Origin of the sequence: Streptomyces tatrensis (assembly GCF_049310065.1) — a bacterium.
In the GTDB taxonomy this organism is placed as follows: Bacteria; Actinomycetota; Actinomycetes; order Streptomycetales; family Streptomycetaceae; genus Streptomyces.
This window is the reverse complement of sequence record NZ_JBMDLB010000011.1, coordinates 3,200,006-3,255,820: the sequence shown is the minus strand read 5'-3', so window position 1 is coordinate 3,255,820 and position 55,815 is coordinate 3,200,006. Positions and strand designations below refer to the sequence as shown.

Genomic DNA, 55,815 nt, shown 5'->3' with positions numbered 1-55,815 from the left:
GTGTCCAGGAGGGTGACCCCGGCGTCGAGGGCGGCGTGGATGGTGGCGAGGGACTCCGCCCGGTCGGCCTCGCCGTAGAGGGCGGACATCCCCATGCAGCCCAGCCCCAGGGGGAAGGCCGCGGGTCCGGTGGTGCCGAGGGTGCGGTGCGGGGAGGTGGGCTGCGCTGAGGTGCTCGGGTTCGTCGTCATGGAACGAGAGTGGCATGACGAGTGACAGATTTCAATATCTGTCACTCGCCCGTGTGGACCGGCGTTCGATGTCCGGCGTCAGGCCGCCACGCGCAGGACCAGGGCCGCCGCCGCGACCAGGGTGAGGACGGCCGCGGGGGCGAAGTCGTAGTCCTTCGCGCGCAGGTGGGTGATGACGGCGCCGATGAAGTACAAGGTCACGCCGATGGCGGCGGCGACGCCCAGCGGGGTCAGCCACAGGCCCGCGACCAGGCCGACCGCGCCGGCCGCCTTGAGGGTGGCCAGTCGGGGGAGCCAGGAGTCTGGCACTCCGGCCTTCGTCATGTTCTCCGTGACCGCGGGGTTGCGCTGGAGGGTGAAGGTCGCGGACGCGGCGAGGGTGAGGGCGAGCAGTCCGGCGACGACGGCGTAGGCGATGAACATGGCGGGCTCCAACGATCGGTGATGTAGAACCATTGAATACCATCAACGATCGATAGAGCACAATCATTTCCCGGTTGTTACGATGTGGACATGACGGCGCCTCAGGACCCCACGCATCCGCCGCAGCGGCTGGGCATGCTGCTGGCCTGGCACGGATCGGTCACCCAGACCCGCATGAAGACGGCGCTCAGCGCCGCCGGACTCACCCCGCGCCACGCGATGGCCCTGTCGCACCTGGACGGCGGGCCCATCGGCCAGGGCGCGCTGGCGGAGCGGCTGGAGGTGGACCCGAGCGTGCTCGTCGGGATCCTCAACGACCTGGAGGGCGACGGACTCGTCGAGCGCCGCCGGGACCCGGCCGACCGCCGCCGCCACAACGTGGCCATCACCGACGCCGGCACCGCGGCCCTCGCGAAGACGAACGCTGCCCTCGACGCGGTGGAGCTCGCCCTGTTCGCCGGCCTCTCGGACCGGGACCAGGACGTGCTGCGCGGCCTGCTGGACCGGATCGACTCGCACAGCGAGGACTTCGCCTGCGGCGAGTAGGTCCCGTTAGGCAGCCCCGCAGCCCCGGCTCAGTGCCGCGGTGCGGCGCCCGTCTTCGAAGGGCCGGCCTGCGGCTCCAGGGCGCGGGCCGTGCGCAGGGCCGTCTCCCGGGCCCAGCCGCCGCTGGTGGCGAAGCCGACGCACAGGACGAGCAGTCCGCACACCGTGATGATCCACCAGGCGGGCCGGGCCGCGGCCACGAACTGGGCGGCGGAACCGGACCCGCCCGCCATCCCGGCGGCCAGGACCGCGCCCACGATGGCCACGCCCAGCGCCCCGCCGGTCTGCCGGCTGGTGGAGGCCACCGCGGCGGCCACCCCGGCCTGGGCGCGCGGCATCCCGGAGACGGCGGTGTTGGTGATCGGGGCGTTCACCAGGCCGAACCCGATGCCGAAGAGCACGTACCCGCAGAACAGCATCGGCGTCGAGCTCTCGGCCGAGAAGGCGGCGAACAGCAGCCCGCTCGCGCTCATCGTGACGCCCGCGACCAGCAGCGGCAGCCGCGGCCCCCGGGTGGCGACGAGCCGTCCCGAGACGGGTGCGCAGAGGAACGCGAAGACCGCCATCGGCAGCATGTAGAGGCCGGCGTCCAGGGCGCCCAGGCCCCGTACGTCCTGGAGGTAGAGGGTGTTCAGGAACAGGAACCCGGACAGCGCGGCGAAGGCGCTGACCGCGATCACGGTGGCCCCGCTGAAGGGGGCGCTGCGGAAGAACCGCGGGTCGATCAGGGGCTCCGCCCGCCGTGACTCGTAGGCCAGCAGCCCGGCCAGGGAGGCGACGGCGACGAGTGCGCAGCCCAGGATCAGCGGGGAGACCGGTCCGGCGGCGGGGGCCTCGATGATCCCGAACGTGACCGAGCCGAGCAGCCCCATGACCAGCAGCTGACCGACCGGGTCCGGGCGGCGCGGATGGCCGGCCCGGGACTCCGGGATGTAGCGCAGGGTCAGGACCAGGGCGAGGAGGCCGACGGGGAGGTTGATCCAGAAGATGGACCGCCAGCCGACCGAGTCCACGAGCAGGCCGCCGATCAGCGGGCCCGCGGCCATGGAGATGCCGACGACCGCGCCCCAGACGCCGATGGCGCGGGCGCGCTCGCGCGGTTCGGTGAAGGTGTTGGTGATGATCGACATGGCGACCGGGTTGAGCATCGAGCCGCCGACGGCCTGGATCATCCGGAAGGCGATCAGCCAGCCCAGGCTCGGCGCGAGCGAGCAGAGCACCGAGCCGGCGGTGAAGAGCACGATGCCGGTGATGAAGACCTTGCGGCGCCCGATCCGGTCCGCGGTGGAGCCGGCCAGCATCAGCAGCGAGGCCAGGACCAGCGTGTACGCGTCGATCGTCCACTGCATGCCGGCCACGGAGGCGTGCAGATCGCGGCGCATGGAGGGGAGCGCGACGTTCAGGACGGTGTTGTCCAGGCTGACGATGAGCAGGCTCATGCAGCAGATCGTCAGGATCAGCAGGCGCCGCCGCTGGGTCAGCTCGTCCATGGGGACGATAGTACGGCTAACTAACGACATGCGATCAACGGCGCGGCTGAGCCACAATGGTGGGATGACCACGCTCCCCCCGCCTCTCGCGATCGGCCCGCACACCGTGCAGCCCCCGGTGGTGCTCGCGCCGATGGCCGGCATCACCAATGCCCCGTTCCGTACGCTGTGCCGCGAGTTCTCGGGCGGCAAGGGGCTGTTCGTGAGCGAGATGATCACGACCCGGGCCCTGGTCGAGCGCAACGAGAAGACCATGCAGCTGATCCACTTCGACGAGACCGAGAAGCCCCGCTCGATCCAGCTGTACGGGGTCGACCCCGCGACGGTCGGCAAGGCGGTCCGCATGATCGTCGAAGAGGACCGCGCCGACCACATCGACCTCAACTTCGGCTGCCCGGTGCCCAAGGTCACCCGCAAGGGTGGCGGCTCGGCCCTCCCGTACAAGCGGAACCTGCTGCGCGCGATCCTGCGCGAGGCCGTCGCGGGCGCCGGCGACCTGCCGGTCACGATGAAGATGCGCAAGGGCATCAACGACGACCACCTCACCTACCTCGACGCCGGCCGGATCGCCGTCGAGGAGGGCATCACCGCCATAGCCCTGCACGGCCGCACCACCGCCCAGCACTACGGCGGCACCGCCGACTGGGACGCCATCGCGCGGCTCAAGGAGCACGTGCCGGAGATCCCGGTCCTCGGCAACGGCGACATCTGGTGCGCCGAGGACGCGCTGCGGATGGTCCGCGAGACCGGCTGCGACGGCGTCGTCGTCGGGCGCGGCTGCTTGGGGCGCCCGTGGCTCTTCAACGACCTCGTGGCGGCCTTCGAGGGGCGTCCCGAGGACTTCCACAAGCCCACGCTGCGGGAGGTCGGGCAGACCATGCTCCGCCACGCCCAGCTGCTGGGGGAGTGGATCGGCGACGAGGCGCGCGGGGTGATCGACTTCCGTAAGCACGTGGCCTGGTACACCAAGGGCTTCTCGGTGGGTTCGGAGATGCGGCAGAAGCTCGCCGTCACCTCCTCCCTGGCCGAGCTGGACGCTCATCTGAGCGAGCTGGATTTGGATCAGCCCTGGCCGGACAGCGCGGACGGTCCGCGGGGCCGTACGTCCGGAAACAACCGGGTTGTCCTGCCCGAGGGGTGGCTGAAGGATCCGTACGACTGCGCGGGCGTGAGCGAGGAAGCCGAACTGGACACGTCCGGAGGCTGAGAATTCGCTGGCAAAGCGTGCCATGTGTGGCGTGACATACGCCACGCATGGGTGAGGTTTCGCTCAGATGAGCGTCACGGTCACGGATAAGACTTTCAAAGGGTGGCACTGGGTGCCACCCTTTGTGCGTTCAAGACTTGAACGCAAATGTATCGATGATCGCTCATCGGAGCGGAAACAAGCCTCAGTGGGCACCTTGGGCTTCGGGACCTGAAGGGTCTTCGTAGGTTCTGGCTACTCGCCAGTTACATTCGATTGGCTGGCACCCAGGTGGTTAAGGCCGTATGACCGCCAAGTGGACGTACCCATAAGCCTTCGATCTGGGTATGTTCCTGGCCGTCAGGGCAGCCACCGAGCCTCGAGGAGTCGAGACCCGTGTCGGAAAACAAAGATCAGAAGCTCGTCTACGACTTCACGGAGGGCAACCGCGACCTCAAGGACCTTCTCGGTGGCAAGGGTGCCAACCTCGCCGAGATGACCAACCTGGGTCTGCCGGTCCCTCCCGGCTTCACCATCACCACCGAGGCCTGCAAGGTCTACCTCGACAGCGGCGAGGCCCCGGCCGAGCTGCGCGAAGAGGTCAGCGCGCACCTCGCCGCCCTCGAGGCGAAGATGGGCAAGAAGCTCGGCCAGTCGGACGACCCGCTGCTGGTCTCCGTGCGTTCCGGCGCCAAGTTCTCGATGCCGGGCATGATGGACACGGTCCTCAACATCGGCCTCTCCGACGAGTCCGTCACCGGCCTCGCCACCCAGGCCGGCAACGAGCGCTTCGCGTGGGACTCGTACCGCCGCCTGATCCAGATGTTCGGCAAGACCGTCCTCGACGTGGACGGCGAGCTGTTCGAGGAGGCCCTCGACGAGGCCAAGGCCGCCAAGAAGGTCACCGTCGACACCGACCTCGACGCCGCCGACCTGAAGAAGCTGGTCACCCGCTTCAAGAAGATCGTCGCCAAGCAGGCCGGCCGCGAGTTCCCGCAGGACCCCCGCGAGCAGCTCGACCTCGCCGTCGAAGCGGTCTTCAACTCCTGGAACACCGACCGCGCCAAGCTCTACCGCCGCCAGGAGCGCATCCCGAGCGACCTGGGCACCGCGGTCAACATCTGCTCCATGGTCTTCGGCAACCTCGGCCCCGACTCGGGCACCGGCGTCGCCTTCACCCGCGACCCGGCCACCGGCCACGCGGGCGTCTACGGCGACTACCTCCAGAACGCCCAGGGCGAGGACGTGGTCGCGGGCATCCGCAACACCGTGCCGCTCGCGGACCTGGAGACCATCGACAAGGTCTCGTACGACCAGCTCATGACGATCATGACGACGCTGGAGACCCACTACAAGGATCTCTGCGACATCGAGTTCACCATCGAGCGCGGCCAGCTGTGGATGCTGCAGACCCGCGTCGGCAAGCGCACCGCCGGCGCCGCCTTCCGCATCGCCACCCAGCTCGTCGACCAGGGCCTGATCGACGAGGCCGAGGCCCTCCAGCGCGTCAACGGCGCCCAGCTCGCGCAGCTGATGTTCCCGCGCTTCGACGAGGACGCGAAGACGACGCTGCTCGGCCGCGGCATCGCCGCCTCCCCGGGCGCGGCCGTCGGCAAGGCCGTCTTCGACTCCTACACGGCCGTCAAGTGGTCCCGCTCGGGCGAGAAGGTCATCCTGATCCGCCGCGAGACCAACCCCGACGACCTCGACGGCATGATCGCCTCCGAGGGCATCCTGACCTCGCGCGGCGGCAAGACCTCGCACGCCGCCGTCGTGGCCCGCGGCATGGGCAAGACCTGCGTCTGCGGCGCCGAGGACCTCGAGGTCGACACCAAGCGCCGCCGCATGACGGTCGGCGGGACGGTCGTCGAAGAGGGCGACGTCGTCTCCATCGACGGCTCCACCGGCAAGGTCTACCTCGGTGAGGTACCCGTCGTACCGTCCCCGGTCGTCGAGTACTTCGAGGGCCGCATGCACGCCGGCGCCGACGACGCCGACGAGCTCGTCGCCGCCGTGCACCGGATCATGGCCTACGCCGACCGCGTACGCCGCCTGCGCGTCCGCGCCAACGCCGACAACGCCGAGGACGCGCTGCGCGCCCGCCGCTTCGGCGCCCAGGGCATCGGCCTGTGCCGCACCGAGCACATGTTCCTCGGCGAGCGCCGCGAACTGGTGGAGCGACTGATCCTCGCGGACACCGACGACGAGCGCGAGGAGGCACTCAGTGCCCTCCTGCCGCTCCAGAAGAAGGACTTCGTCGAGCTGCTCGAGGCGATGGACGGACTGCCCGTCACGGTCCGCCTGCTCGACCCGCCGCTGCACGAGTTCCTGCCCGACATCACCGAGCTGTCGGTGCGCGTCGCCCTCGCCGAGTCCCGCAAGGACGCCAACGAGAACGACCTGCGCCTGCTCCAGGCCGTGCACAAGCTGCACGAGCAGAACCCGATGCTGGGTCTGCGCGGCGTCCGCCTCGGTCTGGTCATCCCCGGCCTGTTCAAGATGCAGGTCCGGGCGATCGCCGAGGCCGCGGCCGAGCGCAAGAACGCCAAGGGCGACCCGCGCGCCGAGATCATGGTCCCGCTCGTGGGCACCGTGCAGGAGCTGGAGATCGTCCGCGAGGAGGCCGACGCGGTCATCGCCGAGGTCGAGGCCGCCACCGGCACCGACCTCAAGCTGACCATCGGCACCATGATCGAGCTGCCCCGCGCCGCCCTCACCGCCGGCCAGATCGCCGAGGCCGCGCAGTTCTTCTCCTTCGGCACGAACGACCTGACCCAGACCGTGTGGGGCTTCTCCCGCGACGACGTCGAGGCCAGCTTCTTCACCGCCTACCTGGAGAAGGGCATCTTCGGGGTCTCGCCCTTCGAGACCATCGACCGCGACGGCGTCGGCACGCTGGTCCGCAGCGCCGTGGAGGCCGGCCGGGCCACCCGCCCCGACCTCAAGCTCGGCGTCTGCGGAGAGCACGGCGGCGACCCCGAGTCCGTCCACTTCTTCCACGAGGTCGGCCTGGACTACGTCTCCTGCTCGCCGTTCCGGATCCCGGTGGCCCGCCTGGAGGCCGGCCGCGCCGCCGCCGACGCGAAGGGCAGCGACAGCCGCTGACCCCTCCGCGGCCCCGATGCCGGGGCCCCTTTGACCGCGCCTGCCCCCGGGTTCCCTGACGTCCGGTGGCAGGCGCGTCTATTTCCCCGGCCGTGCCCGCTGTTGCACGGGCTTCTACGGCGTTTCACGGCGTTTCACGGCGCTGCGCGGCGTTCCCCCCGCGTTCGCGGGCGGCCCGCCGGGACCAGTCTTGGTTCAATGTTGTTCCAGTTGCCTTAACAGCAACAGGCGGTGGACGGATCCCCACCCGTCCACCGCCTGTCGCCAATCCGCCGGACACGTCGGCGCTTCCCGGTGCGACCGACCGCCAGGCCCCGCAAAGCCCCCCACGGCCTTCGCGGAGCGTTTCGGTCGCGCCGGAGTGTGCCCGGCGGAGTACAGGATTTCGGTTGTCACACCTTCGCCGAAAGGGGTTTCAACTGTGGCTGAAAGGCCATGGTGACCACGTGTGACGGCGTGCATACTCGAGGGGCGGGGGGATTGCGGTTGCACAGGTGGGGGTTCGGGTGCTGCGTATCCATTTCACTGGAGTGGACCTCGCGCGCGTAAGGATGGCAGGGCGTCCGGATGCGTTGTGGGAAACGATTCTGAGTTTTCACCGTTTACGGGACCGGCGCGATACGCGGCTCTTCGGCGATTGGCGTGCGGAAACACGCACGAGGTTGAATGGTGAAACACGACTTCTCGGTGCGCTGATACCGAGCCGCGGGTATTTCCCCGATTTCCTGACCCCCGTGGAGGGGCAGTACGGGTGGGACGTGGGCCTCGACGCCCTGCGCGGGATCCGCCCCGAGCGGCTGCGGCGCGAGCTCACCCTGCTCGGGCGGGGCGTGGAGAGCGGCGGCTCCGGGATGGCCGCGGCCTTCGGGATGCCGGCTGGTGCGGGGGGAGCCGGCGGGGGCGCGTACCGCGGCTCCGAGGCCCTGGTCCCCAGGCGGCTGCGGGACTTCATGGAGGGCGACACCGCGCACCTGCCCCGGCTGATGGGGGAACTGCGCGGGTACCACCGGGCGGCCGTGGAGCCGTACTGGAGCCACATCCAGGCGCAGATCGAAGCCGAGCGGGCCGCGCGGGGGCGGGCGCTGCTCGACGGGGGAGCGGACGAGCTGCTGGCCTCGCTGCCCTCGATGCTGCGGTGGCGGGCGCCGGTGCTGGAGTGCGACTACCCCGTGGACCGGGACGTACGGCTCCGGGGGCGCGGGCTGCTGCTCCAGCCCTCCTTCTTCTGCCGGCGCACGGCGGTGACCCTGCACGATCCGGAGCTGCCGCCCGTGCTGGTGTATCCGGCGGCGGCCGAGCTGTCCTCCGCGCAGTCCGCCGGGGGCGAGGCGGCCCGGCCGGCGGAGGAGCGGCGCCGGCACCGGCAGCTCACCTTGGGCAAGCTCGTCGGGCACACCCGGTCGGTGGTGCTCGAGGCGATCGGAGACGGGGCCACCACGAGCGAGCTGGCGCGGCGGGCCGGGGTCTCGCTGGCCTCCGCGAGCCAGCACGCGGGGGTGATGCGGGAGGCCGGGCTGGTCACCACGCTGCGGCGGGGCAACGCCGTGTTGCACACGGTGACGCCGTTGGGGGCAGCGTTGCTCAAGGGTGGGGCCGTGGTGTCGTGAGCGGCCGCGCCCCGGGGGGTCGGTGACCCCGCCGGGGTGCGGCTGGTGGCGCCGTGCGGCGCCGTTGCCAGGGGCTCCGCCCCCGGACCCCCGCGCCTCAAACGCCGGCGGGGCTGGGTTCGGGCTCCGCCGGTGGTGATCTGCGGGGCCGTGTCCTGGGCTCCGCCCCCGGACCCCCGCGCCTCAAGCGCCGGCGGGGCTGAAATTGGTCCCGGTCGGGTCAGACGCGGAAGGGGCCCGTGACCTCGTACGTGATGCCGCCCGTGGAGCTGCCGCTCGTGCCGCGCTGGCTGCTGAAGTAGAGGCGGTTGCCGGCGGGGGAGAAGGCCGGGCCGGTGATCTCCGAGGAGGACTGGCCGGTGACCCGCAGGAAGGGGGCGACGACGTCGTCCGGGGTGATGACGCAGATCTCCAGGTTGCCGCCGTCCTCGGCCACGTACAGGTCGCCGTACGAGGATCCCGTGACGTTGTCGACGCCCGTCAGGGGGGCGCCGCCGCCGGAGACCAGGGAGTCGTCGTAGGCGAGCTCGTAGGTGCTGTTCGCGAGGTTGAGCTGCCAGACGCGGTTGTCGCCCTTGGTGGTGAACCAGACCGTGTCGTTGGCGTAGTGGCAGCCCTCGCCGCCGTTGAACTTCTTCGAGCCCGAGACCTGGGTGCGGGTGGTGGTCGGCGAGCCGTCCGGGTCCGGGACGTTCTGCCAGGTGAAGGAGCCGGAGGTGGCGGTGCCGGCGACGAGCACCTGGAGGGTGCCCGAGGAGAGGTTGCCCCAGGTGGTGGGGATGAAGCGGTAGAAGCAGCCGCTCGACTCGTCCTCCGTCATGTAGATCACCTGGCGCACGGGGTCGGCGGCAGCCGCCTCGTGCTTGAAGCGGCCCATCGCGGAGCGCCGGACGGACGCGTTCACCCCGTACGGGTCGGCCTCGTAGACGTAGCCGAGGCTGACCTCCTCGCAGGACAGCCAGGTGTTCCACGGGGTCTTGCCGCCCGCGCAGTTCTGCCGGGTGTTGGAGAGGATCCGGTAGGCGCCGGTGACGGTGCCCGAGGAGTTGAACTTCACCGCGCTCGCACCGCCGGAGGGGTTGATCTCCGAGTTCGACACGTAGATCCAGCCCGTGCCGTCGACGAAACAGGCGCCGCCGTCGGGGGCGCTGTGCCAGGCGTACGAGGTGCCGGGGACCGTCTGGCCGGAGCGGGCTATCACGCGGCTGCTGAAGCCGGCGGGCAGCATGATGCCGTTGGCGTCGGCGGCGCCGAGCGCCCCGTAGGGTCCGGCGCCCGGCTGGGCGGGGGCCGCGTAGGCCGCGCCGTGCATCAGCGTTCCGCCGAAGGCCGCGGCGGAGGAGCCGATGACGGCCCCGCGAAGGAAGGTACGACGTTCCACGGTCACTCCTGTGGGAGGAGAGGCTCCGCGCCCGGTCGGGCGGGGAGTCGCGCTGCGTCGAGGAACTTAGAACCGTCGAGTTGACGTGACGTCAATTCCATATGACGCGGGAGCGACCGGCGCGAGGTCAATCCCCCCGGAGGGATTTCCCGGAAGCGGGGGAGGGAGCGGAGGGAGCTGAGGGGGCGCCGAAGCGGTGTCGAAGCGGTGTCGAAGCGGTGTCGAAGCCGTCCGGGACGGCGTGATGCGGGACTTTCTGCCCTGGGGAGGGGGCCGGTGCGGGAGGATGGTGGAGTGATGAACCGCAATGCCGCCGACGCCGACATCACCGGCCGCGCCGACCTCGACGTCGTGCTGCGCCGCTTCTACACGGCGGCCTTCGCCGACCCGCGGATCGGGCCCTTCTTCACCGAGATCGCCGGTACCGACCTCGACGTGCACCTGCCCAGGATCACCGACTTCTGGGAGCGGTCGCTCTTCCGCAGCGCCGACTACCGGCGCAACGCCTTCGCCCCGCACGCGGCCCTCCAGTCGGCCCGCGCGATGACCGCCGAGGACTTCGGCCGCTGGGTGCAGCTGTGGCGGGCCACGATCGACGGACTGCACCGGGGGCCGAACGCGGAGCGGGCCAAGGCCCAGGGCGAGCGGATCGCGCTGACCCTGCACAAGCGGCTGGCCGGCGCCGGCGCGGAGCTGCTGCGCGGCGAGGGCACGGTGGGCTTCGTACCGCTGGCGGCCCTGGAGCTGCGCTCGATGACGGCCTGACCTGCACGTTCGTAGCGCGTCGAAGGAATGTCGAAAAAACTTCGCCGGGAGCGATGAGTTCCCCGAGGTCCTGCGGTCTACCTCTCGAAAGCAACGGAACACACCGAGAGAAGAGAGACCGCGATGTCCTCCACCATGATCTTCGTCAACCTGCCGGTCAAGGACCTGGAGGCCACCAAGACCTTCTGGGGCAAGCTCGGTTACACCTTCAACGCCCAGTTCACCGACGAGAACTGCGCCTCGATGCCCATCACCGACTCGATCGTGGCCATGTTCCTGACCGAGGCCCGGTACAAGGACTTCACGCACAAGGCCATCGCGGACGCCACCACCACCTCCGAGGTGCTGCTGTGTCTGAGCGCCGAGAGCCGCACCGCCGTCGACGAGTTCGTCGACGGGGCCCTGGCGGCCGGTGCCACCGAGCCCCGCCCCGCCCAGGACCACGGCGTCATGTACGGCCGGGCCTTCGACGACCTCGAGGGCCACACCTGGGAGATCATGTGGATGGACCCGTCGATCGTCCAGGCCTGAGCCTCAGCCCGAGGTCGCGGCGGTCCGTACCGGGTACGTCCGGACCGCCACCTCCTCGTCGTCCAGGCAGTGCCCCGACTCCAGGTCGAAGCGCTGCTTGAGCAGCGGCGAGGCCACGAAGAGCCGTCCCGCGGCCGAGCCGACGAGCCCGCGCGAGAGCACCTGCGCCCCGGTGAAGGGGTCCCGGTTGCCGATGGCGTACGGGCGTCCCGCGCGGTCGACGAACACGGCGGCCTGGCTCCCGTCGGGCAGCAGCGCCGCCACCCCGCGCCCGGGGATCAGCGCCGACAGCTCGCACACGGTGAGCCATCCCTCCGCCACCTGCAGTTCCACGGTCATCGGGTGCCTCCCAGGGGCTCCAGGGTCAGGACGGTCAGGTCGGGCTTGACCTGACCGCGTTCGGGGACGAACTTCACGCTCGGGTCGGGGGCGCCGGGAGCGTTGACGAAGGACACGAACCGGCGCAGCCGCTCCGGGTCGTCCAGGGTCTCGGCCCATTCGTCGCGGTAGTGCGCCACGTGGTCGGCCATCAGCGACTCCAGCTCCGCGCACAGCCCGAGCGAATCGCGCACGATCACGTCCCGCAGGTGCTCCAGACCGCCCTCCAGCCGGTCCAGCCAGGTGGAGGTCCGCTCCAGCCGGTCGGCGGTGCGGATGTAGAACATCAGGAACCGGTCGATGAGCCGGACCAGTTCGGCGTCCGACAGGTCCTGGGCGAGGAGGTCGGCGTGACGGGGGGTGGCCCCGCCGTTGCCGCCGACGTAGAGGTTCCAGCCGCTCGCCGTCGCGATGATCCCGAAGTCCTTGCTCTGCGCCTCCGCGCACTCGCGGGCGCAGCCGGAGACCGCCGACTTGAGCTTGTGCGGGGCGCGCAGGCCCCGGTAGCGCAGCTCCAGGTCGATGGCCATCCGTACGGAGTCCTGGACCCCGTAGCGGCACCAGGTCTGGCCCACGCAGGACTTCACCGTCCGCAGGGCCTTGCCGTACGCGTGCCCGGACTCGAATCCGGCCTCGACGAGCCGGGCCCAGATGAGGGGGAGCTGGTCGATGGCGGCGCCGAAGAGGTCGATGCGCTGCCCGCCGGTGATCTTCGTGTAGAGGCCGAAGTCGCGGGCCACCTCGCCGATCACGATCAGCTTGTCGGGGGTGATCTCGCCGCCGGGGATGCGCGGGACGACCGAGTACGAGCCGTTGCGCTGCATGTTGGCGAGGAAGTGGTCGTTGGTGTCCTGGAGGGCGGCCTGCTCCCCGTCCAGGACGTAGCCGCTCGCGCCGAGGGTGGGGGCGAGCGAGGCGATGATCGAGCCGACGGTGGGCTTGCAGACCTCGCAGCCCTCGCCGCCGCGCGCCTCCTCGCGGCCGTGGCTGTCGAGGAGCTGCCGGTACGAGGTCACGCGCAGGGTGCGGACGATCTCGTAGAGCTCGGCGCGGGTGAAGGGGAAGCAGCCGCAGAGCCCCTTGTCGGCGGCGGGCGGCATCAGCTGGCCGATCACCTTGAGGCAGCTCCCGCACCCGGTGCCCGCCTTGGTGCACTTCTTGACCTCGGGGACGGTGCTGTGGGCGGTGATGGCCTTCTTGGTGACGTTGTGGCAGGAGCAGATCACCGCGCCGTCGGGGAGCGAGGACGGGCCGAGCGCGACGGGTGCGCCGACGCCGGCGGGCAGCACCAGCTGCTCGGGGGTGACGGGCGGTACGGAGCCGGTGAGCGGGCGCAGCAGGCCGTAGGAGTCGGCGTCGCCGACCAGGACGCCGCCGAGCAGGACGCCTTCGGCGGAGACGACCACCTTCTTGTAGACGCCGGAGCGGGAGTCGGAGTAGACGACGTCGAGGCTGCCGGCGGTGGCGCCGTGGGCGTCGCCGAAGGAGGCCACGTCCACGCCGAGGAGCTTGAGCTTGGTGGAGAGGTCGGCGCCGGTGAACTCCTTCTCGCGGCCCAGCAGATCGGCCGCGGCCGTCTCCGCCATCTCGTAGCCGGGGGCGACGAGCCCGTACACGCGGCCGTCGGCGGCCAGCGCGCACTCGCCGATGGCGTAGACGTGCGGGTCGGAGGTGCGGCAGCGGGCGTCGACGGAGATGCCGCCGCGTTCGCCGACGGCCAGGCCGCTCTCGCGGGCGAGCTGGTCGCGGGGGCGGACACCGGCGGAGAAGACGACCAGGTCGGTGTCGACGCTGGAGCCGTCGGACAGCTTCATGCCGCTGACCGCGCCGTCCTCGCCGGTGAGGACCTCCTGGGTGCCGACGCCCGTGTGGACGGTGAGCCCCATGTTCTCGATGGTGCGCAGCAGGGCCGCGCCGCCGCCCTCGTCGACCTGGACGGGCATCAGGCGGGGCGCGAACTCCACGACGCGGGTGGCGAGTCCGAGGCCCTTGAGCGCGCCGGCGGCCTCCAGCCCGAGCAGACCGCCGCCGACCACGGCGCCGCTGGTCCGGGTCTTGGCGTACTCCTCGATCGCGAGGAGGTCCTCGATGGTGCGGTAGACGAAACAGCCCGGGGCGTCCTTGCCGGGGACGGGCGGCACGAAGGGGTAGCTGCCGGTCGCGAGCACGAGCACGTCGTACGGGAACACCTGCCCCGAGCGGGAGGTGACGGTGCGGGCCTCGCGGTCGATGCTCTCGGCGGCGTCGTCGAGGTGCAGGGCGATCCCGTGCTCCTCCATGAAGGAGGCGGGGGTGAGGGAGAGGTCCTCGGGGGTGCTGCCGGAGAAGTACGAGGTCAGGTGCACGCGGTCGTAGGCGGGCCGCGGCTCCTCGCAGAGCACGGTGATCCGGTGCGTGGCGGTGGCGCCGAGTTCGGCGAGCGCCTCCAGGTAGCGCTGGCCGACCATGCCGTGGCCGATGAGCACGAGGGTGGGCTTCTCGGTCCCGGGGGCCGTGGGGGTCGCGGGGGTGGCCTGGGTGGCGGCCTGGGCGGTGCCCGGGGCGGGCGTGGGCGTGGCTGCGGCCATGATCAGGAGCCTCCGTCGTCGGTGAGCAGGTGGTGCAGGTCGATCAGACCGTGCTGGTCGGTGAGGGGGGCGCCGTCCTCCCAGCTGCGGGCGAGGGCGCCCACGCTGGAGAGTTCGCCGAGCAGGACCCCGCCGACGAGGCGGTCGCCGCGGACGACGACCTTGCGGTAGGTGCGGCGGGTGGCGTCGGTGAGCCGGACCACGTCGTCGCCGGGGAGCGGGGTGGTCTCGCCGAAGGCGGCGAGGTCGAGGGGCCGGTCGCCGCCGGCGGTGAGGGTGAGGCGGGTCAGGGCGCGGGTTCCGGCGTAGCCGGGGTCCGCGCCGGGTCCCCCGCCGGTACCGAGCAGGACGCCGGCGAGGGCGTCCGCCTGTTCCAGGGCCGGGCCGGCCAGGCCGTACACCCGGCCCGCGTGCTCGGCGCAGTCGCCGACGGCGTGGATGCGGGGGTCGCTGGTGCGGAGCTCGTCGTCGACGAGGACGCCCTTGCGGACGTCGAGGCCGGCGGCCTGGGCGAGGCCCGTGCGGGGGCGGACGCCGCAGGCGAGGACGACGAGGTCGGCGGCCAGGTGGTAGCCGTTGGCGAGGTCTACGCCGGTCACCTGGCGGGGGCCTTGGACGGGGGTGCGCCTTGGGCTTCGGCCCGGGGCGGCTTCGGGAGCGGCGGCCCTGCGGGGCGTTCCGGGCTCTGCCCGTACCCGCTCCTCAAACGCCGGAGGGGCTGGATTTTGGCCGGCGCCCGCTGGGATGCGCACGCTGGTGGGCTGGATTGCCCGCAGGGCAATTTCAGCCTCGCCGGCGTTTGAGGCGCGGGGTCCGGGGCGGAGCCCCGGCAGCGAAGCCGCAGGCGTCGTGGAGAGCCCGCGGACTCGGCATTCCGTGTGGATCTCCACGCCCATGTCGGTCAGGTGGGTGTGCAGGAGGGCCGAGGCCTCCGCGTCCAGTTGGCGCTCCATCAGGCGCTCGCCCTGCTGGGCGAGGACCACTTGGGCGCCCCGTTCGGCCAGGGCGCGGGCCGCCGAGACGCCGAGAAGGCCGCCGCCGATCACCACCGCGCGCACGCCGGGACGTACGGCCGCCGACAGGGCCAGGCAGTCGTCCATGGTGCGGAACGCGTGCACCCCGGCGGGGAGATCCCGCCCTTCGGGCTCGAAGAGGCCGCGCAGGGGAGGCAGGACCGGGTTCGACCCGGTGGCCAGGACGAGGGTGCCGTACGGCTCGACCGTGCCGTCGTCGCAGTGCACCACCTGCTCCGCCCGGTCGATCCGCACCGCCCGGACGCCCCGGCGCAGCGCCGGGCCGGGGGCCGGGAGGGCCGTCACCTCCGGCGCGTACCGGCCGGCCAGGACCTCCGCGAGGAGGACCCGGTTGTAGGGGGCGTGCGCCTCCTCGCCGAGGACGCGGACGTCCCCGCCCAGCCGGGCGGCGAGCCGCAGGCCGGCGAGGCCGCCGCCGATCACCACCACGCGTTGCTGTTCCGAGGTCATGACACGAGAGTGCGCGGCTGCTGTTTCCCCGGGGCATCGCCTCTGTTTCCCCGACGGAACGCCCACCTCAGCGGGCGGGTTAAGCGTCCGTGAGGCGTTCCTCAAGGCCGCCTTAAGGATCACCGGGAGGGCCGGGAAGCCCACCGGACCGCCCTTAGCGTGGCCGCATGCGAGAGCGAGACATGGTGGTTCGGGTCAAGGGCGGGATGCTCGGCGGGGCGGGGACCGTGGCCCTGCTGTGGGCCGCCCAGGTGCGGCCCTCGGCCCGGCTCGACGCGCTGTTCGCCACCGCCGCGCACCTGTCCGGCCTGCTCGCCGGGTACGGGGTGCTCGTCCTGCTCTTCCTCATGGCCCGGGTCCCCGCCGTCGAGCACGGGGTGGGCGCGGCCCGGCTCGCCCGCTGGCACGCGCTGGGCGGCCGCCACGTCCTGCTGCTCTGTTTCGGGCACACGGCCTTCGCGCTCTGCGGCTACGCCGTGCACGAGCGGGTCGACGTGCTCTCGGCCGTCCGGGAGCTGCTCGGATATCCGGCCCTGGCCGCCGCGGCTGCCGGGACCGCCCTCCTGGTCGCCGTCGGCGTCACCTCCGCCCGCTCCGTACGCCGCCGGGTCAGTCACGAAACCTGGCGGGGGGTCCACCTCCTGGTGTACCTCGCCGCCGCCCTCGCCTTCGGGCACCAGCTCGCCGGACCCGACCTGGCCCTCGTCGCCTGGTTCTGGGCCCTCGCCCACGCGGTGGTCGCCGTCCTGCTGGTCTGGTACCGCGCCGTGGTCCCCGTACGGCAGGCCCTGCGGCACGCGCTGCGCGTCGCCGAGGTCCGCGTGGAGGGGCCGGGTGTGGTCTCCGTCCTCGTCTACGGGGAACACCTCGCGGAGCTGCGCGCGGAGCCGGGGCAGTTCCTGCGCTGGCGGTTCCTCCAGCGGCGGCTGTGGCACACCGCGCTGCCGTTCTCGCTGTCGGCGCCGGTCCGCGGGAACACCCTGCGCATCACCGTGAAGGCCCTCGGCGGCCACTCCCGCCGGATCCGCCGGCTGCGCCCCGGCACCCGGGTCCTCGCCACCGGCCCCTTCGGGGCGCTCACCGCCGCCCGGCGGACCCGGACCAAGGTGCTGCTGATCGCCGGCGGGGTCGGGATCACCCCGATGCGGGCGCTGTTCGAGACCCTGCCCGGCGGGCCGGGGGACATCACCCTGCTCTACCGGGCGGGCGCCGAGGAGCACCTCGTCCTGCGCTCCGAGCTGGAGGCCATCGCCGCCGAACGGCAGGCCGGGCTGCACTACCTGCTCGGGCCGTCGGGCGCCGCCTTCGATCCGCTGGCTCCGCAGGCGCTGGCCGCGCTGGTCCCGGAGCTGGCCGAGCACGACGTGTACCTGTGCGGGCCGCCCGGGATGGCGGACGCCACCCAGTCGGCGCTGCTGCGGGCGGGGGTGCCGGCGGGGCGGATCCACGCCGAGTGCTTCGGGCTCTGAACCGGCGCCCGAATCCGTCCCCGTCCCCGCCCTGCCCCGCTCCCGCTCCCGCCCCCGAGAGGTCGCCGCCCCGTGCGTCACCCGCTGCACGTCACCCTGCCCGTGCCCCTTGCCGCTGCGCGGGGCTTGTCCCCTACCCGCCCTTCGCCCATCCCCCAGACTCCGTCCGGGGGGACCCCCAGCCGGGGCTCCGCCCCGGACCCCGGTCCTCAAACGCCGGACGGGCTGGGTCTGGCTGCGCCCGGACCGGGTCTTCGGACGCCGGACGGGCTGGGTTTGGCTGCGCCCGGACCCGGTCTTCGGACGCCGGACGGGCCGGGTTCGGCTGCGCCCCGACCCGGTCCTCAGATGCCGGACCGGCCGAAGGGGCCGCCGGTCGTGCTCGCGGCTGCGGCCCGGCACCGCCGGCCCCGTGCCTCCCCGGCGCGGGCGGTGCTGGCCGTGCTGGGTTCCGTACCGCCGGCCAGGCGGCTCGCGGCCGGGCTCGGGCTGGTCAGTGTGGTGGCGGCGAGCGTGCTGACGGCGGCGGTGGATCCCTCGTCACCCGCGGCCCCGGACCGGGCTCCGGCCGGGCGAAGCTCAACCTTTGCGCAAGTTTCCGGGGATTGATGGCCGCTGCACCCAACCCCTCCATAAGGTCGGGCCGTGCCTGACATATCGACAACCATGATCATCGTGCTGTGCGTGGCCGCCGCCGCGGCCGGCTGGATCGACGCCGTCGTGGGCGGCGGCGGCCTGCTGCTCCTGCCCGCGCTGCTCCTCGGCCTGCCGAACGCCCATCCCGCCACCGTCCTCGGCACCAACAAGGCCGTGTCCATCGTGGGGACCTCCGGCGCCGCCGTGTCGTACCTGCGCAAGACCTCGGTGGACGTGAAGCTCGCCGTCCGCATCGGCCTGGCCGCGCTCGCCGGCTCGATGGGCGGGGCCGCCCTGGCCGGCGGCATCAGCAAGGACGCCCTGCGCCCGCTGATCATGGTGGTCCTGGTGGTCGTCGCGGGCTTCGTCCTCTTCCGCCCCGGCTTCGGCGTCGCCCCCGGAGCCGCTCCCGTCAGCCGAAGGCGCGTTCTGCTGGCCATCGCCCTGGCCGGCCTCGGCATCGGCTTCTACGACGGGCTCATCGGCCCCGGCACCGGCACCTTTCTGGTGCTGGCGCTGACCGCCCTGCTCCACCTCGACCTGCTCACCGCCTCCGCCACGGCGAAGATCGTCAACGTGTGCACGAACGCCGGGGCGCTCGCGATGTTCGCGTACCAGGGCATGGTGCTGTGGCAACTGGCCGCCCTGATGGCCGTGTTCAACCTGACCGGTGGGGTGATCGGCGCCCGGATGGCGCTGAAGAAGGGCAGCGGCTTCGTCCGCGGCGTGCTCCTGACGGTCGTCGGCGGCCTGGTGCTGAAACTGGGATTCGAACAATGGGGCTGACCTGGGACGCGGACGGTCCGGTGCGCGTCCGGGGGATAAAGTTGCCCACGTGCCCCACCTTGAGATATCCGACCTGATCACCGTCACCGATCCGCTCAGCGGGGCGCGACTGCCGGTGTACCGGGGTGATGTGGTCCGACGGCTCGACGAGGCCGGGGACCGGCGCGCGGCCCGGATCGTCGCCGGACTGCCGGCGGGCCCGGACGACGTGCTCGACCCGCTCGCCGTGGACCGGCTGATGATCGGCGTCCACACCGAGCTGCAGCGGCTCAGCGAGGAACTGCGCATCGGGGAACGGCTGGTGCACATCCTGGATCCGCTGTTCGAGGCCATCCGCGAGATCGCGGGCCGCCGCGGCCGGTTCCGCCTGGTCGACATCGGATCCGGGCTCGGCTACCTCGTCCGCTGGCTGGCCTCCACCGGCGCCCTCGGCCCGAACGTCGAGCTGATCGGCGTCGACCTCGACGCCGCCCTCGTCGCCGAGGCCGACCGGCTGGCCCGCGCCGAGGGACTCGACTGCCGGTTCGTCCACGGCAACGCCTTCGACCTCCCGGAGGTCGCCACCGTCTACGTCTCCACCGGGGTGCTCCACCACTTCCGCGGCCCCGAGCTCGCGGCGTTCTTCGAGGCACAGGCCGACTCCCAGGCACTCGCCTTCTGCCACTTCGACATCGCCGCCACCCGGCTGGCACCCGTGGGCGCCTGGATGTTCCACCGCGCCCGGATGCGCCATCCGCTCGGCCGCCACGACGGGGTCGCCTCCGCCCGGCGCGCCCACACGGACGAAACCCTGCTGCGCGCCGCGACCGTACCGGGCATCCGGCCGCTGCTCTACGAACCCCGGGGCCTGTCCAACCCCTTCTGCACCACCCTGCGCCCGGTCCTCGGCATCCGCCCCTACCTGGAGGACCCGCTGCGCCAGGCCCTCGGCCGCTCCTCCCGCCGGCTCGTCGGCGCGGAGCACCTGACCCGCGGCGGACCGCCGAGGCACGACGCCGCGTCCTGGTCCGCCTCCGCCTCCGGGGCCGATGCCGGGGCCGCGCGATGAACCCGGTCCTGCCGCTCGCCGTCCTCGGCCTCGTCGACGCGGCATTCAGCGGCTTCCGCGCCTACACCGGCCGGGACGCCCGCATCCGCAAGCACCGTGCCGTCGTGCGCGCGTCCCTGCGCGGGCTGGCGGTCGGCTCCGTCCTGCTGCTCGCCCCCGCCCTCACGGCGGGCGCCGTGCTGCTGCTCGCCGAGGACACCGACCGGGCGTACGGGGTCCTCGCCGACGGCGGGACCGGCTTCCTCGCCCCGCTCGGGGCCTACGCCCTCGCCGTCGGGCTCTCGCTCGCCGCCTACTTCGCGCTGCCGTTCCGGGCCAGCACCCTCGCCGTGGTCGTCGGGCTCGGCCCGCTGACCCTGGCCCGGCCGCTGGTCGTGGCCGCGGCCTGCGCCGGTGCGCTCCTCGCCGGGGGCGGCTGGACCTCGCTCCTGGTGGGAGTCGTGGCGGGCGCAGCGGTCCTGTGCGTCGAGCCGTACGTCCACCGCCGCTGGTACGCGGTTCCCGTCTAAGCCGTCTCTTCGTGACCGCGGCGGGCCCCGGAGGCCCGGGCCACCACGAAGAGGAACAGTCCGCAGGCCGTCACGAGCAGCCAGCCCGGCCGGGAGGCCCGGGCGAGGCCGTCCGGGCCGGCGCCCGCCGCCAGGGCCGCCGCGACCGCGATGCCGACCGCCGATCCGACCTGCCGGGCGGTGGAGGTGACCGCCCCGGCCACACCGGCGCGGGACGGCGGCAGTCCGCCGATCGCGGTGTGGGTGAGCGGGGCGTTGGCGAAGCCGAACCCGATGCCGATGAGCAGGTGGGCCAGCAGGAGCAGCGGCACGCCCGTGTCCGGGCCCAGGTCCACCAGGCAGAGCCCGCCCGCCGCGGTGAAGCCGCCCGCGAGGAGGAGCGGACGCCGCGGCCCGAGGCGCCCCGTCAGACGGCCGGACCACGGAGCGCACACGGTCGCCCCGAGCGCCATGGGCAGCGTCGCCGCACCGGCGGCGAGCGGGGTCCAGCCGCGGGCGTCCTGCAGGTACAGGGTGGTGAGCAGCAGGCTCACGCTCAGCGCGGCGAACACGGCCACGGCGCCCAGTACCGCCGAGGCGAAGGGCGGCCGCCGGAACAGCCCGAGGTCGATCAGGGGATCGGCCCGGCGGAGCTCGACCCGGACGAAGGCCGACGCCGCCGCCGCGAGGACGGCGTAGCAGGCCAGGGCCGCGGGGGAGGTCCAGCCGATGCGGGGGCCTTCGATCAGGACGCCGACCGAGACGCACAGGGTGGTCGTCAGGAGCAGCTGGCCGGGCAGATCGGGGCGCCGGGCGCGCTGACCGCGGGACTCCGGCACGAACACCGCGACCAGGACGAGCGCGCAGACGACCACCGGGGCGTTGATCCAGAACACCGACCGCCAGCCGAAGGCCGCGATGAGGGCCCCGCCGACGACCGGGCCCGCGGCCATGCTGAGCCCGAAGACGGAGGCCCATATGCCGATGGCCCGGGCGCGCTCCCGCGGGTCGGGCATCGCGTTGACCACGATCGCCAGGGCCACCGGGCTCAGCATCGAGGCCCCGACCCCCTGGACGGCCCGCGCCGCGACGAGGAAGCCGAGCGAGGGGGCCAGGGCGCAGGCGAGCGAGGCGAGACCGAAGACGACCAGCCCGCACCGGAACACGCGACGGCGCCCGAAGCGGTCCGCGAGGGCGCCGGAGGCGATGAGGAGGCCGGCCAGGACCACGGTGTAGGCGTCCACGACCCATGCCAGACCGCGGGTGCCCACCTCCAGACCCCGCCCGATCGCGGGCAGGCCCACGTTGACGATGGTGGTGTCCACTCCGATGAGGAACATGCTCAGCGCGCAGACGGCCAGTACCGTCCACCGCCTGCGCGCGCCCGGGGCGGGCCCGGGCCCCGCTGCCGTACCGGCCGGGATCGTCGTGGTCATGGGTCCGCCTTCGGTCCGGGGCGGCCTGTCGGCCGCCCGCTTCGGATGTCGGCCCATGCTCGGACCGGGCGGTGGCCGCGGCCCAGGAAATTTGCCGGTACCGCAAAATGACCCCATGGGCACGGACGACACGAACAGGGGCGCCGACCTCACGGACCGCGCCGAACTCGCGCGGACCCTCGACGCCATCGGTCCGCGGCTACGGGCACTGCGGCGCGGGCGCGGCCTCACCCTGGAGGCCCTCTCCGAGGCCACCGGGATCTCCGTGAGCACGCTCTCCCGCCTGGAGTCGGGCAAGCGGCGCCCGGCGCTCGAACTGCTCATCCCCCTCGCGCGGACCCACCGCGTGGCCCTGGACCAGCTCGTCGCGGCCCCGGTCACCGGTGACGCGCGCGTCCACCTGCGGCCCCGCCGCCGGGACCACGGGAGCGTCCTGGTCCCCCTGACGCAGTACCCGGGCCGGGTCCAGGTCTTCAAGCAGGTGCTCGCGTACCGGGAACCGAAACTGGTGACCCACACCGGCTACGAATGGCTCTACGTGCTCGCCGGCGAGCTCCACCTCGTCATCGGCGAGCGGAGCCTGACCCTGCGCCCCGGCGAGGTCGCCGAGTTCGACACCGGTGAACCCCACTGGTTCGGCCCCGCCGAAGGCGAGGTGGTGGAGATCCTGCACCTGTTCGGACCCCACGGCGACCAGGCCGTCGTCCGCACCGGCCAGACCGTGCCGGGTGAGGCCGGCCCCGACAGGCCCTAGTACGTGCCCGTCAGGTGGGCGAAGACGACCACGTTGCCCTGGTAGCCGGTGCGCGGGGAGAAGCCCCCGCCGCAGGTGATGACGCGGAGCTCGGCGCGCGGCGAGGACCCGTACACGCGGGAATCGGGGAAGGCCTTGGCGTCGTAGACCTCCACCGCGTGGACGGTGAACACGGCCGTACGCCCGTCAGCGCGGGCGATCTCGATCTGGGCCCCCCGGCGCAGCGCGCCGAGGTGGTAGAAGACCGCGGGCCCGGCGGCGTCGTCCACGTGCCCGGCGACGACGGCCGTGCCGGTGGCGCCCGGGGTGGTGCCCTCGCGGTACCAGCCCGCCAGGTCCCGGCGGGCGGGCGATGGCACCTCGAGACTGCCGTCGGCCTGCAGCCCCAGCCCGGTGAGCGGGGCGTCCACCCGGATGGACGGGATCCGGATCCGGGTGGGCGGGGAACCGGGGAGCGCGGAGATGGCTCCGGGGAACCGGGCCTGGGCGCTCAGTGCCTCACCGGGGGAGGGCAGCGGAGGCCGGACGGGCTCGCTGGAGCCGCTGCCGATGAGCCAGACGCCGATGCAGGCGGCCAGCGCGACGAGTCCGCCGCCGCGGGCGCGGGCGCGGCGTGCCTCTGCCTCCATGCGGCCCCCTCGGCTTGGTGACGTGGTGACGTGGTGACCTGTGGCGTGGTGACTGGCCGTCGCCCGGCCCCGCGAACGGGGGGGACCTCGCGGGGCGGGCGACGGGGGACGGTACCGGTCGGACCGCGGCCGGAGCCGCGGTGGGCGTCCGTCAGTTCCGCGTGCCGCTCGCCCGGCGACGCAGGAACCAGGTACCGCCGACGGCGGTGGCGGCCAGCACTGCCGCTCCCGCCGCGATCTTGGCGGGGTCGGTGGTGGTGGTCGTGCCACCGCCCACCCCGGTGCGCACGTGGCCCTGGGGGGCCCGGTCGTGCTCGGTGACGATCAGGTCGCCGGTGGCGAACTTGCCGTTCGCGCAGGTGGCGCCGATCGAGTGGGTGCCGGGGTGGGTTCCGCGGGCGACCTGGAACTGTCCCACGACCACCTCCTTGTGGGTGCCCGGAACCAGCTTGAAGCGGCCGCCTCCGACGGTGGTGGCGTCGCCCTCGGCGTGGCTGCCCGGGCCGCAGGCCTTCGTGTTCACCGTGACGGTGGTGCCGGGGGCGGCGGACTTGGGCCACACCTCCAGCGGGGCGAAGTCGCCGGCCGCGAAGCCCGTCATGCCGAAGCCCGTCATGCCCAGGTCCGCGGCGGCGACCGCGCCGGCGACCGGGCCGGTGAACGCGGCGGCGGTCAGCGCGGTGGCGGTGAGCACGTGGGCGGTGCGTCGGCGCATGGGGGGTCTCCTGTGGACACGGGGTCGTGTTTCCGAGGTAACCCGGGAGTGGGGGCGGGCGCCTGCTGATGCTGTGTCAGATCGGCGGTGGGGGGTGGGGTTGGCGGAGCGTTCTCCCAGGTGGGGTGCGGTGCGGGGGCAATCGTGGGGCCCGACCCCGTCCGGGTGACGGTGGCCTCGCGGGTGCGGGTCGCCGCTGCGCGGAGCCCGTCCCCGCCCCGCCCTTTCTCCGTTTCCCGGGACTCCGCCCCGGCCCCCGCGCCTCAAACGCCGGCGGGGCTGGAAGGGCTGGGCCCCGCCCCCGGACTGCGGGCCTCAGGCGCCGGTGTGGCTGGGTGGGCTGGGCTCCGTCCCCGGGTCCCGGGGTTCGCGCGCCGGTGGGGTCGGAAGGGCCCCGTCCCCGGACCGCGGGCCTCAGGCGCCGGTGTGGCGGGGTGGGCTGAGCTCCGCTCCGGGCCCCGTGCCTCAGGCGTTGGTGTGGCTGGGTGGGATGGGTTCCGTCCCCGGGTTCCGGGGCTCGGGCGGTGGTGGGGGTGGTGGGGTCAGGCCGGGGGGAGGGTGAGGGTGGCCGCGGCGCCTGTGGGGGTGGGGTTGGTGAGGGTGATGCGGGCGCCGATGACCTGGGCCTGGCCCAGGGCGATGGTCAGGCCCAGGCCCGTGCCCTGGCCGCGTTCGGTCGCGCCCGTCAGGAAGCGTTGCGGGCCGTCCCGCAGCAGGGTTTCCGGGAAGCCCGGACCATGGTCCCGGACGGTGACCGTGTTCCCGGCGACCTTCACGGTGATCGGGTCCCCGCCGTGCTTGCGGGCGTTGACCAGCAGGTTCGTCAGGATCCGCTCGAGGCGCCGGACGTCCGTGCGGACGCGGGCCGTGCCGTTGGCAGTGCCCAGGAGTTGTGCCTCCACCCCCGAACGCCGGATGACGGCCTCCACCAGCGGTCCGAGGAGGTGGACGTCCAGCTGGGCCACCTCCCGGTCCCCGTCCAGCCGGGCCACCTCCAGGAGGTCCTCCGTCAGACCGCGCAGGGCCGCGACCCGGTCGCGCACCAGCTCGGTGGGCCGCCCCGGAGGGAGGAGTTCGGCGGCGGTGTGCAGCCCGGTCAGCGGGGTCCGCAGCTCGTGCGCCACGTCCGCCGTGAACCGCTGCTCCGCCACCAGCCGCCGCTGCAGGCTCGCCGCCATCGTGTCGACCGCCGCGGACAGTTCGGCCACCTCGTTCCGCGTCCCCGGCACGCCCGACGGGCCGATCCGCGCGTCCAGTTCGCCCGTGCTGATCCGCCGGGCGGTCTCGGCCGCGGACCGCAGGTCCTTGCTCAGCCGGCTGGCCAGCGCCGCTCCGCCGGTCGCGGCGAGAGTGACGACGACCGCCCCGAAGGCCATCAACTTCTGGTCCAGTTCCCACAGTTCCGCCTGTTCCCCCGCCAGCGACTGCCGTACGGAGAGCACTTGGTCGCTGCCGACGGGCCGGGCGGCCCACACCGCCGGGTGGGGGCCGTGCAGGTCGAGGTAGGTGGTGCGCTGCCCGGAGAGGGCGGCCTGCCGCAGGGGCTCCGGCAGGCTCGGACAGTCGAGGCGCGCGTCGGCCTCCCCGACCTTGTCGAAGTCCAGCTGGCCCGTGAGCTCGTACACCTGCCGCACCCGGACGAGCTGCGCGAGGGCGCTCTTGCGCGCAGCGTCGGCCACCTGGTTCGCGCGGGCCTCGTGGATCAGGATGCCGATGGTGAGCGCGACGAGCGAACAGCCGACGGCGAGCAGGACGGCGATCTTCCACCGCAGGCCGAGGGAGTGCAGGAGCCGGCGGCAGCGCAGCAGGGTGCGCTTCACCTGGCGGCCCGGTGCGTGGGTTCGGGCGAGGGGGAGTCGGTCGGCCGCGCGGCCGGGCAGTCGCCGGAGCGGGAGCCGGAGCCGAAGTCGGAGCCGGACCCCGACCCCGACCCGTAGCCGGAGCCCCGGCCGGAGATGGCGTTGCCGAACCTGTGCTCGTCGCTGAGCACGCTCATCCGCTGGCCGTCCCAGTGGTAGCGGATGTCGTGCGCGGATCCGTCCTCGTCGGTGGTGCGGACCAGCAGGTCGGTGCCGAGCACCTCGGCGCTCAGCCGCCGGCCGCTGGTGAACAGGATCGGCACGATCTTCCCGCCGGCCGCGGTGTAGACGCTCAGCACCGAACGCCCCGTCGGGCTGTCGGCGGCGACGATCAGCTCGGGCTTCCCGTTGCCCGTCAGGTCCGCGAACCGGGCCGGCCGTACCCCGGCCTTGCCCGGGCCCTCGATCTTCTTCCCGCCCCCGAAGCGCTTCATCGTCTTGTCCGCGCGGAGCACGGCCATCACGTCGACCTTCTCGATCCCCTCAGGACCCACCTCCGGGGCACCCTCGAGGGGCTGCGGCGGCGGTACCCGCCCGGCCACCGCCGTACCGCTGGAGCTCGGGGACTCGGTCCACGAAGGCCACAGCGGTTTCGGCCGGGGCTGGGAGGACACGGGCGGTACGGCCTCGCGGTGCCCGAGCCCCCCGGGTGCACCGCAGCCGCCCAGGCCGATGCAGAGCAGGGCGGCTGCGGCGATGCTGCGGCGGGTCGGTCGAGTCATGGAGGCGGAACCGTCGGGTGGTGGGGGAGGGCGGGGCGTGGGGAGGCAGACTGACGGTAGACGGCGTCGGTCACGGAGGCCGGGCGGTTGTGTAACAGCGGTGCGTACGCGGGCTCCCGCGGCCGAAGTCGGGACCTTCGGCCCGGCCCGCGGCCGGTGGGAGTCCGGTCAGCAGCTCAGTCTGAAGCGAGGGAGGCCCGCATGACATCGGCCGATCGGCCGGAAGGCCACGCCGAAGGAACGGTTCCGCAGGAGGAGTGGGTCGAGGAGCTCCCGCTCTTCGTCTACGGCACCCTGCGCCCCGGCGAGGTCAACCACGACCTGTTCCTGCGCGGCCGCACGGCCGCCGAGGAGCCGGCCCGCCTCCCGGACGCGGCCCTCTACGAGGGCCCCGGATACCCGTACGCCGTGGACCGCCCCGGCTCCGCCATAGCCGGAGAGCTGATCACCCCGGCCCCCGGCGCCTACGGGGAACTCCTCGCGGCGCTCGACCTGCTGGAGGAGTACGGGGGCCCCGGTCACCCCGCCAACATCTACGACCGCGCCGCCCGCGAGGCCCTGCGCCCCGACGGCACCCCGGTCCGCGCCTGGGTCTACCTGGCGGCCCCACCCCTGGCCCACCGCCTGGCCCGCTCCGGCACCCCCATCCCGGGCGGCGACTGGCTGCGCCGCTAGGCCGTCTCTTTCGGATCTTGCCGGGTCCGCGCCGCCCGGCACCGCACCTCGCCGCGCTGCCGGGGCGCCCGAGTACGTCCAGTACGCGGGAGCCCCGGCAGTGCGGCGAGGCACGGCACCGGACGACGCGGACCTGACCGACAAGATCCGAAAGAGACGGCCTAGGCCGGCTTCCGGGCCTTACAGGCCTTCCGCGCCGCGGTTGCGCAGGCGCTGGCCGTACTGCTGGAGGACCCAGAGCTCTTCCTGGACCGCCGCCAGCTGTTCCGGTGCGTCCTGGTGGCCGAGGCGGGCCAGGGTGCCCTGGATCTCGTGGACCCGGCGGTCGACCGCGCGGAGGCGGACCTGGACCAGCTGGACCCCGGCGTAGACCTCGTCCACGGTCTTCGCGTGGATGGCCTCGACGACGAGCTCGGTGACCAGCGCGCGGACGGTGTCGTTCGGCGCGGCGTCCCGGACCCGGGGCAGGTAGTCCTCGGTGCCGAGCGAGGCGCCGCCGGCGTCCAGGATGGCCTGGCGCACGGCCGCGTAGGGCGGGGCGGTGAACTCGTCCATCCCGTACGCGTCGAAGGCGGGGGAGACCAGGGCGGGGCGCTGGAGCGCCAGCTTGAGCAGCTCGCGCTCGGTGATGTGGGCGGGGCTGCGCAGGTTCAGCGCGGGGCCCGTCGGGTTCGAGGACGGCGCCGGGATGTCCTCGTACGAGTGGCCGGAGTGGCCGGAGCCGCCGGACTGGCCCCGGCGCTGCTGCTGGGGCTGGTTGCCGCGCTCCCGGGCCCAGCGGTCGAGCTGGGCGATCCGCTTGACCACGAACTGCTCGTCGCGCATGCCCAGCATGCCCGCCAGCTGGACCGCCGACTCGTGCTGGATCGCGACGTTCTTGATCTTCTTGATGATCGGGGCGGCTTCTTCCAGCGCGGCGGCCCGCCCCGCCGGGTTCTCCAGGTTGTGCCGGGCCACGATGTGCTTCAGCGCGAACTCGAACAGCGGGGTGCGGGCCTCGACCAGCCCCGATACGGCCGCGTCGCCCTTGGCCAGGCGCAGGTCGCAGGGGTCCATGCCGCCGGGGGCGATGGTGATGGAGGTCTCCGCGGCGAACTTCTGGTCGTCCTCGAAGGCCCGCAGCGCGGCCTTCTGTCCGGCCGCGTCCCCGTCGAAGGTGAAGATCACCTCGGCGGTCGCGTTGTCCATGAGCAGCCGGCGCAGGATCTTGATGTGGTCGCCGCCGAAGGCGGTGCCGCAGGTGGCGATCGCGGTGGTGACCCCGGCCATGTGACAGGCCATGACGTCGGTGTAGCCCTCGACCACGACGGCCCGGGAGGTCTTGGCGATCTCCTTCTTGGCCAGGTCGATGCCGTACAGCACCTGGGACTTCTTGTAGATCGCCGTCTCGGGCGTGTTCAGGTACTTGGGGCCGTTGTCGTCGTCGCGCAGCTTGCGCGCGCCGAAGCCGACGACCTCGCCGCTGATGTCGCGGATCGGCCACATCAGCCGGCCGCGGAAGCGGTCGATGGGCTTCCCGCTGCGGCTGTCCTGGGACAGGCCCGAGGTGACCAGTTCCTTGTCGCTGAAGCCCTTGCCGCGCAGGAAGCGGGTCAGGTGGTCCCAGCCGGCCGGGCTGTAGCCGACGCTGAAGTGCTGGGCGGCGGCCTGGTCGAAGCCGCGCTCGGCCAGGAACTTGCGGCCGATCTCCGCTTCGGCGCTGCCGAGCTGGTCCGTGTAGAACTCGGCCGCGGCCTTGTTCGCCTCGACCAGCCGGATCCGCTCGCCGCGCCCGCTGCTGCCGGCGGTGTAGCCGCCCTCTTCGTACCGCAGGGTGATGCCGGCCAGGCCGGCGAGCCGCTCCACCGCCTCCGAGAAGGAGAGGTGGTCGATCTTCATGACGAAGTCGAGGGTGTCCCCGCCCGCCTGGCAGCCGAAGCAGTGGTAGAAGCCCTTGCTGGGGCTGACCTGGAAGGACGGGGACTTCTCGTCGTGGAAGGGGCAGAGGCCCTTGAGGTTGCCGCCGCCCGCGTTGCGCAGCTGGAGGTACTCCGAGACCACGGCGTCGATCGGGACCGCGTCCCGTACCGCCTTCACGTCGTCGTCGTTGATCCGTCCTGCCACCGCGCCAGTCTACGGCCGGGCGAGGGCAATCCCGTCAGGCCCCTTCCGCCGGAACCAGTGCCGAAAGCGGAATCGACGGATCCGCCAGCTTCTCCCGGTCCACGGGCGCCTTCGACCTGATCAGGGCCTGGATGTCCTCGGTGACGTCCCACACGTTCACGTTCATTCCGGCCAGCACCCGGCCGTCCGAGAGCCAGAAGGCGATGAACTCCCGCTTGCCCGCGTCCCCGCGGATCAGCACCTGGTCGTAGCCGCCCACCGGGGCGTACCCCGAGTACTCCAGGCCCACGTCGTACTGGTCGGAGAAGAAGTACGGCACCCGGTCGTACGAGACCTCCTGCCCCAGCATCGCCCGCGCGGCGGCCGGACCGCCGTTCAGCGCGTTCGCCCAGTGCTCCACCCGCAGCCGGGCCCCCAGCACCGGGTGGTGCGCGGCCGCCACGTCGCCGACCGCGTAGACGTCCGGGTCGGAGGTGCGCAGCGAGGCGTCCACGGCGATCCCGCCCCCGTGCTCCCGGTCGACCAGGGCCAGGCCGGAGGTCTCCGCCAGCGCGGTCCGCGGGGCGGCCCCGATCGCCGCGAGGACCGCGTGCGCCGGGTGCTCCTCCCCGTCGTCCGTACGGGCCGCCAGCACCATGCCGTCGTGCCCGACGATCTCCGTCAGATGGGAGCCGAAGTGGAAGCGGACCCCGTGCTCGGTGTGCAGGTCGGCGAAGAGCCGGCCGACCTCCGGACCGAGCACCGCGTGCAGCGGGGTCGGCGCCGGCTCGATCACGGTGACCTCGGCCCCGTACCCGCGGGCCGCCGCCGCGACCTCCAGGCCGATCCAGCCGGCGCCCGCGATCAGCAGGTGCCCGTTGTCCCGGCCCAGGCCCGCCAGGGCCCCCCGCAGCCGCTCCGCGTGCGAGAGCCGGCGCAGGTGGTGCACTCCGACCAGCTCGGTGCCCGGGATGTCCAGCCGGCGCGGTTCGGCGCCGGTGGCCAGCAGCAGCTTGTCGTAGGGCAGCGCCGTGCCGTCGCCGAGGACCACCTTCTTGGCGTCCCGGTCGAGGTGGACCGCGGGCTGGCCGAGGTGCAGCTCGATGTCGGAGGCCGCGTACCAGGACGGTTCGTGCACGAAGACGCTCTCGCGCTCCTCCTTGCCCGCCAGGTACCCCTTGGAGAGCGGCGGCCGCTCGTACGGATGCTCACGCTCGTCGCCGATCAGGATCACCCGCCCCGTGAACCCCTCGGACCTCAGCGTTTCGGCCGCCTTAGCCCCGGCGAGCCCTGCGCCGACGATGACGAACGTCCGGTGTGCGTCGACCACCTGATGCCTCCTCATAACCTCTGCGCCACATGCGGGCACATGCGGGCACATGCGAGCGTCCCGCACCGAGCCTGCCGCGTGAAGGGGGAATGGCCCGATCGGCTCACCCTTCGGCGCGTCGCGCGCGCTGGGTGAGGCGGGCGTGAAGGGAGCGGGCGGAGGCGTCCGTGAGGGCCGCGAGCTGGTCCACGACCGCCCGCTTCCTGGCCCGGTCGTCCGGGGCCGCGTCGAAGATCGCGCGGAACTGGGGGTCCAGACCCTCGGGCGCGCGGGCGCTGACGGCCTCCGCGAGCTCGGCCAGAACGATGCGCTGATCGGCTCGGATCCGCTCCTGCTCGTCGCGCTGCATGACGTACAGGTCGGCCACCGCCTTCAGTACGGCGCACTCGTTGCGGGCCTCGCGCGGCACCACCAGCTCCGCCGCGTACCGGGTCAGCCGGCCGGTCCCGTACGCCTGCCGGGTGGCGCCCTCGGCGGCCAGGCAGAAACGGCCGATCAGCTGGCTGGTCGCGTCCTTCAGCCGGGCCTGGGCCACGGCCGAGCCGTCGTACCCGTGCGGCCACCACTCCTGCTCCATCAAACGGTCCAGGGCCTCGCGCAGCTCCTCCGGCTCGGTGTCGGCGGGCACGTACCGGCCGATGGCCACCCGCCAGATCTCGGCCCGCTCGGGCTCGGCGAACAGCAGGTTCGGGTCGAGGTGGCCGGCGTGCAGGCCGTCCTCGAAGTCGTGCACGGAGTACGCCACGTCGTCCGACCAGTCCATGACCTGCGCCTCGAAGCACTTGCGGTCCGCGGGCGCACCGCGGCGCAGCCACTCGAAGACCGGCAGGTCGTCCTCGTACGCGCCGAACTTCACCGAGCCCGGGTCGGTGGGGTGGTCCCCGCGCGCCCAGGGGTACTTGGTGGCGGCGTCCAGGCAGGCCCGGGTGAGGTTGAGCCCGACGCTGACCAGCTCGCCGCTCGCCGGATCGGGGACGAACCGCTTGGGCTCCAGGCGGGTCAGCAGGCGCAGCGACTGGGCGTTGCCCTCGAAGCCGCCGCAGTCCTTGGCGAACTCGTTGAGCGCTTCCTCGCCGTTGTGGCCGAAGGGCGGGTGCCCCATGTCGTGCGACAGGCAGGCGGCTTCGACCAGATCGGGATCGCAGCCGAGCGCGGCGCCGAGCTCGCGGCCGACCTGGGCGCATTCGAGCGAGTGCGTCAGCCGGGTACGAGGACTCGCGTCCCAGTCGTACGAACGCGTCCCCGGGGTCACCACCTGGGTCTTCCCGGCGAGCCTGCGCAGGGCGGCGGAGTGCAGCACGCGGGCGCGGTCGCGCTGGAAGGCGGTCCGCCCGGGCCGTTTGTCGGGCTCGGTGGCCCAGCGCTCGGTATCGGCGGGCTCGTACGGCTCGCCGGGCAGGTCGAGGGCGGGTCGGACAGGTGCGGTGGTGCCTTCCATGCCTTCCATGGTCCAAACCGTAACCGCATCGACCGACAAGACGAGTCAAGAGGAGCAATCCGAGCGATTGTGAACCAACCGGGCCGTTACGCGGTGGCCAGTTCGAGCGGCTGCTCCCGTCCTACGGGCGCTGCGAGCGCGGCGGCGGCTTCGTCGTAGCGCTGGAGCACCAGGCGGGCCAGCGCCGGATGGGCGCCCAGCGGGGCGGCGGCCGGACCCGGCGCGGCGGCGGCGCTCGCGGCGGCGAAGCGGCCCGGGGCGGTGAAGTAGGAGGCGACCGCGACCCGGTGGAGGCCCCGCGCGGCCAGCGCCCGTACGGCGGCGGGCACTGCGGGCGCGGTGCCCGAGGCGTAGGCGGCCACCACGGGCACTCCACCGAGCCGTTCCGAGAGCAGGTCGGCGGTGGCCCGCACATCGGCGGCGGAGTCGGGGTCGCGGGACCCGGCGGCGGCCAGCACCACGGCCGACCCGGCGCTCCAGCCGGCCTCCACGAGCCGCTCGTACAGGGCCTCGACGAGCAGCGGATGCGGCCCGAGCGGGGCGGCGACGCGGGTCCGCAGGTGCCCGGCGCGGGCCGCGGCGGCCGGCAGGTCCCGCTTGACGTGGGTCCCGCGGCCGAGCAGCAGCGGCACCAGGACGGCGGCTCCGGCGGCCCGTTCGGGCGCGAGGGTGTGGTCCAGCAGCGGGTGGTTCAGCTCGATGTGACCGAGCCGGACGTCGAGGCGGGGGCGGAGCTCGCGGACGCGTTCGAGCAGGGCCTGGACGGTGTGGAGGGCGCGCGGATCGCGGCTGCCGTGGGCCACGGCGACGAGGGCGGGCTGCTGCATGGGGGGACTCCTGCGTGGTGTCGGGGGCGCAGACCGCTGAGCTGCGTACCGAGCTGGGCGGTGATCCGGGTCAGCAGCTCCGCCGTGGTCGCGGGCGGCAGCGGGGGGAGGGGCTGGGGCAGGGACTCGGGAGGATGCGCCGGCTCCGTCATGAACCGATCCTGCGGGCGGCAGGTTGCCGCTGCGTTGCGCCGGGGTGACGGGTGTTTTCCACCTGCTCACAGGGGGGTGGACGGCGGGGGTGGGGAACCCGCTGCAGCGTGCGGCGCTGTCAACGCCGGAGAGCTGGAAAATCCAGCCCGTCCGGCGTTCGAGGACCGGGGGTCCGGGGCGGAGCCCTGGGGAAAGGTGGAAGGGCGGGTAGGGGACGGCTCCCGCAGGGCCCCCGCGCGCTGCCGGCCGGAAACCGCCGGGGGCGTACACGCGTCCGTAGTCGACAGGACCATCAAAGGGGCATTGCATTGAAGCGCGCAGCGGTACGTGACCTGCTCGGGGCGACCCGGGACCGGCTGGCCGTACGGATCACGGTGCCCCGCACCGTACGGGCCCGGCGGCGGGCCGTGCAGGTGGTGATGGCGGCCTGCGTGCTGGCCCTGCTGCCGTCGGCATGGACGCACGCGTCCGCCGGACCCCGGCTGCGGACCACCGCCGACGCGCCCGCCGCCGAGGTGGCGATGGTGTTCGGCGCCGGGCTGCTGTGGAACGGCCGCCCGACCCCGTACCTCCGCGACCGGCTGGACGCCGCCGTCGCGCTCTACCGCGCGGGCAGGGTCAAGGTCGTCCTGGTCACCGGCGACAACAGCCGCACCGAGTACGACGAGCCCGACGCGATGCGCACGTACCTGAAGGAACACGGAGTGCCGGACGGCCGGATCGTCAGCGACTACGCCGGCTTCGACTCGTGGGACTCCTGCGTCCGGGCCAAGGAGGTCTTCGGGGTGCACCGGGCGGTGCTGATCAGCCAGGGCTTCCACATCCGCCGGGCGGTCGCGCTGTGCCGGGCCGCGGGGGTGGACTCGTACGGGGTCGGGGTGGACGACGTACACGACGCGACCTGGTACTACGGCGGCGCGCGCGAGGTCTTCGCGGCCGGCAAGGCGGCGATGGACGCCGTGCTCAAGCCTGAGCCGCGCTTCCTGGGGCCGAAGGAGGAGGGGGTTTCGCGGGCCCTGGCCTCTCTGGCAGACTGACGCGACCGTCGGTGTATGCCGATTAGTCATATGGCAATCAGTCGTAAGCGTCAGGGGTGTGGAACCGTGGCTGTTGTGGATCTGAGCGGCAAGGTCGTCGTCATCACCGGTGGGGCCCGCGGCCTCGGCGCGGCGGCCGCGCAGGCCGTCGTGGACGGCGGCGGCAAGGTGCTGATCACCGACGTCCTCGAGGCCGAGGGCGCCGAGACGGCGGCCAAGCTCGGCGACGCGGCGCGCTTCCTGCGCCACGACGTGACCAGCGAATCCGACTGGGACGCGGCCCTCGCCTTCGCCCTCGCCGAGTTCGGCCGCATCGACGGGCTGGTCAACAACGCCGGCATCGCCACCGGCCAGTTCCTGGAGCACGAGAGCGTCGAGCACTTCCGCAAGGTCGTCGAGATCAACCTCGTCGGCGTCTTCATCGGCATCAAGGCCGCGATCCCGCTGATGCGGGAGAACGGCGGCGGCTCCATCGTCAACATCTCCTCCGCCGCCGGCCTCACCGGCCTCGCCCTGACCGCCGGCTACGGAGCCTCCAAGTGGGGCGTGCGCGGACTGTCGAAGATCGGCGCGGTGGAGCTCGCGGAATCCCGGATCCGCGTGAACTCCGTACACCCCGGCATGACGCTCACCCCGATGACGGCCCCGGTCGGCATCCAGGCGGGCGAGGGCAACTACCCCGGCGCCCCCCTCGGCCGCGTCGGCCTCCCCGAGGAGATCGCCGCCGCCGTCGTCTTCCTCCTCTCGGACGCCGCGGGCTACATGACCGGAGCCGAGCTCGCGGTCGACGGCGGCTGGACGGCCGGCCTCACGGTGAAGTACCTGACGGGTCAGTGACCCGGACCGGATCGTGTACCTCGAGATCCTCGACCGCCCCCCGATGGGCAGGGCCTCACCGGAGCCGGCGGGCGGCGCTGAGGTGGACCACCCCGGCTTGTAACGCGGGGCGGCGGTCCGCGTAACACCGCCGACGCACGCTGGGCTCCATGCACACCTCGGAGTCCGTCACCGCCACGCACTGCCCGTACTGCGCGCTGCAGTGCGGCATGAACCTGCGCCCCGAGCCCGGTGGCGCGGGCGTGGTGGTGGAGGAGCGGGCCGACTTCCCCGTGAACCGGGGCGCGCTGTGCGGCAAGGGCCGCACCGCCCCCGCCGTGCTCTCCTCCCGGGTGCGCCTCACCGAGCCGCTCGTCCGCACCCACGCCGGGCGGCTGGAACCGGCCACCTGGGAGGAGGCCCTCGACGCCGTCGCCGAGGGACTCGCCCGCACGCGGCGGTCGTACGGGGCCGACGCGGTCGGGGTGTTCGGCGGCGGCGGGCTGACCAACGAGAAGGCGTACGCCCTCGGGAAGTTCGCCCGCATCGCGCTGGGGACCTCGCAGATCGACTACAACGGCCGGTTCTGCATGTCCTCGGCCGCCGCCGCGCACCAGCGGGCCTTCGGGCTCGACCGGGGGCTGCCCTTCCCGCTGGAGGACATCCCCCGGACCGGCTGCGTCATCCTCGTCGGCTCCAACCCCGCCGACACCATGCCGCCCGCCCTGCGCTTCTTCCGGGAGCTCCGCGAGAACGGCGGCACGCTCATCGTGGTGGACCCGCGCCGCACGCGCACCGCCGAACAGGCCGACCTGCACCTGGCCCCGCGCCCCGGCACGGACCTGGCGCTGGCGCTCGGCCTGCTGCACCTGGTGGTGGCGGGCGGGCACACCGACGAGGAGTTCATCGCCGAGCGCACCACGGGCTGGGAGGAGGCCCGGGCCGGTGCGATGGCGCACTGGCCGGAGCTGGTGGAGCGCATCACCGGCGTGCCGGTGCCGAAGCTCCGCGAGGCGGTGGCGATGTTCTGCGCGCCCGAATCCGCGATGGTGCTCACCGCACGCGGCCCCGAGCAGCAGTCCAAGGGCACCGACACCGTCGGGGCCTGGATCAACCTCTGCCTCGCCACCGGCCGGGCCGGCCGCCCGCTCTCCGGCTACGGCTGCCTCACCGGCCAGGGCAACGGCCAGGGCGGCCGCGAACACGGCCAGAAGGCCGACCAGCTCCCCGGCTACCGCAAGCTGACCGACCCCGCGGCGCGGGCCCACGTCGCCCGCGTCTGGGGCGTCGACCCCGACACCCTCCCCGGCCCGGGCCGCAGCGCGTACGAACTCCTCGACGCGCTCGGCTCGGACGTCAAGGCCCTCCTCCTGATGGGCTCCAACCCGGTGGTCTCGGCCCCCCGCGCCGGCCACATCGAGGAGCGCATCCGCTCCCTGGACTTCCTGGCCGTCGCCGACGTGGTCCTGTCCGAGACGGCGGCCCTGGCCGACGTGGTGCTCCCGGTCACCCAGTGGGCGGAGGAGACCGGCACCACCACCAACCTGGAGGGCCGCGTCCTGCTCCGCCGCCGGGCCCTCACCCCGCCGCCGGGGGTCCGCTCCGACCTGGAGCTCCTGCACGGCCTGGCCACCCGCCTCGGCATGCCGAAGGCCTTCCCGGCCGACCCCGAGGAGGTCTTCGAGGAGCTGCGCCGCGCCTCGGCGGGCGGCCCGGCGGACTACTCGGGCATCACGTACGCCCGCATCGAAGCGGAACAGGGCGTCTTCTGGCCGTGCCCGGCCCCCACGCCCACGGCGGAGCCGGGCTCCGCCCCCGAGCCCCACCCCGGCACCCCGCGCCTCTTCCTGGACCGCTTCGCCACCGAGGACGGCCGGGCCCGCTTCGTGCCCGTCACCCACCGCGACGCCGCCGAGGTCCCGGACGCCGAGTACCCGCTCCTCCTCACCACCGGCCGGGTCGTCGCCCAGTACCAGTCGGGCGCGCAGACCCGCCGGGTGGACGAGCTCAACGAAGCCGCCCCCGGCCCCTTCGTGGAGCTCCACCCCCGCCTCGCGGCCCGCATCGGCGCGGTCGACGGAGCCCCCCTCGCGGTCACCTCCCGCCGCGGCCGCGCGATCGCCCCGGCCCGCATCACGGACACCATCCGCGCGGACACCGTCTTCATGCCCTTCCACTGGCCGGGCGAGGGCCGAGCCAACACCCTGACCAACCCGGCACTGGACCCGGTCTCCCGAATGCCGGAGTTCAAGGTCTGCGCGGTCCGGGTGGAACCGGTGTGACCCTGGATGGCTCGTATGGGTGAACGTGTGGTGCCATCGACACGCGGTCACTGCGAGGCCGTCAGTATCACTGGGGAACGTCAGTGCCGTTGTGGGGGATTGGTGGGTTGGTGGCGCGTGGCAGGGGTCGGCGCAAGCAGGAGCTGCGCACGCTGGCCGCTCCGTTCACAGTGGCGGCTCCCGTGGGCGCGCGCATCCGGGATCGTCTGAGCCTTTCCGCCCGTGATACCGAGGTTCTGCGGATGGTCGGCGGGCATCTTGGTCGGTATGCCCGTGCCGATCTGGCTGAGCGGGTCTGCATCGGCAAGGTGCCCACGAAGGAGAACAGGCGGGCGGAGCGTAAACGTGCGCTGACGAGGGTGTCGTCGTCCCGGTGGGCGGGGGCGATCACCCGCACCAGCGAAGACCAGTACCAGCTCTCCCTGCGGTGTCTGTTCGATCAGCGGACCGCGCTGCGCCGGGCCATCACGAAGATCAACAGACGGTTGGCAGTGCCGTGCGGCCGGCGTGTGGGAGGCGTTCGTGGTTACCCGAGCCGGGCCGAACGGGCACAGAAGCAGAGCCGGTTGCAGGTCCTCACCGCGCGCCTGGCGGAGGTGGAGCGGCGGATCGAGGCCGGGCATCCGGCAATCGTGGTCGGCGGGCGCCGTCTCGCGAAGAACAGGCACAACCTCGCCGACGCGGGGCTCACCGAGCAGCGATGGCGGGAGCGGTGGGACGCGCGGCGCATGTTCCTCACCGCCGACGGGGAGTCCGGCGCACCGTACGGGAACTACACGATCACCGTCGATCCGGCTGACGGCACGGTCAACCTTGTCCTGCCCGAACCGCTCAGGCACCTCGCCAACTCACCCCGAGGCCGCTACCGGCTCGCCTGCACCGTCACCTTCAACCACCGCCGCGAGGAGTGGCCGGACCGGGTCTCCGCCAACCGTTCCGTGCGCTACGACATCGTGTGCGACCCCGAACGTGGGCGCTGGTACCTCGACGCCTCCTGGTCCACTCCGACGATGCCTCCCCCCACCCCTGCCGAGCTGGCCGCAACCGGCGTCCGGCTCCTCGCCGTGGACCTCAACGCCGGCCACCTCGCCGCCTGCGTCGTCGACGCCCACGGCAACCCCGTCGGCGAACCTCTTTCCGTACCCACCAACCTGACCGGCCCCACATCCCCACGCGACGGACGCCTCCGGCAGGCGATCAGCGAACTCATCCGCCTCGCGAAACTCCACGACTGCGCCGGTTTCGCCATCGAGAACCTCGGCTTCACCGACGCCCGCGCCACCGGCCGGGAAACCATGGGCCGGGGCAAACGCGGGAAGACGTTCCGGCGCACTGTCGCCGGACTGCCCACGGCGAAGTTCCGCGACCGGCTGGCCGGTATGGCCCACCATGCAGGCCTGGTCGTCGTCGCGGTCGACCCCGCGTACACCTCCCGCTGGGGAGCCCAGCACTGGAAGGCGCCGCTCCAGCAGCAATCGAAGACGACCGTTGTCACCGGCCACCATGCGGCGGCGGTGGCAATCGGCAGACGTGCCCTCGGACACGGGACACGGCGTCGGCCAGGTGTGACCGCACACGACCAGAGGATCGTCGCGCGGAGAGCTACCGGCCAGACCGTCACCGTACCGAGGGCACGCGGGAACACGAGCCCGCCCAGGACCGCAGGCACACCCCACCAAGGTGGCAAGACCTGCCGGGACCGAAGCGACCAGCTCGCGCTGTTCCCCGTCCCCCAAAACCGTTCGGGGAGACAACCGGGCCACCCGGTATACGGCGATCCGGCCAGCAATGGCCGGCATCGCCAGGAACGGTAACCATGGGTCACGTATTCGATTCAGAAAGTGGTCGCACGCCCCTCGTGGCAGCGATGTGTCGTACCCCACACTGAGGTGCGGTGCACCCGTCCTCGGAGCCCTGTGGAGGTCGCCCCCGTGCAGACCCAGAGCCTGACCGTCACCGTCAGCCCGCCCGCCGAAGTGCCCGCGGCCGAAGAGCCCGAGTCCGAGGCCGAGGCCGACGCCATGCACGAGGAGGAGGCCGAGGAGGCCGAGGAGTCTGAGGTCCCGGAGCTCATGGCGAAGGTGCCCACGCCGCGCAAGCGACCGGCGGAAGGCTCCGGCGGAGCGGGACCGTCCGCCGACCTCTTCCGGCAGTACCTGCGCGAGATAGGCAGGATCCCGCTGCTCACCGCGGTCGAGGAGGTCGAGCTCGCGCGGCGCGTCGAAGCGGGCCTGTTCGCGGAGGAGAAGCTCGGCAGCGGAGCCCCGCTCGACCTGCAGCTCACCCTCGACCTCGACAAGCTCGTGGTCATGGGCCGGATGGCCAAACGCCGCCTCATCGAGTCGAACCTGCGGCTCGTCGTCTCCGTGGCCAAGCGCTACGTCGGCCGCGGGCTGACGATGCTCGACCTGGTCCAGGAGGGGAACCTCGGACTGATCCGCGCCGTCGAGAAGTTCGACTACGCCCGCGGCTACAAGTTCTCCACCTACGCCACCTGGTGGATCCGCCAGGCCATGTCCCGGGCGCTGGCCGACCAGGCCCGCACCATCCGGGTCCCCGTCCACGTCGTCGAACTGATCAACCGCGTCGTGCGCGTCCAGCGCCGCATGCTCCAGGAGCGGGGGTACGAGCCCACCGCCGAAGAGGTCGCCGTCCACCTGGAGCTGACCCCCGAGCGGGTCCTGGAGGTGCTGCGCCTCGCGCAGGAACCGGTCTCGCTGCACGCACCCGTGGGCGAGGAGGACGACGTCGCGCTCGGCGACCTCATCGAGGACGGGGACGCCGCCTCCCCGGTCGAATCGGCCGCGTTCTTCCTGCTCCGCGAGCACCTCGAAGCGGTCCTCTCCACCCTCGGGGAGCGGGAGCGCAAGGTCGTCCAGCTCCGCTACGGGCTCGCCGACGGGCGGCCGCGCACCCTGGAGGAGATCGGGCGGATCTTCGGGGTGACCCGGGAGCGGATCCGGCAGATCGAGTCCAAGACCCTCAACAAGCTGCGCGACCACGCCTTCGCGGACCAGCTGCGCGGGTACCTGGACTGAGTGCGTACGGAAAAGGGGCGCCCCGAAGGGCGCCCCTGCCGGTACCGGCCGCGCGAGACGACCTAGTCGACCTCGGCCACCGCCTGTGCGAACTGCGCCGCGTACAGCCGCGCGTACGCGCCGCCCGCGAGCAACAGCTCCTCGTGCGTGCCCTGTTCCACGATCGAGCCGCTCTCCATCACCAGGATCAGGTCCGCGTCGCGGATCGTGGACAGCCGGTGTGCGATCACGAAGGACGTACGGCCGTGCGCGAGGCGCGCCATCGCCTTCTGGATCAGCACCTCGGTGCGGGTGTCCACCGAGCTCGTCGCCTCGTCGAGCACCAGGATCACCGGGTCGGACAGGAACGCCCGCGCGATGGTGATCAGCTGCTTCTCGCCCGCGCTGACGCCGGCGCCCTCGTCGTCCAGCACCGTGTCGTAGCCCTCGGGCAGGGTGCGGATGAACCGGTCGGCGTGGGCCGCCCGCGCGGCCTCCTCGACCTCGGCGCGCGTGACCTCGCGGGTGGCCCCGTAGGCGATGTTCTCCGCGATGGTGCCGCCGAACAGCCAGGTGTCCTGGAGCACCATGCCGATGCCGCCGCGCAGTTCCTCGCGGGTCATCTTCGCGATGTCCACCCCGTCGAGGGCGATCTCCCCGCCCGTGACCTCGTAGAACCGCATCAGCAGGTTGACCAGCGTGGTCTTGCCGGCGCCGGTCGGGCCGACGATCGCGACCGTGTGCCCGGGGTCCACGCTCAGCGAGAGGTTCTCGATCAGCGGCTTGTCGGGCTCGTAGCGGAAGGCGACCTTGTCGAAGGTGACCTGCCCGCGCAGGCTCTCCGGACGCTCCGGAACCTCCGCGTCCGCCTCCTGCTCCGGCGCGTCCAGCAGCTCGTACACCCGCTCCGCGGAGGCGACGCCGGACTGCACCAGGTTCGCCATGGAGGCCACCTGCGTGAGCGGCATCGAGAACTGCCGCGTGTACTGGATGAAGGCCTGCACGTCACCGATCGACAGGGTGCCGGAGGCGACCTTCAGACCGCCGACGACCGCGACGAGCACGTAGTTGATGTTCGAGATGAACAGCATCACCGGCTGCATGATCCCGCTGACCAGCTGCGCCTTGAAGGAGGCCCGGTACAGCGCCTCGTTCTGCTCGGCGAACAGGGCCGCGGACTCCTTCTGCCGGCCGAAGACCTTGACCAGGGTGTGGCCCGAGTACATCTCCTCGACGTGCGCGTTCAGGGCGCCCGTGGACTTCCACTGCGCCACGAACTGCGGCTGCGACTTCTTGCCGATCTTCGCGGCCACGTACGCGGACACCGGGATGGTCACCAGCGCGACCAGCGCCAGCACCGGCGAGATCCAGAACATCATCGCCAGCACGCCGACGATCGTCAGGAGCGAGTTGAGCAGCTGACCCATCGTCTGCTGGATCGTCTGCCCGATGTTGTCGATGTCGTTCGTGGCCCGGCTGAGCACCTCGCCGCGCTTCTGCTGGTCGAAGTACGACAGCGGCAGCCGCGACAGCTTCGCCTGGAGCTCCTCGCGCATCCGGTAGACGGTGCCGTTCATGATGTGGTTCGACAGTCGCGTGGCCACCAGCATCAGCAGGCCGGCGACCGTGAAGACGGCCAGCGCCCACAGCGCCACCGACCCGACCGCACCGAAGTCGATGCCCTTGCCCGGGGTGAAGTCGGTGCCGGACAGCATGTCCGCCATCCCGCCCTCGCCCTTGGCGCGCAGACCGTCCAGCGCCTGCTGCTTGGTCTGGCCCTTCTCCATGTTCCGGCCGACGATCCCCGCGAAGACGAGGTCGGTGGCCTCGCCGAGGATCTTCGGTCCGGTCACCGACGCGGCGACGCTGCCGACGACCGCGAGGACCATGCCCCACAGCTTGGCCCGGTCGCGCGCCAGCGCGCTCAGCAGCCGCTTGCCCGAGCCCTTGAAGTCCATGGACCGCGTCGTCGGCGGTCCCGCCATCATCCGTCCTCCCGGCCCGCTCACGCCGCCTCCGCTTCCGTCAGCTGGGAGAGCACGATCTCCCGGTAGGTCTCATTGCCGGCCATCAGCTCGTGGTGGCGCCCCTCGCCCACCACCAGCCCCTCGTCGAGGACGATGATCCGGTCCGCGTCACGGATCGTGGAGACCCGCTGGGCGACGATGACCACGGTCGCCTCCTCGGTCTCGCGGGCGAGCGCGGAGCGCAGCGCGGCGTCCGTGGCGTAGTCCAGGGCCGAGAAGGAGTCGTCGAACAGGTAGATCTCCGGGCGCTGTACGAGCGTGCGCGCGATCGCGAGCCGCTGGCGCTGGCCGCCGGAGACGTTGGTTCCGCCCTGGGTGATCGGCGCGTCGAGCCCGCCCTCCAGCTCGGACACGAAGCCCTTGGCCTGCGCGACCTCCAGCGCGTGCCAGAGCTCCTCGTCGGTGGCGTCGGGGCGCCCGTAGCGCAGGTTGCTGGCGACCGTCCCGGAGAAGAGGTACGGCTTCTGCGGCACCATGCCGACCGTCCTGGCGAGCAGGTCCGGGTCGAGGCGCCGTACGTCCTCGCCGTCGACGAGCACGTCGCCGCCGGTCGCGTCGAACAGCCGGGGGATCAGCCCCAGCAGCGTGGACTTGCCGCTGCCGGTGGAGCCGATCACCGCGGTGGTCTCGCCGGGGCGGGCCACCAGGTCCACCCCGCGGAGCACGGAGACCTCGGCGCCCGGGTAGCGGAAGTCTGCGCCGCGCAGTTCCAGGCGGCCGTGGTGGAGCAGCTTGCGGACCGGGTCGGTGGGCGGGACCACGCTGGATTCGGTGTCCAGGACCTCCTGGACGCGCTCGGCGCAGACCTCGGCGCGCGGCACCATCATGAACATGAAGGTGGCCATCATCACGGACATGACGATCTGCATCAGGTAGGCGAGGAAGGCCGTCAGCTGGCCGATCTCCATGCCGCCCGCGTCGATGCGCATCGCGCCGAACCAGACGACGGCGACGCTGGAGATGTTCACGACCACGATCACGGTCGGGAACATCAGCGCGAGCAGCTTGCCGGCCGCCAGCGAGACGCCGGTGAGGTCGGCGTTGGCCTCGCGGAAGCGTTCCTTCTCGTAGTCGTCGCGGACGAAGGCGCGGATCACCCGGTTGCCGGTGATCTGCTCGCGCAGGACCCGGTTGACCGTGTCCAGGCGCGTCTGCATCGTGCGGAACAGCGGGCGGGTCTTCAGCACGATCGCGCCGACCGACAGGCCGAGGATCGGGACCACCGCGAGCAGCACGCCCGAGAGCTTCACGTCCAGCGAGAGCGCCATGAAGATGCCGCCGACGCACATGATCGGCGCGGAGACCATCAAGGTGAAGGTCATCAGCACGAGCATCTGGATCTGCTGCACGTCGTTCGTCGTACGGGTGATCAGGGACGGGGCGCCGAAGTGGCCGAGCTCGCGCGCGGAGAAGCTCTGCACGCGGTCGAAGACGCCGGCCCGGACGTCCCGGCCGAAGGCCGCGGCGGTGCGGGCCCCGTAGTAGACGGCGCCGATGTTGCAGACGAGCTGGACCAGCGAGACGCCGAGCATCAGCGCGCCGAAACGCAGGATGTAGCCGGTGTCGCCGTTGACGACACCGTTGTCAATGATGTCGGCGTTCAGCGTGGGCAGGTAGAGGCTCGCACTGGTCTGCAGGAGCTGCAGCAGGACCAGCACGGCGATCGGTTTCCGGTACGGCCCCAGATGGGTCCGCAGAAGTCGTATGAGCACGCGCAGGCTCCGGTCGGCATGATCGAGGGGGTTCACTCCATCTTCTGCCAACCGGGGGCCGGAACCCACCGCTTTTCGTAAAGGCCGGTCAAAAGGAGTAGGCCGCTCGCGGGCAGGGCCTAGGCCGTCTCTTTCGGATCTTGCCGGGCCCGCGCCGCGCCGACGCCGGGTGCCGGGAGGACGATGGGGGAGGGGAGGTCTCGGGACGGATCGTCCGTGGAGGAACCATGACGGCAGCCAAACGGGAGCAGGTCCCCGTCCTCTTCGAGGGCAACGGCGCCGAACTGCGCGTGCTGGAACTCGGCGGCGGGTTCTCCGTCGCCTTCGGGAGTTTCGACAAGGGCGTCGACATGACCCCGGCGTTCAAGGGCCTGCCCGACGACCTGTGTCCGTGCCCGCACTACGCCTACGTGATCAAGGGCCGGCTCCTGATGCACACGAAGGACGGGGACGAGGTCTACTCGGCCGGAGAGGCCTGCTACTGGCCGCCCGGCCACGCCCCGGTCGCCCTGGAGGACACCGAGTACCTCGACTTCTCGCCCACGGAGGAGTTCCAGGCGGTCGTCGAGCACGTGAAGGCGCAGCTGGGCTGACGCCTGTCCCACCGGCTGACCGGCCGACCGGCTCCGACCTCTAGAACGCCCCCGGGTGGATCTGGTCCCGGGTCGCGACGTACTGCTGGCGCGCACCCTGCCAGGCCGGGTACTCCTCGTCCGGCTCGAACAGCTGCGCCGCGGGCGCCGGCCACACCGGCGGGGTGTTCGCGGCCGAGCCGCCCTGCGCCAGACCGAGCGCCCACGCGGCCTGCCGGGCCGCGCCCAGGGCCGCGTAGTCCGCCGGCGCCGGTACGAGGACCTGCGTGCCGAACAGCCCCGGCGCGAAGGCCTGTACGGCCGGCAGTTCCGCGGCGGCGCCGAGCAGGAAGACCCGGCGGATCTCCACGCCGCGGCTGCGCAGCACGTCGAGCGCGTCCACCAGCCCGCACAGCATGCCCTCGAAGGCGGCCCGCGCGAGGTGCTCCGGCTTCATGGAGTCCCGGCGCAGCCCCGACAGGGTCCCGGCGGTGTGCGGCAGGTTCGGCGTCCGCTCACCCTCCAGGTACGGCAGGAGTACGAGTCCGTGCGCGCCCGGGGTCGACTTCAGCGCGAGCTCGCTCAGCCCCTCCAGATCGGTGCCCAGCAGTTCGGCGGTGCCGCGCAGGGCCCGTACGGCGTTCAGGGTGTTCACCACCGGCAGGTGCAGCCCGGTGGCGTCGGCGAGGGAGGTGATCAGCCCGCCCGGCTCCGACAGCGCCTCGTGGTGCACGGCCATCACGGATCCGGACGCGCCCAGCGAGACCACTGCGTCGCCCGGTCCCATGCCCAGCCCGAGCGCGGCCGCCATGGTCTCGCCGGTGCCGGCGGAGATCAGCAGCCCCTCGGGCGTGGTCCCGGCGGCTTCGGCCGGGCCGAGCACCTCGGGCAGCAGCGCCCGGTGCCCCAGCGCGAGCTCGACCAGGTCGGGGCGGTAGGCGCCGGTGGCCGCCGACCAGTAGCCGGTGCCGGAGGCGCCGCCGCGGTCGGTGGTGCGCCGGGCCGGGCGGCCCAGCAGCTGCCAGACCAGCCAGTCGTGCGGGGACATCAGCACGGCCACCCGCCGGGCCGCCTCGGGCTCGGTACGGGCCAGCCAGGCGAGCTTCGCCACGGGCTGCGCCGAATGGGGGACGGAGCCGACGGCCTCGGCCCAGGCCTGCCGGCCGCCGAAGGCCTCGATCAGCTCGGCGGCCGCGGCCTGGCCGCGCTTGTCGTTGCCGATCAGGGCGGGACGCACGAGGCCGCCCTGCGCGTCCAGCGGCAGCAGGCCGTGCTGCTGCGCGGAGACACCGATGGCCTGCACCCCTTCGAGGAGCCCGCCGCCGGCGGCCTCGCCGAGCGAGAGCAGCCAGGCCTGTGGATCGGTCTCGTGCGGCACCGCCTCGCCGGTGGGCTGCGGATGAGGGGCGTACCCCTGGCGCAGCACGGCGCCCGTCTCGGTGTCACAGACGACGATGCGTGTGAACGCGGAAGAGCTGTCCAGCCCGGCGACTATCCCCATGCGGTGAATTCTGCCGCACGCGGGGGCGGACTCGACCGCCCCGGCGTGCCCGGGACCCGCTCCGCCCCTCGTGCGGGACCGGACGGGACCCCGCGCACGCGACCGGGCGGGGCCGTGCGGGACCCCGGTGCGGGGCCCTCGCGGGAGGACCCGCGGCTCCGGACCGGGCCGGTCAGGTGTTGCTGGTGCCCCAGTCGTCCTCGCCCGCGCCACCGCCGCCGGCCCGCGCCCGCAAGCCCCGTACGCGTCCGGCCAGGGCGTCCGGCATCGCGTCGCCCACCTTGTCGCTCACCGCGGCGTACGCCTTGCCGGCGAACTCCCGACCGCTCTGACCAGCGCTCTCGGCGGCGTTGCGGACCGCGGGGTTCTGCGCGAACTCGCGCGCGGACTTCTTCAACTGTTCATACCGCTCGCGTCCGGCCCGGGTCCCGAGCACGTACCCGAGGGCCAGCCCGACCGCGAACGTGACCTTGTACCGCATGTCTGCCACCCTTCGTCGTGTGGTGCCCGGCCCGCTGGCGATACCGATTGGCGGAGCACCCCCCTGCTTGCGCTAATCTATGACTCGCAACGGGCGCTCGCCCCCTGGCCAAGGCCAGAGGTGGGCTGTTCGGTGCAACGCAGCAATCCCCTGTAGCTCAATTGGCAGAGCAGCCGACTGTTAATCGGCAGGTTACTGGTTCGAGTCCAGTCGGGGGAGCGCGGTCCCCTGTAGCTCAATTGGCAGAGCAGCCGACTGTTAATCGGCAGGTTACTGGTTCGAGTCCAGTCGGGGGAGCAAGAAGGACGAGGACCCCACGTGGGTCCTTTTTCTTTTTCTGCCCTCCGCGCGCAACCGGACAGGGCCCGATGCGGTCTCTCTGGGCAGGCGAAGCCGATCATGCGAGGCATCCGAGGCAGGAGATCGTATGAGCGGCTATGCTGCGGCAGACGGCGCGCACACATGTACGCGCCACGCCGTGAATGGGGCGGTAGCTCAGCCGGTTAGAGCAGCGGACTCATAATCCGTCGGCCGTGGGTTCGAGTCCCACCCGCCCCACTCGTGCAGGTCAGAAGAAACCTTCTGACCTGCGGAAACGCAGTTCTCGCGGCGGTGGGATCCCCGTGTCGGTGAGGCGACCGTGAGGCGATTCCTGTCCGCTGCGGCCCCCGAAGGCCTGCGACCTGGGGTTTGTTCGGTTCGCCCGTGGGGTGCGTGGTGGTTGGTCCCACCCGCCCCACTCGGCAACATCGATCCGACCTGAGAACCTCCGCACTGGCGCCTTCCCGACCCGCATCTCGTGCGGCAGAGGCACGCAGCAATGTCCCCGCCGACTGGGGCGCGGGCCTGGGGATCAGGCCGAGGGTGTCGCACTGGTGATCAGGGCGAGCCGGGCAGGCAACCTTCGCTCAAGGCGCGGTGCTGCAGTCGGCGGGAGTGCTTTCTCGCAGGAGCCGGTGGGGCACCCACGTCCACGGCGGGCCGGAGTTCCTGCTGTGGCACCGGGAGATCGTCAACCGGTTCGAGGACCAGCTCCGCGTCATCGACTCACGCGTGTCGCAGCACTACTGGGACTGGACGCAGGACCCGCGCAGCATCCCGAGCGCCAACCTCGGCAACGGCAACTCAGGGTCCCTGAACCTCTTCACCCCGGAGTTCATGGGCTACGGAGGCCAGGCTCTCCAGCTCATCGGACAGCCCTTCGAGGGCGCCGGGTTCTGCGACCCGCAGGCGAACCCGTTTCGGTCCGACAACGCCTTCGACCCGAACAACAACCCCGCGGACAAGCCGAGGGCTGTCCGTCGGCAGGTCAACGGCCTGCCCATCGACCCGGTCCGGGACCAGAACGCGCTGGCCGCCGATGACTACGCGGACATGAGGGTGCTGATCGAGGACAGCCACAACGAGATGCACGGGTTCAACGCCGACATCGAACCGTGGGCGACGGGGTCGACGAACCGGGTCCGCCCCTGGGGTGGACCGGAGAACCTGGGCATCCCCTACAAGGATCTCTCGGTCGTCATCCCCCGCCGCTACGACACGAACCCGGACGTGGTCTGACAGCCGGCACCGTCCAGGCCCCGCTGCTCCGCGGCGGGGCCTGGACGTCTGTCAGCGGTGGTGGGAGTGGCCGTCGGCGGGGGCGGACTCCTGGTGTGCGGGCTGCTGGGGAACCGGGCGCAGGCCGTCGAGGGTGACGGCGACCAGCCGGTCGACCGCAGCCCGGGAGGGAAGGGGCGAGGCGGCGGTCAGGGCGTGGATGCAGTAGGCGGCGAGTTCCGCGGTCGGTACGTCGTCACGCAGGTCGCCGGCCTGGACGCCCTCGGCGATGAGGGCTTCCCGCTCGCGGGCTGCACCCTGCCCCAGTTAAAACGTTCGCGGGGCGGCGCCCTCTGCGTCGAGGGAGGCCACCGCGAAGCCGCCCTCGCCGACTGCGCGCCCGCAAGAGCGCGCCGCATCCCGAGCCCGCCGACGGCAGGTGCAAGTGCCGTGAGCGGACTGCGGGCCCAGCGTGGTCCACGTGGGCCCGCGAGAACGGCTACGAGGTTGCCAGACCTGGGTCAGTGACTATGGGACGAATGTCCGTCCTTTGTCGGCTCGGCGGGTGCCTTGGCCGGAGGGCCTTGCTCAACGGGAGCCTGGTTCGGCTTGGCGGGGGTCCCGGTCGTGGAGCCCTGGTCGTGGCTGTGGCCATCGGAGCTGATGGTGCCGGCGAGGGCGGTCATGCCCAGCCAGGTGAGGGCCGAGATGACGACGACGGCGGCCGCGAACGGGCTGATGAGGTGTCGCCAGCGGCCCTTGGAGTCCTTGGCGACGAACGCGACGTACGACATGAGCAGGCCGAGGGGGGTCATCCAGGCGCTGCGCTCGGGGAACTGCTCGAAGTGCTGGATGCCGCCGCCGACCATGCCGACACCGAAGGACAGCAGCAGGGAGAACGCGACCAGCGAGACCGCCTGGCTCAGCGCCGGACGCTCGTCGGCCAGCACGAACTCGTTGACGACGGTGCCGAGGAGGAACACGAATGCGCCGACGACGCAGATGATCGCGTACAGCGACGGATTGATCGGGTAGTGGACGACGGCGCCGGCGATGAGGGCGGCGCCCATGAAGTAGAGCATCTGGCCGCTGTAGCGAGCCGGGAGTGCCTTCTTGTCGAAGGTGGCGCGGCGCGGTTTCGGGGCGGGAGTCTGGTGGCGCTCGGGTTCGAGAACGGTGGTCACGTGGGTAAGGCCTTTCAGATCTTGGTGGGTGAGAGCAGGCAGAAGCCACGCCGACACCAGTGGTGCGGCGTCATGCTGGTGCAGCTCTCAGCAGCGCAGGATCGAAAGTTGGTGCAGGCACGGTGGGTCGCCGGTGCGGCTGATCCAGGAATGCGTGCGTGCTGCCCATCGGCGGAGGACGCCGGTGGAGCCCCCGCGGCTGAGGACGAACGTGAACAGGGCAGCGACGATGCACAGCAGCGCCAGGCAGCTCTCTCCGACTCCGCCGTGGTCGCAGGGGGCCTCGCCGTCCGGGTTGACCGGTGTTGTGGTGGCGTCCCCGGGGGCGACGTCGGAGTGGGTGTGCTGAGCCCTGTCCCCTGCGTCGGTGAGCGGGAACGCGGCGGTGTGCCCGCTGTGGTCTTGCTGGTGTGAGGCCAGGACGTGCATCGCGAATAGCGCAAGCACCACCGCGAGGAACGTTGCCCGCAGCAACGCTCCCATGTGATGGTCGCGACGGACCTTGCCTGAGATCACGCTTCCCGACCATAGGAGGGCTTGGTAGCGGGAATGCCAAGGGGCGTCCCCACCTGGACTGGGAGGAAGATAACACCAGGTGTGGATGCGTCTGTGCGGCGTCTCACGGCGTGGGCTGCACCGTGCTGGCCGGCCCCGTGGCTCGGAGCCGGAGAACGAGCAGATGGCCAAGGTGTCACCTGGAGTGACCGCGGTGAACTTTGCGTTCACATTCGCACCGTGGGCCACAGGTCTTGCGTTCGCGTCTCCGTCACGGTGACCGTTCTGCGAACGGGGGGCACCCACCCTGGACTTCCGCATTGCCCGGCTGACCTGGGCACTGAGGGACTGTCCTGTCGGGACCCCATATCCATTGGCGGGGGTGTGGGCGCCGCGCTTCCGGGGGTTTGACGTCGGTGAGGCGGCCCCCGTTGATGCCGGAGTTGAGCGGGGCGATGACGCCCTGCACGCCTGCCACCTGGTCCTCGCGGATGGCCTTGGCCAGGCCGGCCAGCACCGGGAGGTGGGAAGTTGTGAGCTTCTCGAGACGAGGTGCCGCCTGTTCCGACTGAGGAACGACGACTTCTCAGCCCCCGCGCTGGAGACCGCGCGGGGGCTGAGACAGGAAGCCGAGTTGGCAGAGGGGGGCAGTGCGCTGATCAGCGGAGGTAGTCAGCGAGGTCCGGGTTTTCCGCTGCTGCCAGTTGGGTCAGCTCGGCGACGGTAAGCAGGTCTTCGAAGTCGCCCGTCAGGCGCTCATCCAAGGAGGGCTGGAACCCCAGCATGTCCGGAGACGTGCTCGGTTCCGGCACATGGTGGACTTCGCGGTTCTTCAGGAATCGCTGATAGACGACGACGGCCAGGGCGAGGTCCCTGGTCGTGCACTCCCGTCCATTCCGGAGTCGTGCAAGATCGCCTGCAAGGCCGAGGACCTCGCTCGTGCCGTCCGCGTACTTCCGCATTCAGTTCTCCGTGGTGTTGTAGCCGGGGCAGCTGCCTCGGGCGTGGGTGCAGGTCGGGATCCGGAGGGCGCCAGGGCCGCATCGGGCAGCGGAGACTAGTGGAGTGCGGTCAGGTCCGCTGCGGTCTGCTCCGGGGCCCCGATGGCCTGCGGGTGCATAACCCGTACGAGCCGGGTATAGCCGCCTGCCGAGGACGCTGATGTGACCATGTCCGTGAGCTGTTGGCCGGAGTCGTCCCGGACCGTCATCTGTATTCGGGTCTCGGTCTTGTCCTCCCGGAGGACCTTCACCTCGTAGTCGACCGTGGCAGAGCCGTAGGGCATCGTCATCTTCGGGCAGGCTTCTGCTGCCGTGCGGATCTCGCGGGGGATGTCCGTGTCGCTGGACCAGTCACGGGTCAGTAGATACGACTCGCCCTTCTTGAACCCGAACACGACATCCTTCTTGACCCGCCGGTCGAGGAGTTTGACGAGCTGCTGGCATGCAGCCGGCGAAACAGTCCCGATCTCGGACTCGGCCCCCGAGAGCACCGGTTCCTCGACCCACCCGGCGGCTTCCAGATCCGCCCGTACTTGCCCCTGCGGACCCTTGCCGCCTCCCCCCTCTCCGGCGCATCCCGCGAGGACAGAGAGGAGAACGATGACAAGGGGCCCCGTGCGCCAAATAGTCACGGGCGGCACAGGTCTTCAGTCACGACGGCCACACTCAGCCCCGGCGCCACAGGTTGCGCGGCTGGCTGTAGTAGGTCGGCAGCTGGAACCAGTTCCCGTGCTGGCCGGCGTAGTCACCCTTGACACGGTAGAGCCAGTCGCCGATGCGCTTCGTAGCATTCGCGTTGACATGAACCGTGGTGCCCTTGTTGTAGCTGGTGCTGGTGGGGCCCTGGTCGTGCCAGCCGCCGTCACGGAAAATCTGGATGGTGGCGTGCGTGCGCGACTTGTCCCGCGCGGACGAGCATCTGACCTCCGCGAAACCCCTGACCGAAGTCGCGTCCGGAGCCCAGGGGGGCGGGGACTTGATCCAGGAGCACGTGACGACGTGCAGAGGCTCGACCTCGGACGCCTGGGCACTGCCTGCGGAGACGCCCAGGCCGACCGTGACCAGTGTGCCCGTGGCGAGGGCCGCCGCCGCGGCCTTCTTAAGACGGATCATAGGAAATTTCCTGCCTTCCCGTCGACTGTCACCCCCTCCATACGGCCGGGGTAGTCCGTCGACCCTCACACTGGAATGACCGCTCCTTGATTGCGAACCAACCGGTTGCCCGAATAACACCTTTACTGGCAGGTAGCGGCTGATCTCGATCGTTGGAAGTGTCGCGCTTGGGCGTGAAATATCAGATGAAGGCCCATGAACCCCGTTTGACTGGCACTCAGGGGGCGGTACGTGAGCGTGGTCGCCTGGTCGTGTGGGTGTACGGGATCCGGGCCGGTCGGTGGGCTTGGCCTCGTTGGGGTGTCGGGGTGAGTGAACGCAAGCCCTACAAGAGCGACTTACCCGATGAGTGGTGGGCGCTGATCGAGCCCGTGATCTCCGCGTGGAAGGCCGGGCACCAGTCGGTCTCCGGGCACGAGGCCGGTACAGGATGCGGGAGTTCGTGAACACCGAGGTGGAGCAGAGATATCTGTGGCCGCCGGTGGTCCTGGGGGACATCGTCGTTGCGCGGGCCACAGGTCCGCGGATCCACCCCTTCGACGCGTCCGCACCCTAGCGGCGAACGGTTGGGTGGCGGCCGGCGCCGTGCCTGCCTGTGGGAGGCATTCTCGGGCTTGCTGAGGGTGTGCCGTCAGGCTGGTGAAGTGCCATACGCACGGGCTGGAGACTGCGGAGTGTGACGGTGCCCAAGATCGTGGCCGGCCTGCTGAGGTATGGCACTCTCGGCTGTACGCGGAGGGCTTGGCTCATGGACGCGATGACGAGAGGGCTCGGCGCCCGTGGCCTCATGGAAGCGCAAGGACGGTGAGGCGATCGCCTCACCACTGCGGATCCGGCAGGGCCGAGCAGTGTCCGGCAGGATTGAAACCGGTGGAATTGTCCAGCCTTCTGGGAAAACTGCAGGTGAGACGGGTCACGCATATAGGTTCGAGTCCCACCCGCCCCACTCGCGCAGGCCAGAAGAAACCTTCTGACCTGCGAAAACGCATTTTTTGCGGCGGTGGGATCCCCGTTTCGGTGCGGCGACCGTGAGGCGATGCCCGTCCCCCGCAAGCCCGTAGAGGTCTGTGACCTGGGGTTTCGTTCGATTCGTCGGTGTGATGCGTGGTGGTTGGTCCCACGGCCGTTGCGAGGCTTGTGGCTCGCGCCTGGCGGCCGCCCCTCGGCGCTCGGGTCATGTCTGCCCAGTGCTGCTCCGCAAAGGATCGTGGAGGGGTGTGGATCAAGCTGTGTCCTTGAGCGGAGTGCCGTTGCAGGTTCATCGCTGATGGCCTTCGGGCCACGGGCGTATGGTCGAGAGAGGCGCCCGTCCGAGCGGAGGCCGCCATGTCGGAGACCGAGGTCCGGGAACTTTTGCGCCGCGCGGTCGCGGACAGTGACGCGGCCGCGATGCGTGAGGCCGTCGACCGCCTCTTCGCCCAGGGGCCGGACGGGCTGTCTCCGGAGGCCGAGTACGCCATCCGGCACCCCGACTACGTGATGGAGATGCCGCAGTCGGGCGAGCGGATCCGGGGCCGGGACGCGATGCGGGCGATGCAGGAGTCGTACCCGACGCCGCCGGCCATCACCGTCCGGCGAGTGGTCGGAGCGGGCCCGCTGTGGGTACTCGAGGGCGTTAACGACTATGCAGGAGACGTCTGGCACATGGTGGCCGTCCTCGAACTCGACCCGCTGGGCCGGGTGGTCCGCGAGACCCGGTACTACGGTCGGCCGTTCGAGCCCGAGCCGTCCCGTGCCGTGCTGGTCGAGCAGATGTGACGGCGGGTCGGGCACTGCCGTCGGACCTCGGCCTCTGGCGCCTCGCCGACCCGGAGGGCTTCTCCGCAATGATGGTGGCTGTGCTCCTGAAGGAAGTTCGCCCCGCCCTTGCTGCTGCTGGCGAGGTAGAGGGAGAAGCCCCAGGTGTGCAGGACGTCGCTGAACCGTAGACGGCGCAGTGGCAGCGGCTCCTCCTCGTCGGCAACTCGCCCGCGACGTAGGTGAATCCGGCGCGGAAGCGAACCTGGACGCCCCCAGTTGCGGCCAGCGTTCCTTGGCGCAGGTGGTGCTGCATGGACTCAGACTTCACGGCCGCCGTCCTCGGTGACACCGGTCGCGATGACCACGGACTGGGACACGATCTGATGGTCGACGCGGGCCTTGACGTATGCCGGTGTCCGAGCCGGGAGCCTGGACCAGGTCGTCGTCCGAGCGGGTCGATACCCCGTGGACGTAGGCCTCCATGACGACCGCGTGTCTGGCTGCGGTCCGCAACGGGCACGGGTGCCGCCACTGTGGACACATCAAGCGAGGACTAGCGCGGCGGCTCGACCCGGAACAGGCGAAGGCGGAGATGCGGGAGGCTGGATTCGAGCCGCTGGAGCTGTGCCAAGGCGTGGACGCGGCGTGGCCGTCCCTGTGCACGGTCTGTGTCGGTACTGCGGCTCGGCCCGTCCGGCGTCCGTGAGGGCAAGGGATGCCGGTTGTGTGCGGGCAATAGTCCGATCGATCCGGCGCAGGCGGCGGCGGAGATGGTGGCGGCCGGAGTGGACCCGCTGGAGCTGTACCCCGGTGCGTGCAGCCCGTGGAAGTGCCGGTGCCGGACCTGTGGGCGCGTGACGGCCACTCCGCGACTGGCCACCGTACGCCGGGGGTTCTCCCCGTGTCGGGCCTGTGCGGTCGTGTCCGGTGGCGTCAAACGCCGTTCAACAACGTCGTCTCCGGACAGGGGGGTGCCGGTAGCACGCCCGGCGGCTTCGACAGCGTTGCTCCGGCCGTGGTGTACGCGCTGCACCACCCGGAGCATCCGCGAGGGGCGGCGGTGAAGGTCGGCATAACGGGGGCCGCGACCAGCCGGCTAGTGGGCTACGCCGCATTCGGCTGGCAGATCCACGGAACGGTGACTTTCCCGGTCGGCACCGACGCTTACGAGGTCGAACAGGTCACGATCACGGCGATCCGGCGGCGCGGACTCCGACCGTTCCTGAGTAGAGACGACATGCACCCCCTCGGCGGACACACCGAGACGTTTGCCGCCGCCGACCTATCGGCCGACGACCTGATGGCTCTGATCCGGTCGGTGTCCTCCAGCCGCGGCACCGGTCAGTCCCAGGTGTCCCCGTAGCGGGTTCAGCCACCCCGACTCCGGGAATCCCAGACCCCCCCCCGCGGCCGGCGAGAACGAGCCGGCCGCCACCGCCCTGCGCGGCCTGGCCGACCAGGCCTTCGACCTCGGGAACGTCCCCACCGCCCAGGGCAGGCGGCCACTTGCCGTATCAGCCCCGACCCCGGCCCTTATGACACGGGGTCGGCAGCAAGGGCCGCGACCAGGCCTTCGAATTCCTCCCACCAGGGCAGCTGGTCGAACCGAGGGACGTATTCGTAGCGTGTGCTGTGGACGTGCGCGACTTTGGCCCGTAGATCGGTCGCCGCCGCCTCGCTCAGGCCCAGCTCGATGCGGAGCCGGTCCAGGAGGGTGTTCTCCTCGGCGTCCACCGTCTTGTCCGCGTAGGCGATCCACAGAGAGCAGGAGTAGATGAGTTCACGTGCCTGGAGGTCTAGAGAGGCCAGGTCCGGCGGCAGGGAAACCGAGGTAGTCAGGTCGTGGTCCATGGACACCTGCAAGACGTCCGCCACGACGTTGAGAGCGCTTAGTTCCTCCGGGGCGATGACGACATCGGCCTGGGCCATGGCCGCCGCGACGGTCATCAGGCTGCGGCGTACCTCGGCCGGCATCCCGGCGATCAGCGCGCGGGCCTGCGAACGGCGCCGGTCGACCAGGCGGTCGAGGACCGTGGAGCTAAGTGCGGCGTCGGTGAGGGTAACCGGGTCCAGCAGCACGTCGGCCGTCTCCTCGTCCATGACACCGAGGAGTACCGCGGACTCCCGGATCGAGGTGCCGTGCTCCTTGGCGTGGTGCGCGACCCGGGCGCCGGCGTCGTGGCCGAAGACCACGCCTACCATCGACGAGAGCGCCAGGCTTTGCTCGGCGTAGCCGCGGCACCGTTGCGTGTCCATCCGCAGGCCCCTGATGCACTTGTCCGCGAACAGCGGGACGCCGCGCTGCAGGAGTCGGCAGGATTCGAAGAGGTTCTTGGCGATGACCGCGGTCCAGGCGTTGTAGTCCAGGTCGGCGCCCTGGACGGCCATCGTGATCACCGTGTCGTTGCCGGAAATCTGGTAGGCGATCTGGGTGATCATCTCCGGCAGGACTGGATTGACCTTGCCGGGAACGAACGAGGAACCGGCCTGCACGGCCGGTAGGCTCAGCTCCATAAGCCCGGCGCGGTTGCCGCTGGACAGGAGCGAGATGTCGCGGGCCATCTTCGCGAGGTTGGTCGCGAGCCCTTTGAGGACGG

The 55,815-nt window shown here is 71.9% G+C and carries 48 protein-coding genes, 3 tRNA genes and 2 pseudogenes (2 of these 53 only partly in view); 25 read left to right on the top strand and 28 right to left on the bottom strand.

Annotated elements, in window-relative coordinates:
- Together ACODT5_RS30600 and ACODT5_RS30595 are read right to left on the bottom strand one after the other, a co-directional pair.
- Positions 1-191, bottom strand: partial view of an aldo/keto reductase gene (locus ACODT5_RS30600; protein ID WP_422522385.1) — the start only. It extends 850 nt beyond the left edge of the window; 191 of the gene's 1,041 nt are visible here — the first part of the coding sequence; its start codon is at positions 189-191; its stop codon lies beyond the left edge, outside the window.
- 78 nt (positions 192-269) lie between these two features.
- On the bottom strand, positions 270-614 hold the full coding sequence (locus tag ACODT5_RS30595) for a DoxX family protein (RefSeq protein WP_422522384.1): 345 nt from the start codon (positions 612-614) through the stop codon (positions 270-272).
- Between the two features lie 90 nt (positions 615-704).
- Between ACODT5_RS30595 and ACODT5_RS30590 the strand changes: the two genes are divergently transcribed.
- The gene (locus ACODT5_RS30590) at positions 705-1,160 is read left to right on the top strand and encodes a MarR family winged helix-turn-helix transcriptional regulator (protein WP_422522383.1); all 456 of its coding nucleotides are present in this window, start codon (positions 705-707) and stop codon (positions 1,158-1,160) included.
- Between the two features lie 29 nt (positions 1,161-1,189).
- On the opposite strand, the gene ACODT5_RS30585 is transcribed toward ACODT5_RS30590, so the two are convergent.
- Entirely contained in the window at positions 1,190-2,650 is a 1,461-nt protein-coding gene (locus tag ACODT5_RS30585) for an MFS transporter (protein ID WP_422522382.1), read from the bottom strand.
- Positions 2,651-2,714: 64 nt separating this feature from the next.
- Here ACODT5_RS30585 and dusB point away from each other — a divergent pair, with 64 nt between their 5' ends.
- The 3 genes from dusB (at position 2,715) to ACODT5_RS30570 (ending at position 8,548) form a co-directional block, all read left to right on the top strand.
- Entirely contained in the window at positions 2,715-3,857 is a 1,143-nt protein-coding gene (gene dusB, locus ACODT5_RS30580) for a tRNA dihydrouridine synthase DusB (RefSeq protein WP_250754282.1), read from the top strand.
- Between the two features lie 375 nt (positions 3,858-4,232).
- Positions 4,233-6,941, top strand: coding sequence for a pyruvate, phosphate dikinase (ppdK, locus tag ACODT5_RS30575; RefSeq protein ID WP_422522381.1), 2,709 nt, complete (start codon positions 4,233-4,235; stop codon positions 6,939-6,941).
- Between the two features lie 506 nt (positions 6,942-7,447).
- On the top strand, positions 7,448-8,548 hold the full coding sequence (locus ACODT5_RS30570) for an ArsR/SmtB family transcription factor (protein WP_422522380.1): 1,101 nt from the start codon (positions 7,448-7,450) through the stop codon (positions 8,546-8,548).
- Between the two features lie 220 nt (positions 8,549-8,768).
- On the opposite strand, the gene ACODT5_RS30565 is transcribed toward ACODT5_RS30570, so the two are convergent.
- The gene (locus ACODT5_RS30565; protein ID WP_422522379.1) at positions 8,769-9,929 is read right to left on the bottom strand and encodes an alkaline phosphatase PhoX; all 1,161 of its coding nucleotides are present in this window, start codon (positions 9,927-9,929) and stop codon (positions 8,769-8,771) included.
- 297 nt (positions 9,930-10,226) lie between these two features.
- On the opposite strand from ACODT5_RS30565, the gene ACODT5_RS30560 reads away from it, so the two are divergent.
- Together ACODT5_RS30560 and ACODT5_RS30555 are read left to right on the top strand one after the other, a co-directional pair.
- On the top strand, positions 10,227-10,694 hold the full coding sequence (locus tag ACODT5_RS30560) for a group III truncated hemoglobin (protein ID WP_422522378.1): 468 nt from the start codon (positions 10,227-10,229) through the stop codon (positions 10,692-10,694).
- 123 nt (positions 10,695-10,817) lie between these two features.
- On the top strand, positions 10,818-11,225 hold the full coding sequence (locus ACODT5_RS30555; RefSeq protein WP_422522377.1) for a VOC family protein: 408 nt from the start codon (positions 10,818-10,820) through the stop codon (positions 11,223-11,225).
- Between the two features lie 3 nt (positions 11,226-11,228).
- On the opposite strand, the gene nirD is transcribed toward ACODT5_RS30555, so the two are convergent.
- The 3 genes from nirD to ACODT5_RS30540 are packed head-to-tail and all read right to left on the bottom strand — an operon-like array spanning position 11,229 to position 15,654.
- On the bottom strand, positions 11,229-11,564 hold the full coding sequence (nirD, locus tag ACODT5_RS30550; RefSeq protein ID WP_243334654.1) for a nitrite reductase small subunit NirD: 336 nt from the start codon (positions 11,562-11,564) through the stop codon (positions 11,229-11,231).
- Positions 11,561-14,170, bottom strand: coding sequence for a nitrite reductase large subunit NirB (nirB, locus tag ACODT5_RS30545; RefSeq protein ID WP_422522376.1), 2,610 nt, complete (start codon positions 14,168-14,170; stop codon positions 11,561-11,563). Before nirB ends, nirD begins: the two co-directional genes overlap by 4 nt.
- A gap of 2 nt (positions 14,171-14,172) precedes the next feature.
- Positions 14,173-15,654 (bottom strand): NAD(P)/FAD-dependent oxidoreductase, encoded by a 1,482-nt coding sequence (locus tag ACODT5_RS30540; protein ID WP_422522375.1) that lies wholly within the window; start codon positions 15,652-15,654, stop codon positions 14,173-14,175.
- A gap of 167 nt (positions 15,655-15,821) precedes the next feature.
- On the opposite strand from ACODT5_RS30540, the gene ACODT5_RS30535 reads away from it, so the two are divergent.
- The 4 genes from ACODT5_RS30535 (at position 15,822) to ACODT5_RS30520 (ending at position 20,102) form a co-directional block, all read left to right on the top strand.
- The gene (locus ACODT5_RS30535; RefSeq protein ID WP_422522374.1) at positions 15,822-17,123 is read left to right on the top strand and encodes a ferredoxin reductase family protein; all 1,302 of its coding nucleotides are present in this window, start codon (positions 15,822-15,824) and stop codon (positions 17,121-17,123) included.
- Positions 17,124-17,768: 645 nt separating this feature from the next.
- A complete protein-coding gene (locus ACODT5_RS30530) occupies positions 17,769-18,545 on the top strand; it encodes a sulfite exporter TauE/SafE family protein (RefSeq protein ID WP_422522373.1) in 777 nt (258 codons plus the stop codon).
- 49 nt (positions 18,546-18,594) lie between these two features.
- Complete coding sequence (locus ACODT5_RS30525) at positions 18,595-19,593, top strand: class I SAM-dependent methyltransferase (protein WP_422522372.1); 999 nt, start codon at positions 18,595-18,597, stop codon at positions 19,591-19,593.
- The gene (locus ACODT5_RS30520; protein ID WP_422522371.1) at positions 19,590-20,102 is read left to right on the top strand and encodes a hypothetical protein; all 513 of its coding nucleotides are present in this window, start codon (positions 19,590-19,592) and stop codon (positions 20,100-20,102) included. Before ACODT5_RS30525 ends, ACODT5_RS30520 begins: the two co-directional genes overlap by 4 nt.
- On the opposite strand, the gene ACODT5_RS30515 is transcribed toward ACODT5_RS30520, so the two are convergent.
- Entirely contained in the window at positions 20,099-21,517 is a 1,419-nt protein-coding gene (locus ACODT5_RS30515) for an MFS transporter (RefSeq protein WP_422522370.1), read from the bottom strand. The genes ACODT5_RS30520 and ACODT5_RS30515 overlap by 4 nt on opposite strands.
- A gap of 115 nt (positions 21,518-21,632) precedes the next feature.
- On the opposite strand from ACODT5_RS30515, the gene ACODT5_RS30510 reads away from it, so the two are divergent.
- Positions 21,633-22,271: a helix-turn-helix domain-containing protein gene (locus tag ACODT5_RS30510; protein ID WP_422522369.1), complete on the top strand. Its 639-nt coding sequence runs from the start codon at positions 21,633-21,635 to the stop codon at positions 22,269-22,271.
- Here the strand turns inward: ACODT5_RS30510 and ACODT5_RS30505 are convergent.
- The 4 genes from ACODT5_RS30505 to ACODT5_RS30490 form a co-directional block, all read right to left on the bottom strand.
- Positions 22,268-22,900, bottom strand: a complete 633-nt coding sequence (locus tag ACODT5_RS30505; RefSeq protein ID WP_422522368.1) for a class F sortase — start codon at positions 22,898-22,900, stop codon at positions 22,268-22,270. The two genes, ACODT5_RS30510 and ACODT5_RS30505, sit on opposite strands and share 4 nt — an antisense overlap.
- 151 nt (positions 22,901-23,051) lie before the next feature.
- Positions 23,052-23,615 (bottom strand): hypothetical protein, encoded by a 564-nt coding sequence (locus tag ACODT5_RS30500; RefSeq protein ID WP_422522367.1) that lies wholly within the window; start codon positions 23,613-23,615, stop codon positions 23,052-23,054.
- 542 nt (positions 23,616-24,157) lie between these two features.
- Positions 24,158-25,435 carry an ATP-binding protein gene (locus ACODT5_RS30495; RefSeq protein ID WP_422522366.1) on the bottom strand — a complete coding sequence of 426 codons (1,278 nt, stop codon included), beginning with the start codon at positions 25,433-25,435 and terminating at the stop codon, positions 24,158-24,160.
- Positions 25,432-26,196, bottom strand: coding sequence for a hypothetical protein (locus tag ACODT5_RS30490; RefSeq protein ID WP_422522365.1), 765 nt, complete (start codon positions 26,194-26,196; stop codon positions 25,432-25,434). The genes ACODT5_RS30495 and ACODT5_RS30490 overlap by 4 nt, the downstream gene beginning before the upstream one ends.
- 201 nt (positions 26,197-26,397) lie before the next feature.
- Here ACODT5_RS30490 and ACODT5_RS30485 point away from each other — a divergent pair, with 201 nt between their 5' ends.
- Complete coding sequence (locus tag ACODT5_RS30485) at positions 26,398-26,871, top strand: gamma-glutamylcyclotransferase family protein (RefSeq protein WP_422522364.1); 474 nt, start codon at positions 26,398-26,400, stop codon at positions 26,869-26,871.
- A gap of 180 nt (positions 26,872-27,051) precedes the next feature.
- On the opposite strand, the gene dnaG is transcribed toward ACODT5_RS30485, so the two are convergent.
- The 4 genes from dnaG to ACODT5_RS30465 form a co-directional block, all read right to left on the bottom strand.
- Positions 27,052-28,974 (bottom strand): DNA primase, encoded by a 1,923-nt coding sequence (dnaG, locus tag ACODT5_RS30480; protein WP_422522363.1) that lies wholly within the window; start codon positions 28,972-28,974, stop codon positions 27,052-27,054.
- A 34-nt stretch (positions 28,975-29,008) separates the two neighbouring features.
- The gene (locus ACODT5_RS30475) at positions 29,009-30,283 is read right to left on the bottom strand and encodes an NAD(P)/FAD-dependent oxidoreductase (protein ID WP_422522362.1); all 1,275 of its coding nucleotides are present in this window, start codon (positions 30,281-30,283) and stop codon (positions 29,009-29,011) included.
- 103 nt (positions 30,284-30,386) lie between these two features.
- On the bottom strand, positions 30,387-31,730 hold the full coding sequence (locus ACODT5_RS30470) for a deoxyguanosinetriphosphate triphosphohydrolase (RefSeq protein WP_422522361.1): 1,344 nt from the start codon (positions 31,728-31,730) through the stop codon (positions 30,387-30,389).
- Positions 31,731-31,807: 77 nt separating this feature from the next.
- Positions 31,808-32,548: a sirohydrochlorin chelatase gene (locus ACODT5_RS30465; protein ID WP_422522360.1), complete on the bottom strand. Its 741-nt coding sequence runs from the start codon at positions 32,546-32,548 to the stop codon at positions 31,808-31,810.
- A 572-nt stretch (positions 32,549-33,120) separates the two neighbouring features.
- Here ACODT5_RS30465 and ACODT5_RS30460 point away from each other — a divergent pair.
- From ACODT5_RS30460 to ACODT5_RS30440, 5 genes are all read left to right on the top strand, one after another.
- Complete coding sequence (locus ACODT5_RS30460; RefSeq protein WP_422525091.1) at positions 33,121-33,738, top strand: SanA/YdcF family protein; 618 nt, start codon at positions 33,121-33,123, stop codon at positions 33,736-33,738.
- A gap of 30 nt (positions 33,739-33,768) precedes the next feature.
- The gene (locus tag ACODT5_RS30455) at positions 33,769-34,575 is read left to right on the top strand and encodes a glucose 1-dehydrogenase (protein WP_422522359.1); all 807 of its coding nucleotides are present in this window, start codon (positions 33,769-33,771) and stop codon (positions 34,573-34,575) included.
- A gap of 149 nt (positions 34,576-34,724) precedes the next feature.
- Positions 34,725-36,836 (top strand): molybdopterin oxidoreductase family protein, encoded by a 2,112-nt coding sequence (locus ACODT5_RS30450; protein ID WP_422522358.1) that lies wholly within the window; start codon positions 34,725-34,727, stop codon positions 36,834-36,836.
- 359 nt (positions 36,837-37,195) lie between these two features.
- Entirely contained in the window at positions 37,196-38,650 is a 1,455-nt protein-coding gene (locus ACODT5_RS30445; RefSeq protein WP_422522357.1) for a hypothetical protein, read from the top strand.
- Positions 38,651-38,767: 117 nt separating this feature from the next.
- Positions 38,768-39,874: an RNA polymerase sigma factor gene (locus ACODT5_RS30440; protein ID WP_422522356.1), complete on the top strand. Its 1,107-nt coding sequence runs from the start codon at positions 38,768-38,770 to the stop codon at positions 39,872-39,874.
- A 62-nt stretch (positions 39,875-39,936) separates the two neighbouring features.
- On the opposite strand, the gene ACODT5_RS30435 is transcribed toward ACODT5_RS30440, so the two are convergent.
- Positions 39,937-41,862 (bottom strand): ABC transporter ATP-binding protein, encoded by a 1,926-nt coding sequence (locus ACODT5_RS30435; RefSeq protein ID WP_422522355.1) that lies wholly within the window; start codon positions 41,860-41,862, stop codon positions 39,937-39,939.
- Positions 41,859-43,592: an ABC transporter ATP-binding protein gene (locus ACODT5_RS30430; RefSeq protein ID WP_422522354.1), complete on the bottom strand. Its 1,734-nt coding sequence runs from the start codon at positions 43,590-43,592 to the stop codon at positions 41,859-41,861. The genes ACODT5_RS30435 and ACODT5_RS30430 overlap by 4 nt, the downstream gene beginning before the upstream one ends.
- Positions 43,593-43,819: 227 nt before the next feature.
- Here ACODT5_RS30430 and ACODT5_RS30425 point away from each other — a divergent pair, with 227 nt between their 5' ends.
- Positions 43,820-44,185 carry a cupin domain-containing protein gene (locus ACODT5_RS30425; RefSeq protein WP_422522353.1) on the top strand — a complete coding sequence of 122 codons (366 nt, stop codon included), beginning with the start codon at positions 43,820-43,822 and terminating at the stop codon, positions 44,183-44,185.
- Between the two features lie 40 nt (positions 44,186-44,225).
- On the opposite strand, the gene ACODT5_RS30420 is transcribed toward ACODT5_RS30425, so the two are convergent.
- Together ACODT5_RS30420 and ACODT5_RS30415 are read right to left on the bottom strand one after the other, a co-directional pair.
- Positions 44,226-45,665: an FGGY family carbohydrate kinase gene (locus tag ACODT5_RS30420; protein ID WP_422522352.1), complete on the bottom strand. Its 1,440-nt coding sequence runs from the start codon at positions 45,663-45,665 to the stop codon at positions 44,226-44,228.
- 172 nt (positions 45,666-45,837) lie between these two features.
- Positions 45,838-46,146, bottom strand: a complete 309-nt coding sequence (locus ACODT5_RS30415) for a YtxH domain-containing protein (protein ID WP_385375679.1) — start codon at positions 46,144-46,146, stop codon at positions 45,838-45,840.
- 146 nt (positions 46,147-46,292) lie between these two features.
- Between ACODT5_RS30415 and ACODT5_RS30410 the strand changes: the two genes are divergently transcribed.
- The 4 genes from ACODT5_RS30410 (at position 46,293) to ACODT5_RS30395 (ending at position 47,706) form a co-directional block, all read left to right on the top strand.
- Positions 46,293-46,365 (top strand) — tRNA-Asn (locus ACODT5_RS30410).
- Between the two features lie 5 nt (positions 46,366-46,370).
- A tRNA-Asn gene (locus ACODT5_RS30405) sits at positions 46,371-46,443 on the top strand.
- 187 nt (positions 46,444-46,630) lie between these two features.
- Positions 46,631-46,704 (top strand) — tRNA-Ile (locus tag ACODT5_RS30400).
- Positions 46,705-47,082: 378 nt separating this feature from the next.
- On the top strand, positions 47,083-47,706 hold the full coding sequence (locus tag ACODT5_RS30395) for a tyrosinase family protein (RefSeq protein WP_422522351.1): 624 nt from the start codon (positions 47,083-47,085) through the stop codon (positions 47,704-47,706).
- Between the two features lie 51 nt (positions 47,707-47,757).
- On the opposite strand, the gene ACODT5_RS30390 is transcribed toward ACODT5_RS30395, so the two are convergent.
- The 6 genes from ACODT5_RS30390 to ACODT5_RS30365 form a co-directional block, all read right to left on the bottom strand.
- Positions 47,758-47,976 carry a hypothetical protein gene (locus tag ACODT5_RS30390; RefSeq protein ID WP_422525090.1) on the bottom strand — a complete coding sequence of 73 codons (219 nt, stop codon included), beginning with the start codon at positions 47,974-47,976 and terminating at the stop codon, positions 47,758-47,760.
- A 230-nt stretch (positions 47,977-48,206) separates the two neighbouring features.
- A complete protein-coding gene (locus ACODT5_RS30385; protein WP_422522350.1) occupies positions 48,207-48,869 on the bottom strand; it encodes a hypothetical protein in 663 nt (220 codons plus the stop codon).
- An 87-nt stretch (positions 48,870-48,956) separates the two neighbouring features.
- The gene (locus ACODT5_RS30380; RefSeq protein ID WP_422522349.1) at positions 48,957-49,385 is read right to left on the bottom strand and encodes a DUF6153 family protein; all 429 of its coding nucleotides are present in this window, start codon (positions 49,383-49,385) and stop codon (positions 48,957-48,959) included.
- Positions 49,386-50,023: 638 nt separating this feature from the next.
- A complete protein-coding gene (locus tag ACODT5_RS30375) occupies positions 50,024-50,326 on the bottom strand; it encodes a hypothetical protein (RefSeq protein WP_422522348.1) in 303 nt (100 codons plus the stop codon).
- A gap of 95 nt (positions 50,327-50,421) precedes the next feature.
- Positions 50,422-50,856, bottom strand: coding sequence for a hypothetical protein (locus tag ACODT5_RS30370; protein ID WP_422522347.1), 435 nt, complete (start codon positions 50,854-50,856; stop codon positions 50,422-50,424).
- 175 nt (positions 50,857-51,031) lie between these two features.
- A complete protein-coding gene (locus ACODT5_RS30365) occupies positions 51,032-51,478 on the bottom strand; it encodes a hypothetical protein (RefSeq protein WP_422522346.1) in 447 nt (148 codons plus the stop codon).
- Positions 51,479-51,786: 308 nt separating this feature from the next.
- On the opposite strand from ACODT5_RS30365, the pseudogene ACODT5_RS30360 reads away from it, so the two are divergent.
- Positions 51,787-51,941: pseudogene (locus ACODT5_RS30360) on the top strand (IS5/IS1182 family transposase); the annotation flags it as partial.
- 863 nt (positions 51,942-52,804) lie between these two features.
- Positions 52,805-53,236 carry a nuclear transport factor 2 family protein gene (locus ACODT5_RS30355; protein ID WP_422522345.1) on the top strand — a complete coding sequence of 144 codons (432 nt, stop codon included), beginning with the start codon at positions 52,805-52,807 and terminating at the stop codon, positions 53,234-53,236.
- A gap of 302 nt (positions 53,237-53,538) precedes the next feature.
- Here the strand turns inward: ACODT5_RS30355 and ACODT5_RS30350 are convergent.
- Positions 53,539-53,719: pseudogene (locus tag ACODT5_RS30350) on the bottom strand (IS256 family transposase); the annotation flags it as partial.
- 400 nt (positions 53,720-54,119) lie between these two features.
- On the opposite strand from ACODT5_RS30350, the gene ACODT5_RS30345 reads away from it, so the two are divergent.
- A complete protein-coding gene (locus ACODT5_RS30345; protein ID WP_422522344.1) occupies positions 54,120-54,581 on the top strand; it encodes a hypothetical protein in 462 nt (153 codons plus the stop codon).
- 170 nt (positions 54,582-54,751) lie between these two features.
- Here the strand turns inward: ACODT5_RS30345 and ACODT5_RS30340 are convergent, their stop codons facing one another.
- Positions 54,752-55,815: the 3' portion of an aspartate ammonia-lyase gene (locus ACODT5_RS30340; RefSeq protein WP_422522343.1), read on the bottom strand. It continues 829 nt past the right edge of the window; the window shows 1,064 of its 1,893 coding nt (coding positions 830-1,893); its start codon lies beyond the right edge, outside the window; the stop codon is at positions 54,752-54,754.

Excerpts from the sequence above, each read along its gene's own strand:
- ACODT5_RS30595 (WP_422522384.1), bottom strand. The coding sequence starts at position 614 with ATGTTCATCGCCTACGCCGTCGTCGCCGGACTGCTCGCCCTCACCCTC.
- ACODT5_RS30590 (WP_422522383.1), top strand. The coding sequence starts at position 705 with ATGACGGCGCCTCAGGACCCCACGCATCCGCCGCAGCGGCTGGGCATG.
- ACODT5_RS30585 (WP_422522382.1), bottom strand. The coding sequence starts at position 2,650 with ATGGACGAGCTGACCCAGCGGCGGCGCCTGCTGATCCTGACGATCTGC.
- dusB (WP_250754282.1), top strand. The coding sequence starts at position 2,715 with ATGACCACGCTCCCCCCGCCTCTCGCGATCGGCCCGCACACCGTGCAG.
- ACODT5_RS30560 (WP_422522378.1), top strand. The coding sequence starts at position 10,227 with ATGAACCGCAATGCCGCCGACGCCGACATCACCGGCCGCGCCGACCTC.
- ACODT5_RS30555 (WP_422522377.1), top strand. The coding sequence starts at position 10,818 with ATGTCCTCCACCATGATCTTCGTCAACCTGCCGGTCAAGGACCTGGAG.
- nirD (WP_243334654.1), bottom strand. The coding sequence starts at position 11,564 with ATGACCGTGGAACTGCAGGTGGCGGAGGGATGGCTCACCGTGTGCGAG.
- nirB (WP_422522376.1), bottom strand. The coding sequence starts at position 14,170 with ATGGCCGCAGCCACGCCCACGCCCGCCCCGGGCACCGCCCAGGCCGCC.
- ACODT5_RS30540 (WP_422522375.1), bottom strand. The coding sequence starts at position 15,654 with ATGACCTCGGAACAGCAACGCGTGGTGGTGATCGGCGGCGGCCTCGCC.
- ACODT5_RS30535 (WP_422522374.1), top strand. The coding sequence starts at position 15,822 with ATGCGAGAGCGAGACATGGTGGTTCGGGTCAAGGGCGGGATGCTCGGC.
- ACODT5_RS30520 (WP_422522371.1), top strand. The coding sequence starts at position 19,590 with ATGAACCCGGTCCTGCCGCTCGCCGTCCTCGGCCTCGTCGACGCGGCA.
- ACODT5_RS30515 (WP_422522370.1), bottom strand. The coding sequence starts at position 21,517 with ATGACCACGACGATCCCGGCCGGTACGGCAGCGGGGCCCGGGCCCGCC.
- ACODT5_RS30510 (WP_422522369.1), top strand. The coding sequence starts at position 21,633 with ATGGGCACGGACGACACGAACAGGGGCGCCGACCTCACGGACCGCGCC.
- ACODT5_RS30505 (WP_422522368.1), bottom strand. The coding sequence starts at position 22,900 with ATGGAGGCAGAGGCACGCCGCGCCCGCGCCCGCGGCGGCGGACTCGTC.
- ACODT5_RS30500 (WP_422522367.1), bottom strand. The coding sequence starts at position 23,615 with ATGCGCCGACGCACCGCCCACGTGCTCACCGCCACCGCGCTGACCGCC.
- ACODT5_RS30490 (WP_422522365.1), bottom strand. The coding sequence starts at position 26,196 with ATGACTCGACCGACCCGCCGCAGCATCGCCGCAGCCGCCCTGCTCTGC.
- ACODT5_RS30485 (WP_422522364.1), top strand. The coding sequence starts at position 26,398 with ATGACATCGGCCGATCGGCCGGAAGGCCACGCCGAAGGAACGGTTCCG.
- ACODT5_RS30470 (WP_422522361.1), bottom strand. The coding sequence starts at position 31,730 with ATGGAAGGCATGGAAGGCACCACCGCACCTGTCCGACCCGCCCTCGAC.
- ACODT5_RS30465 (WP_422522360.1), bottom strand. The coding sequence starts at position 32,548 with ATGCAGCAGCCCGCCCTCGTCGCCGTGGCCCACGGCAGCCGCGATCCG.
- ACODT5_RS30460 (WP_422525091.1), top strand. The coding sequence starts at position 33,121 with ATGGCGGCCTGCGTGCTGGCCCTGCTGCCGTCGGCATGGACGCACGCG.
- ACODT5_RS30455 (WP_422522359.1), top strand. The coding sequence starts at position 33,769 with ATGGCAATCAGTCGTAAGCGTCAGGGGTGTGGAACCGTGGCTGTTGTG.
- ACODT5_RS30450 (WP_422522358.1), top strand. The coding sequence starts at position 34,725 with ATGCACACCTCGGAGTCCGTCACCGCCACGCACTGCCCGTACTGCGCG.
- ACODT5_RS30425 (WP_422522353.1), top strand. The coding sequence starts at position 43,820 with ATGACGGCAGCCAAACGGGAGCAGGTCCCCGTCCTCTTCGAGGGCAAC.
- ACODT5_RS30420 (WP_422522352.1), bottom strand. The coding sequence starts at position 45,665 with ATGGGGATAGTCGCCGGGCTGGACAGCTCTTCCGCGTTCACACGCATC.
- ACODT5_RS30415 (WP_385375679.1), bottom strand. The coding sequence starts at position 46,146 with ATGCGGTACAAGGTCACGTTCGCGGTCGGGCTGGCCCTCGGGTACGTG.
- ACODT5_RS30375 (WP_422522348.1), bottom strand. The coding sequence starts at position 50,326 with ATGCGGAAGTACGCGGACGGCACGAGCGAGGTCCTCGGCCTTGCAGGC.
- ACODT5_RS30365 (WP_422522346.1), bottom strand. The coding sequence starts at position 51,478 with ATGATCCGTCTTAAGAAGGCCGCGGCGGCGGCCCTCGCCACGGGCACA.
- ACODT5_RS30355 (WP_422522345.1), top strand. The coding sequence starts at position 52,805 with ATGTCGGAGACCGAGGTCCGGGAACTTTTGCGCCGCGCGGTCGCGGAC.